The 57,671-nt window shown below is 37.4% G+C and carries 44 protein-coding genes (2 of these 44 running past the window's edge); 17 read left to right on the forward strand and 27 right to left on the reverse strand.

Annotated elements, in window-relative coordinates:
* The 10 genes from BXY75_RS10930 to BXY75_RS10975 form a co-directional block, all read left to right on the forward strand.
* A protein-coding gene (locus tag BXY75_RS10930; RefSeq protein WP_121907786.1) for an Ig-like domain-containing protein crosses the window boundary here: on the forward strand, positions 1 to 399 show its 3' end. It extends 3,747 nt beyond the left edge of the window; 399 of the gene's 4,146 nt are visible here — the last part of the coding sequence; its start codon lies beyond the left edge, outside the window; it ends in the stop codon at positions 397 to 399.
* 54 nt (positions 400 to 453) lie between these two features.
* On the forward strand, positions 454 to 1,386 hold the full coding sequence (locus BXY75_RS10935; protein ID WP_121907787.1) for a PorP/SprF family type IX secretion system membrane protein: 933 nt from the start codon (positions 454 to 456) through the stop codon (positions 1,384 to 1,386).
* A gap of 10 nt (positions 1,387 to 1,396) precedes the next feature.
* Positions 1,397 to 3,325 (forward strand): OmpA family protein, encoded by a 1,929-nt coding sequence (locus BXY75_RS10940; RefSeq protein WP_121907788.1) that lies wholly within the window; start codon positions 1,397 to 1,399, stop codon positions 3,323 to 3,325.
* A 341-nt stretch (positions 3,326 to 3,666) separates the two neighbouring features.
* Positions 3,667 to 4,089, forward strand: a complete 423-nt coding sequence (locus tag BXY75_RS10945; RefSeq protein WP_121907789.1) for a pirin family protein — start codon at positions 3,667 to 3,669, stop codon at positions 4,087 to 4,089.
* A gap of 303 nt (positions 4,090 to 4,392) precedes the next feature.
* A complete protein-coding gene (locus BXY75_RS10950; RefSeq protein ID WP_121907790.1) occupies positions 4,393 to 7,263 on the forward strand; it encodes a M16 family metallopeptidase in 2,871 nt (956 codons plus the stop codon).
* Between the two features lie 95 nt (positions 7,264 to 7,358).
* Positions 7,359 to 8,471, forward strand: coding sequence for a DUF2891 domain-containing protein (locus tag BXY75_RS10955; RefSeq protein ID WP_121907791.1), 1,113 nt, complete (start codon positions 7,359 to 7,361; stop codon positions 8,469 to 8,471).
* Positions 8,468 to 9,691 carry an Nramp family divalent metal transporter gene (locus BXY75_RS10960; protein WP_121907792.1) on the forward strand — a complete coding sequence of 408 codons (1,224 nt, stop codon included), beginning with the start codon at positions 8,468 to 8,470 and terminating at the stop codon, positions 9,689 to 9,691. The genes BXY75_RS10955 and BXY75_RS10960 overlap by 4 nt, the downstream gene beginning before the upstream one ends.
* Before the next feature lie 33 nt (positions 9,692 to 9,724).
* Positions 9,725 to 10,474 (forward strand): LamB/YcsF family protein, encoded by a 750-nt coding sequence (locus tag BXY75_RS10965; RefSeq protein ID WP_121907793.1) that lies wholly within the window; start codon positions 9,725 to 9,727, stop codon positions 10,472 to 10,474.
* Positions 10,467 to 11,195 carry a 5-oxoprolinase subunit PxpB gene (pxpB, locus tag BXY75_RS10970; protein ID WP_121907794.1) on the forward strand — a complete coding sequence of 243 codons (729 nt, stop codon included), beginning with the start codon at positions 10,467 to 10,469 and terminating at the stop codon, positions 11,193 to 11,195. Before BXY75_RS10965 ends, pxpB begins: the two co-directional genes overlap by 8 nt.
* Positions 11,188 to 12,033, forward strand: coding sequence for a 5-oxoprolinase subunit C family protein (locus BXY75_RS10975; RefSeq protein ID WP_121907795.1), 846 nt, complete (start codon positions 11,188 to 11,190; stop codon positions 12,031 to 12,033). The genes pxpB and BXY75_RS10975 overlap by 8 nt, the downstream gene beginning before the upstream one ends.
* On the opposite strand, the gene BXY75_RS10980 is transcribed toward BXY75_RS10975, so the two are convergent.
* From BXY75_RS10980 to BXY75_RS11060, 18 genes are all read right to left on the reverse strand, one after another.
* Positions 12,030 to 13,349, reverse strand: a complete 1,320-nt coding sequence (locus BXY75_RS10980) for an ATP-binding protein (RefSeq protein ID WP_121907796.1) — start codon at positions 13,347 to 13,349, stop codon at positions 12,030 to 12,032. The genes BXY75_RS10975 and BXY75_RS10980 overlap by 4 nt on opposite strands.
* Positions 13,350 to 13,355: 6 nt before the next feature.
* On the reverse strand, positions 13,356 to 14,177 hold the full coding sequence (locus tag BXY75_RS10985) for an N-acetylmuramidase domain-containing protein (RefSeq protein WP_121907797.1): 822 nt from the start codon (positions 14,175 to 14,177) through the stop codon (positions 13,356 to 13,358).
* Between the two features lie 158 nt (positions 14,178 to 14,335).
* Entirely contained in the window at positions 14,336 to 18,877 is a 4,542-nt protein-coding gene (locus tag BXY75_RS10990) for an eCIS core domain-containing protein (protein ID WP_121907798.1), read from the reverse strand.
* Between the two features lie 12 nt (positions 18,878 to 18,889).
* Positions 18,890 to 20,560, reverse strand: a complete 1,671-nt coding sequence (locus BXY75_RS10995) for an eCIS core domain-containing protein (RefSeq protein ID WP_121907799.1) — start codon at positions 20,558 to 20,560, stop codon at positions 18,890 to 18,892.
* An 11-nt stretch (positions 20,561 to 20,571) separates the two neighbouring features.
* Positions 20,572 to 21,864 carry a contractile injection system tape measure protein gene (locus BXY75_RS11000; protein ID WP_121907800.1) on the reverse strand — a complete coding sequence of 431 codons (1,293 nt, stop codon included), beginning with the start codon at positions 21,862 to 21,864 and terminating at the stop codon, positions 20,572 to 20,574.
* Positions 21,865 to 25,683: a PKD domain-containing protein gene (locus tag BXY75_RS11005; protein ID WP_121907801.1), complete on the reverse strand. Its 3,819-nt coding sequence runs from the start codon at positions 25,681 to 25,683 to the stop codon at positions 21,865 to 21,867.
* A gap of 11 nt (positions 25,684 to 25,694) precedes the next feature.
* Complete coding sequence (locus tag BXY75_RS11010; RefSeq protein WP_121907802.1) at positions 25,695 to 28,502, reverse strand: hypothetical protein; 2,808 nt, start codon at positions 28,500 to 28,502, stop codon at positions 25,695 to 25,697.
* A 10-nt stretch (positions 28,503 to 28,512) separates the two neighbouring features.
* Positions 28,513 to 31,773, reverse strand: a complete 3,261-nt coding sequence (locus tag BXY75_RS11015; RefSeq protein WP_121907803.1) for a baseplate J/gp47 family protein — start codon at positions 31,771 to 31,773, stop codon at positions 28,513 to 28,515.
* 10 nt (positions 31,774 to 31,783) lie between these two features.
* Entirely contained in the window at positions 31,784 to 32,194 is a 411-nt protein-coding gene (locus BXY75_RS11020) for a GPW/gp25 family protein (protein ID WP_121907804.1), read from the reverse strand.
* A gap of 2 nt (positions 32,195 to 32,196) precedes the next feature.
* Entirely contained in the window at positions 32,197 to 32,487 is a 291-nt protein-coding gene (locus BXY75_RS11025; protein ID WP_121907805.1) for a PAAR domain-containing protein, read from the reverse strand.
* A gap of 40 nt (positions 32,488 to 32,527) precedes the next feature.
* Complete coding sequence (vgrG, locus tag BXY75_RS11030; protein WP_121907806.1) at positions 32,528 to 34,273, reverse strand: type VI secretion system tip protein VgrG; 1,746 nt, start codon at positions 34,271 to 34,273, stop codon at positions 32,528 to 32,530.
* On the reverse strand, positions 34,274 to 34,963 hold the full coding sequence (locus BXY75_RS11035; RefSeq protein WP_121907807.1) for a CIS tube protein: 690 nt from the start codon (positions 34,961 to 34,963) through the stop codon (positions 34,274 to 34,276).
* On the reverse strand, positions 34,964 to 35,125 hold the full coding sequence (locus BXY75_RS17155; RefSeq protein WP_170152882.1) for a DUF5908 family protein: 162 nt from the start codon (positions 35,123 to 35,125) through the stop codon (positions 34,964 to 34,966).
* A gap of 1 nt (position 35,126) precedes the next feature.
* Entirely contained in the window at positions 35,127 to 35,567 is a 441-nt protein-coding gene (locus tag BXY75_RS11040) for a phage tail protein (RefSeq protein ID WP_121907808.1), read from the reverse strand.
* Positions 35,567 to 36,004, reverse strand: a complete 438-nt coding sequence (locus tag BXY75_RS11045) for a phage tail protein (RefSeq protein ID WP_121907809.1) — start codon at positions 36,002 to 36,004, stop codon at positions 35,567 to 35,569. Before BXY75_RS11045 ends, BXY75_RS11040 begins: the two co-directional genes overlap by 1 nt.
* A 98-nt stretch (positions 36,005 to 36,102) precedes the next feature.
* Entirely contained in the window at positions 36,103 to 37,551 is a 1,449-nt protein-coding gene (locus tag BXY75_RS11050) for a phage tail sheath family protein (RefSeq protein ID WP_121907810.1), read from the reverse strand.
* Positions 37,552 to 37,568: 17 nt separating this feature from the next.
* Complete coding sequence (locus BXY75_RS11055) at positions 37,569 to 38,426, reverse strand: hypothetical protein (RefSeq protein ID WP_121907811.1); 858 nt, start codon at positions 38,424 to 38,426, stop codon at positions 37,569 to 37,571.
* A complete protein-coding gene (locus BXY75_RS11060) occupies positions 38,423 to 39,031 on the reverse strand; it encodes a DUF4255 domain-containing protein (protein ID WP_121907812.1) in 609 nt (202 codons plus the stop codon). Before BXY75_RS11060 ends, BXY75_RS11055 begins: the two co-directional genes overlap by 4 nt.
* A gap of 258 nt (positions 39,032 to 39,289) precedes the next feature.
* On the opposite strand from BXY75_RS11060, the gene BXY75_RS11065 reads away from it, so the two are divergent.
* The 3 genes from BXY75_RS11065 to BXY75_RS11080 all read left to right on the forward strand — a co-directional run bounded on the left by BXY75_RS11065 (position 39,290) and on the right by BXY75_RS11080 (position 41,761).
* Positions 39,290 to 39,646, forward strand: a complete 357-nt coding sequence (locus tag BXY75_RS11065) for a hypothetical protein (protein WP_121907813.1) — start codon at positions 39,290 to 39,292, stop codon at positions 39,644 to 39,646.
* A gap of 689 nt (positions 39,647 to 40,335) precedes the next feature.
* A complete protein-coding gene (locus BXY75_RS11075; protein WP_121907815.1) occupies positions 40,336 to 41,130 on the forward strand; it encodes a sensor histidine kinase in 795 nt (264 codons plus the stop codon).
* On the forward strand, positions 41,108 to 41,761 hold the full coding sequence (locus BXY75_RS11080; RefSeq protein ID WP_121907816.1) for a response regulator transcription factor: 654 nt from the start codon (positions 41,108 to 41,110) through the stop codon (positions 41,759 to 41,761). Before BXY75_RS11075 ends, BXY75_RS11080 begins: the two co-directional genes overlap by 23 nt.
* Here the strand turns inward: BXY75_RS11080 and BXY75_RS11085 are convergent.
* Together BXY75_RS11085 and panB are read right to left on the reverse strand one after the other, a co-directional pair.
* Positions 41,758 to 42,450 (reverse strand): RluA family pseudouridine synthase, encoded by a 693-nt coding sequence (locus tag BXY75_RS11085; RefSeq protein ID WP_394347375.1) that lies wholly within the window; start codon positions 42,448 to 42,450, stop codon positions 41,758 to 41,760. The genes BXY75_RS11080 and BXY75_RS11085 overlap by 4 nt on opposite strands.
* A gap of 52 nt (positions 42,451 to 42,502) precedes the next feature.
* Positions 42,503 to 43,321, reverse strand: coding sequence for a 3-methyl-2-oxobutanoate hydroxymethyltransferase (gene panB / locus BXY75_RS11090; protein ID WP_121907818.1), 819 nt, complete (start codon positions 43,319 to 43,321; stop codon positions 42,503 to 42,505).
* Between the two features lie 63 nt (positions 43,322 to 43,384).
* Here panB and BXY75_RS11095 point away from each other — a divergent pair, with 63 nt between their 5' ends.
* Entirely contained in the window at positions 43,385 to 43,846 is a 462-nt protein-coding gene (locus BXY75_RS11095) for a nuclear transport factor 2 family protein (RefSeq protein ID WP_121907819.1), read from the forward strand.
* A 12-nt stretch (positions 43,847 to 43,858) separates the two neighbouring features.
* Here BXY75_RS11095 and BXY75_RS11100 read toward each other — a convergent pair whose 3' ends face one another.
* The 6 genes from BXY75_RS11100 to BXY75_RS11125 form a co-directional block, all read right to left on the reverse strand.
* On the reverse strand, positions 43,859 to 44,380 hold the full coding sequence (locus BXY75_RS11100; RefSeq protein WP_121907820.1) for a hypothetical protein: 522 nt from the start codon (positions 44,378 to 44,380) through the stop codon (positions 43,859 to 43,861).
* Positions 44,381 to 44,640: 260 nt separating this feature from the next.
* Positions 44,641 to 46,065 carry an L-serine ammonia-lyase gene (locus tag BXY75_RS11105; protein ID WP_121907821.1) on the reverse strand — a complete coding sequence of 475 codons (1,425 nt, stop codon included), beginning with the start codon at positions 46,063 to 46,065 and terminating at the stop codon, positions 44,641 to 44,643.
* A 148-nt stretch (positions 46,066 to 46,213) separates the two neighbouring features.
* Complete coding sequence (dinB, locus tag BXY75_RS11110) at positions 46,214 to 47,431, reverse strand: DNA polymerase IV (protein ID WP_121907822.1); 1,218 nt, start codon at positions 47,429 to 47,431, stop codon at positions 46,214 to 46,216.
* Between the two features lie 247 nt (positions 47,432 to 47,678).
* The gene (locus BXY75_RS11115) at positions 47,679 to 47,969 is read right to left on the reverse strand and encodes a GIY-YIG nuclease family protein (RefSeq protein ID WP_121907823.1); all 291 of its coding nucleotides are present in this window, start codon (positions 47,967 to 47,969) and stop codon (positions 47,679 to 47,681) included.
* Positions 47,970 to 48,230: 261 nt separating this feature from the next.
* Positions 48,231 to 48,503: a GIY-YIG nuclease family protein gene (locus tag BXY75_RS11120; RefSeq protein WP_121907824.1), complete on the reverse strand. Its 273-nt coding sequence runs from the start codon at positions 48,501 to 48,503 to the stop codon at positions 48,231 to 48,233.
* Positions 48,504 to 48,716: 213 nt separating this feature from the next.
* Positions 48,717 to 51,788 carry a DNA polymerase III subunit alpha gene (locus BXY75_RS11125; protein ID WP_121907825.1) on the reverse strand — a complete coding sequence of 1,024 codons (3,072 nt, stop codon included), beginning with the start codon at positions 51,786 to 51,788 and terminating at the stop codon, positions 48,717 to 48,719.
* Between the two features lie 513 nt (positions 51,789 to 52,301).
* Between BXY75_RS11125 and BXY75_RS11135 the strand changes: the two genes are divergently transcribed.
* The 3 genes from BXY75_RS11135 (at position 52,302) to dnaK (ending at position 56,523) form a co-directional block, all read left to right on the forward strand.
* Positions 52,302 to 53,639 (forward strand): hypothetical protein, encoded by a 1,338-nt coding sequence (locus tag BXY75_RS11135; RefSeq protein ID WP_147437272.1) that lies wholly within the window; start codon positions 52,302 to 52,304, stop codon positions 53,637 to 53,639.
* Positions 53,640 to 53,647: 8 nt separating this feature from the next.
* Entirely contained in the window at positions 53,648 to 54,136 is a 489-nt protein-coding gene (locus BXY75_RS11140; RefSeq protein ID WP_121907828.1) for an AAA family ATPase, read from the forward strand.
* 476 nt (positions 54,137 to 54,612) lie between these two features.
* Positions 54,613 to 56,523 carry a molecular chaperone DnaK gene (gene dnaK, locus BXY75_RS11150; protein ID WP_121907830.1) on the forward strand — a complete coding sequence of 637 codons (1,911 nt, stop codon included), beginning with the start codon at positions 54,613 to 54,615 and terminating at the stop codon, positions 56,521 to 56,523.
* 321 nt (positions 56,524 to 56,844) lie between these two features.
* Here dnaK and BXY75_RS11155 read toward each other — a convergent pair whose 3' ends face one another.
* A protein-coding gene (locus BXY75_RS11155; protein WP_121907831.1) for a CAP domain-containing protein crosses the window boundary here: on the reverse strand, positions 56,845 to 57,671 show its 3' portion. Its footprint extends 76 nt past the window's final position; only the last 827 of its 903 coding nucleotides appear in the window; its start codon lies beyond the right edge, outside the window — the gene reads right to left on this strand; it ends in the stop codon at positions 56,845 to 56,847.

Raw genomic sequence — 57,671 nt, forward strand, 5'->3', positions numbered from 1 at the left:
ACTGCTGAAGTTTTAGACAACGGGGATTATCTGAATATTGCTACAATCTTAAATTCAGATCCAATTGATTCGGACACTTCTAATAATTCTGCCGAAGTAGCAACGATACCAGTTTGTTTGACTGTGTATAATCAATTCTCTCCGAATGGGGATGGAGTCAATGATCAATTTGTTATAAACTGTATTGAGAATTGGCCTGACAACAGTCTGAAGGTGTTTAATAGATATGGAAGTCTAATTTATGAAAAAAATAGTTATGACAACTCTTGGAGCGGTCATGCAAACGTGGATAACACGAAAGGAAAAGATGAAATTCTGCCTTCAGACACCTACTTCTACGTCCTTGAAATGGGCGATAGAGAAAAGTCAAAGACAGGATGGTTATTCATAGTAAAATAACTTTTCTAGACGAAAATAATATGCACCAAGTTTACCCCCCTAAATTCTACTTATATGAAACGTCATTTTCAATTAAATAGTACTGGAATTCTGATTGTACTTATGTTAATAACCTTAAAAAGTTATTCTCAACAGAATCCACAATACACTCAGTATATTTTTAATACCATGAGTATTAACCCCGGATATACTGGCTCTTTAGGAACGCTAGATGCTGTAGCTACATACCGTGATCAATGGATGGGTATGGAAGGAGCACCGGTTACACAAAACCTGGCGCTACATAGCCCATTAAAGTATGAAAAAGTGGGCGTTGGTCTGAACCTACAAAATGATAAGATTGGTCCTGCTTCCGAGTTTTATGCAGATGCTAATTTTGCCTATACACTTCAATTAAGCGCCCGTCTCAAATTAGGATTGGGAATTAAAGCCGGAGCAAAGATTTTCAATGTAGATTTTTCTAAAGGGGAGTTTCAAAACCCTGGGTCTGATCCATTGAATGAAAATGTGCAGGGCAATGTATCAACTACTTTAGGTGCCGGAGCATATTTATATGCTGACAATTGGTATTTAGGATTTTCGATCCCCGATTTTATTTCAAACAAATACTATAGTGATATAGAAATGTCGGTCGCAGAAGAATCAATACATTATTATCTTATCGCCGGATATGTTTTTGAGATAAACCCTGAGCTACGTTTCAAGCCTACCTTATTAGCAAAGTACCTACATGGCTTTCCTTTGGTTGTTGACTTTTCTGCTAACTTTCTTATAATGGATAAGTTTACAATTGGTGCTTCTTATCGATATGATGATTCGGTAAGTGGCCTCGCCGGACTTAGTTTCATGAAAGGGGTTTTTGTGGGGTATTCATACGATTATACTTTAACTGATCTCAAAAATTATAATTCGGGTACCCACGAATTAATATTGCGATACACGCTTCCTCAAAGGAACAGAAGGATTAATTCTCCAAGGTATTTTTAAATCAATTACTATGAAAAAACTACTTTTAGCAGCACTTATAGCGATATCGTTTCAATCATTTGCTCAAATAGAACTCAAAAAAGCAGAACGACTCATGGATAGTTATGCCTACACCGAAGCAGCAGAATTGTACAGTATCTATTTTGAAAAAGGAAAAAGGGTTTCTTCGGAAACTTATTTAAAAGCAGCCGATGCCAACTACTTTATTAGTAATATGCGTGAAGCATCTACTTATTTTAAAAAGGCAAATACTGACGAAAATGAGTTAGATGCTATTCATATATTTCGATATGTAAGTAGTCTAAGAAGCGTTCGTGATTATGAAGTGGCAAACTCTATATTCCAAGACTTCCTTCAAAAGAAAGGAGATTCTGACGCACTTACCGATTTTAACAATAGGGTCGCAGCGTTTGATACGATTTTAAAAAGTGATAAGCCCTCTCGCTTTTCACTCACCAACCTTATTGTGAACACAGAGTATTCAGATTTTGTAAATACAATTTCAGGTGAAGAGGTAATCTTTTCATCTTCTCGCCCAGGAGCCGCGAAAGAATTATATGCGTGGAATGAACAGCCTTATTTAAGTCAGTTTTCTGCCAAAAGCTCTGAAACAGGGGAGCTGGAAGACCCTAAACTTTTTGCGCAAAAAGTAAGTTCAAATTTTCACGACGCCACTATAGCCATGGTTCCTAATAGTGATGTTGTGTATTTCACGAGTAGTGCAATAAAGAAAAACAGATTGGTATTAGATGATGGACAGAATAATAATTTTAGTATTTATAAAGGAAAAATTGTTGATGGAAAGATTACTGAAAAAGAATCCGTTTACTTTAGTAGTGCAGATTATTCTACAGGACACCCATCTGTTAGTGACGATGGGAAATATTTATTCTTTGCTTCAGACATGCCCGGAGGTTTTGGAGAAGCAGATATTTACATCTCTGAAATATTTGAAGATGGAAAGTTATCAACTCCTAAAAATGCAGGACCCGAAATAAATACGTCAGGAAATGATTTTTTTCCGAATTTAATAGGAAATGAGTTTTACTTTTCTTCCAATGGACAATTGGGTTATGGCGGAATTGATCTTTTTGTTTCTGAATTTTCCGAAGCAAAATTTACAACGCCCGTGAATCTTGGCAAAGTTGCAAATAGTTCATACGATGATTTTGCAATTGTTTTCAATAAGGATGGAAACTCAGGTTATTTTGCTTCGAACAGAGAAGGAGGGAAAGGTGATGATGATATTTATTATTTCATTCGAACGCCATTGGCTTGTAATCAGTTTGTCTCAGGAACAACAATAGACAAGCATTCACGAGAAAAACTTCAGGATGTAATGATAACTGTCAGAGATACATCCAACACAATACTTCAGACGATAAAAACTTCAATAGATGGCACTTATGAATTAAAAATACCTTGTAATACTACAATTGCCATTACTGCTGAAAAGGAAAAATATATCGAAAAAACGCATACGATAACTACGGGTGAAGAAGATTCCGTAGCTATACCGAATGTAGATTTTGAGTTGATAAGAATTGAAGATATAATCGTAATAGACGAAACAGGAGTAGAGAAAATTAAATTGGATCGTATTTATTTTGATTATGATAAATGGGATATTCTTTCAAGTTCAGCATCGGTTCTAGATAAAGCAGTAGATGTGATGAATGAAATTCCTTCAATGACAATTAAAATTGAGTCTCATACCGATGCTCGTGGCAGAGATAGTTATAATCTAACGCTCTCTACTAAAAGAGCAGAAGCTACACGTGAGTACCTTTATTCTAAGGGTATTTCTGAAAACCGTATTGAAAGTGCATTAGGTTATGGAGAAAGCAGGTTACTCAATCAGTGCGCGGATAAAATTTCATGTACAGATGCAGACCATGATGTGAATAGAAGATCTGATTTTATTATTCTAAAGCGTTAGTTATATTTAAATATGAAATTTATTAATGAACTTTTGCATTTCGTCGACTTTTTTAATGTTTTCGTCTAAGTTTATTTCCTCCCCTTTTTATTTTGTTAAATGTGTTACTATCATGTTTAACTGGAAAGCATTATATAGTTGAATAATGTTTGCGTATGGATACATTTTTACTAAGAGCAACTGATAGATCATCGAGAATCAGAGATCCCGTGGCAGTTCGCAGTAATTACGATAAGGAAATCCACAAGCTATCAAAGGGAAACCCCTTCAACAAACTTTTTCACATTATTGATTGCGATTTAAAACCAAACATGGGTATTTAACTTCGCAAATATTTAAACATGGAGCTCGTTACTATTATTTTATCTGGAGTATATGTACAGAAAAATAGTAATGGAGAATCATCAATACTTAATTCTGGAGACGTGCAGCTAATGAGTTGCGGATCTGTGATATCTCATTTTGAATATAATTTAAGCAGTACAGCAAGGCTTAACTGCATGCAGTTTTGCTTTGCACCTAAAAAGGAAGATGAGAAACCTAGTACTACAGTGATACAGTTAAATTCTACCAAGAATAACTTGCAAGTTTTAGTTTCACCGGAAGGAAATAAAGAAGGGTTATCCAGTATGGGACAAGATTTTTATTTGTTACATGGGTATTTTAAAGAAAATCATTCTCAGAACTATATCTTAAAAGATGAAAATAAAGGCTTCGTAGTTGTAAATATAGAAGGAGAGTTAATAGTAAACGAGGAACATTAATTAGCGAAATACACATATATGGCTTGGGATATTGAATCCGTTTCTATTGAATGCAAAGTGTCCAGTAAATTCTTTTTATTGGAAGTATAATCTATATAGAAATATTTCAACAATTTTTTTGAGTTTCCTTCGGAAGCGGCTTTCGTTGCTTTTAAAGGCAACCACATTTCCGAAGCTATACAATATCGAAGTTTGGATAGGGACGGGTGGTTTGGGTAAAATACAAGCATACGATTTAACACTATTTTAAGAATTCTCATCAACGCCAATTGTATCTTTATCGACCTTTAAAACTAATCAGATATGTGTATTAAAAATTTATCTAAATTCTCATTAATTGCTATCATGACGATGACTTTAGTCTTTACTTCCTGTAAAGATTCTAAAACGTCCAAAAAAGAAGATACCGCAAAACTTTCGGTTGAATTCGAAAAGTATGAACTGGAAAATGGACTCGACGTAATTTTACATCAGGATAAGAGTGACCCTATCGTTTCTCTCGCAATTCAATACGGAGTTGGTTCTAATCGTGAAAAAACGGGAAGAACTGGATTCGCTCACCTTTTTGAGCATATGCTTTTTCAGGAATCTGAAAACGTGCCTCAGGATCAATTCTTCAAAAAAATTCAGGATGCTGGTGGTACTTTGAATGGAGGAACCTGGAAAGACGGTACAATCTATTACGAAATTGTTCCTAATAATGCATTGGAAACTGTGCTTTGGATGGAAAGTGATCGTATGGGCTTTTTAATTAATACAGTTACCGAATCTGCTTTTTACAATCAGCAGGAGGTAGTTCAAAACGAGAAAAGACAACGTGTAGATAATAATCCTTATGGTCATACTGGCTGGGTTTTAGATAAAAACCTTTACCCTGAAGGCCATCCTTATAACTGGCAGGTGATTGGAGAATTAGCTGATCTTCAAAATGCCACTGTTGATGATGTAAAAGAGTTTTATGATAAATTTTACGGACCTAATAATGCGACTTTAGTACTAGCGGGTGATTTCGAAACAACAGAAGCTAAAGCGCTGATTGAAAAATACTTCGGTGAAATTAAAAGACGTCAGGAAGTAGAACCTTTAAAACCACAACCTGTACAATTATCAGAAACTAAACGTTTATATCACGAAGATAACTTCGCTACAGCACCACAATTAAATATGGTTTGGCCAACACCAGAACAATATACTGAAGATGCCTATGCTCTTGATTTTCTTGGAGAAATTTTATCCAGTGGAAAGAAGGCCCCTTTGTATAAAATATTAGTAAAAGAAAAGGATCTTACGTCACGAACTACAGCTTACAATAACGCGCAAGAGTTAGCAGGTGAGTTTCAAATTAATATAACTGCTAATAATGATAAAGATCTAAATGAAGTGGAAAAAGGTATTTTTGAAGCTTTTGCGCTATTCGAAAAAGATGGAGTAACCGATCGCGATATTGAGCGAATTAAAGCTGGCTTGGAAACACAGTTTTACAATGGTATAAGTAGTGTATTAGGAAAGTCATTTCAATTAGCACAATACAATGTTTTTGCGGGAGACCCTGGCTTTATTGAGCAAGACATCGAAAACATCAAAAAGGTAACCAAAGAAGATGTAAAGAGAGTTTATGAGAAGTACATCAAAGGAAAGCCTTATGTAATGACGAGTTTTGTACCTAAGGGTAAAACCAATTTAATTACAGAAAATTCTATAAAGGCGCCTGTAGTAGAAGAGGTTATAAAGGAAAATGTAGATAAAAAAGTAGAGAATGCGAGTACTGAGATAGCGAAAACTCCTTCAAATTTTGATAGATCTGTTGAGCCTGAGCAGGGTGATTCACCTGAACTTAATATTCCGACGACATGGACAGCCGAACTATCCAATGGAATAAAAGTCTACGGAATTGAACAAAATGAGATTCCAACAGTTAACTTTAGTTTGGTGATTGAAGGGGGTCATTTATTAGATGATAAAAATAAAAACGGAGTCGCAAACCTTATGACCGATATCCTGATGGAAGGTACTGCCAATAAAACACCAGAACAATTAGAAGAAGAAATTGAATTGCTGGGGGCTTCTATTAATATGTATACAAGCAACGAATCTATCGTTATACGCGGTAATACATTGGTAAGAAACTTCGACAAGACCATGAAACTAGTTGAGGAAATCTTATTGGAACCTCGTTGGGATGAAGCTGAATTTGCGCTTATAAAAACAAAAACAATTAATCAGATAAAACGTTCTAATGCAGATCCGGGAACAGTAGCGAATCGTGTTTACAATAAGTTGCTTTACGGGGAAGACCACATCTTTAGTTTACCAACGATTGGTACCGAAGATTCTGTTGAAGCGATTACTATGGAAGATTTAAAAGCATATTACAATGCTAATTTCTCTCCTTCTGTGAGTAGTTTTCAAATTGTGGGTAAAATAAATAAGGAAAAAGCCCTTAATAATTTAAGAGGTCTGGAAGAAAGATGGGAAGCCAAAAACGTAACTATTCCTGAATATCCTATCGCAAATACACGAGATAAATCCTCTTTGTACTTTGTAGATATTCCAGAGGCTAAACAATCTGTTATCAACATAGGTTACATTGCGTTACCTAGAACCGATAATGACTTTTTTCCTGCAGAGGTGATGAATTACAAATTGGGAGGTTCTTTTTCAGGGAATGTTAATTTAATCTTACGCGAAGAAAAAGGATACACTTATGGAGCACGCACGAATTTCAGTGGAACCAAAATCCCGGGAAAATTCACTGCTTCCTCAAGCGTTCGAACGAATACTACAGGAGAATCTGTAAAGATATTTAAGCAACAAATCGAAGCGTATAAAAAGGGTATTTCTGAAGAAGATCTTGAGTTTACAAAAAACGCACTTATTAAGTCGAATGCGCGTCGTTTTGAAACTCAATTTAGCCTTTTAGGGATGCTTCAGGAAATGAGTGCCTACGACCTTCCCGCAAATTATATCGAAAACGAAGAACAGGTAATTAAAGGAATGACCTTAGAGCAACATAAGGCATTGGCTAATAAATATCTGGATGAGTCGAAAATGGCTTACCTCATCGTTGGTGATGCCGCAACTCAATTTCCGCAATTTAAAAAGATGGGTTTTGACGAGGTAAAGTTACTCGACAAGGAAGGTGAAGAGGTAAAACTGAAAGACGTTAAGATGTAAATTATCATCATGTTAATATAAAAAAGGACGCCTATTTGGTGTCCTTTTTTTATTTGATACCTTTATTGAAAACTAATCAAATAAGCTTCAGAACAATGAAAAAGGTATTTTTCTTCTTTATTACTATTCTTGCAATGACAGCATGTAAGGATACTTCCAAAAACGAAATCTCTTCCGAAGTTGAGAAAAAAGCAATTAAAATTTTTGCCGAACCTCAATTCACAATTGCAGAAGCCAACAAACTCCTGGAGTTACCTTTGCACTGTGTGGGTGTCGAATATCCTAATAAGTTGGGGCAAGTAATTGGCGATGCCTCCGATTTACAGGCTCCTTCAAACTTACATCCAATATTCTATGGCTGTTTCGATTGGCATAGTGCGGTTCATGGGTATTGGTCTATGGTTTCTCTTCTGAAAGATTTTCCTGAAATGGAAAAAGCTTCCGAAGCAAAGGCAATTCTGAAGCAGCATATTACTAAAGAGAATGTCGCAATTGAATTGGTCTATTTTCAGAAAAAAATAAACAAAGGATACGAACGGACTTATGGTTGGGCCTGGTTGTTAAAACTAGCGGAAACAATTCACCTCTGGGACGATCCATTGGCAAGAGAATTGGAACTAATCCTGAAGCCACTCACTGACGAAATCGTGGCAAAATACATAGAATTTCTACCAAAATTAAATTATCCTATTAGAGTAGGGGAGCATACCAACACAGCCTTCGGACTCACTTTCGCATACGATTTCGCTAAAACAACAAAGGAAGTGGCTCTAAAGGAACTTATCGTGAAAAGAGCACGTGATTTTTATTTGGCTGATGCCGGTTGTCCGATTGATTGGGAACCTAGTGGTTATGATTTTTTATCGCCATGTTTGGAGGAAATAGATATCATGCGTCGTGTGCTAAACGAGCCTGAATTTGAAAATTGGATTACAGCATTTCTACCGCAGCTAGAAGCTAAGACCTATCATTTAAAAGTGGGGGAAGTTAGCGATCGCACCGATGGAAAATTAGTACATCTCGACGGACTCAATTTTAGCAGAGCTTGGGTGTTTTACGGGCTGGCAAGGCAGTATCCTCAGTACGAACATTTAAAAAATTTAGCGAATGAACATATTGAATATTCGTATTCCAATTTAGTAGGTGATTCATATGAAGGGGGACACTGGCTGGGAAGTTTCGCAATTTATGCCTTGAATAATAAATGAAAAGTTTCTTCAAAAATATTGGCCCGGGTACCTTAATTGCTGCAGCATTTATAGGCCCTGGAACTGTAACCATCTGTACCTTGGCCGGAGTCCAATTTGGCTTTACTTTGCTATGGGCGATGGTTTTGTCTATAGTAGCTACTATAGTTTTACAGGAAATGGCCGCCAGATTGGGGCTGATCACTGGGCTCGGATTGGCAGAAAATGTAAAAAACGAAATCAACTCACCAGTTGTAAAAAACATTGCAATCCTGTTAATATTATCGGCTATTCTAATTGGAAATGCAGCCTACGAAGCAGGCAATATTAGTGGTGGGATATTAGGCTTGGAAACTATTATAACGGATCCTATAATTTATTTTGCGGGCCTTGAGATTAATATTTTTAGTATATGTATCGGGCTCCTGGCATTTATACTATTGTATTTAGGGAATTATAAAACAATAGAACGCAGTCTGGTGACTCTAGTGATTTTAATGAGTATTTCATTTTTGTTCACTGCCATCATAACTAAACCGGATATTGTTGCTGTTTTAAAAGGAATGTTCGTTCCTAGACTTCCAGATGAAAGTTGGTTAATGGTCATCGGATTGGTAGGAACAACTGTAGTACCTTATAATTTGTTTTTACACGCATCTTTGGTAAAAGAAAAATGGAAAGGTGTTTCAGATTTGAAAAAGGCTCGAAAAGATCTTTATATTTCTATCATTTTAGGTGGCTTGGTTTCTATAGCGATCATCGTTTGTGCTGCGGCAATTCAGGATTCCTCAATATCGAATGCTTCGGATCTTGCGAAAGGCCTCGAACCACTATTCGGAAGTTTTTCAAAATATTTTTTGAGTATTGGCTTATTTGCAGCAGGTATTACATCAGCAATCACGGCACCTTTGGCAGCTGCTTATGTTGTATCTGGATGCTTTAGCTGGACGGGTGGAATGAAATCCAAAAAATTCAGGAGTGTATGGATAATTGTATTGGTAATGGGAGTCTTATTTTCGTCTATTGGATTTAAGCCTATTGATATTATAAAGTTTGCTCAGGTAGCAAATGGTGTTTTATTACCGGTTATAGCTGGATTTCTTCTATGGATAGTAAATCGAAGTTCAGTATTAGGGATTTATAAAAACACTACATCACAGAATATTATGGGAATCTTAATCGTTGTGGCAACCTTGATTTTAGGTGCTAAAAGCCTTTTAAAAGTGTTCTTCAATATATAATCTGTTAAGGCATTTGTAAGTAACTAGTGTGAATTGAAAGAGAATAAAATACATATCGATATTAACGCCGATCTGGGTGAGGGAAGTGGGCACGATGAGGCTATTATGCCACTTATTTCATCTTGTAGTATTGCCTGTGGAGGGCACTTCGGAAATGAGGCGAGTATGCATTACGCGGTTGGTTTGGCAAAGAAATTTAATGTCGCGGTAGGAGCACACCCTTCTTTTCCTGATACAGATAACTTCGGAAGGAAATGTCTTACCATGACGAAAAGTGAATTAACTGAAGCTGTTTTTCAGCAGTTATTACGTTTTTATGCTGTTTGTGAAATTGAAGAAGTAGCTGTTCATCATATTAAATTGCATGGCGCTCTATATAATTATGCCGCCATCGATGCACCTACAGCCGATGCTGTTGTAGAAGGAATTGTCGCTGCAAAATTACGACCAAAGCTATATGTTCCCTTTAATTCCATTTTGGCAAAAAAAGCAGAAAATTTATTACCACTTTGTTATGAAGCTTTTATAGATCGGCGTTATAATAACGATTTGTCCTTAGTCGCAAGAAGTGAAGAGAATGCAGTCATCAAATCTCCAGAAACAGCTTGGCAACAGTTGTATACAATGGTTGTTCGTCATGAAGTTCAAACCATTCAGAAAAATACCCAAACTATCGAAGCTTCAACTTTCTGCATTCATGGAGATCACGCTAATTCTGTGGAAATTTTAAAGTATATCCGCATTCAAATGAAGAAACAATCAATAGGATTAATCAATGAATAAATTTCCCACATATCAACGTTTTGGAGATTCGGCGGTGCTGATTCGTTGGGAGAACGAAATTTCTTCGACCATCAATTCTGAAGTTATCGAAATGGAAGCTTATGTGAAGGACTGTTTTTCAGAAGAAATAATAGAAACAGTTCCTACCTATAATTCGCTGGCAATTTATCTGAAATATGCGAACAATGTGACAAGCTTTTTAGAAAAAGTAAGGTCGATTAAAGAAATTGATTCTAACGTGAAACCTGTAACTCGTTACATCGTGTATATTCCGGTTTGTTACGAGCAAGGCTTTGCTATGGATCTTGAAGCATTGGCAACAAGACATGAACTTACCCCTTCAGAAGTAGTGACCTTACATACAGAAGCGAGCTACCGAGTATATTTTAACGGTTTTTTACCAGGATTTCCGTATTTGGGAGGGCTTCCAATTAAATTGCATACAGCGCGCAAAAAGACGCCTAGACTGCATATTGAAGCTGGATCGGTGGCAATAGGTGGCGGTCAGACGGGAATTTACACAATACCTTCTCCGGGAGGTTGGAATATCATTGGCAGATGTCCTTTGCGTTTTTTTTCTTCGGAAATAACTCCGGTTTCAATGCTACAGGCTGGTGATGAGGTGAAGTTTATCCCAATTACTTCCGAAGCATTTAAAAAGATTGAAAATGAGGTGGCGAGTAATACTTATATCATAAGAAAGGAGCTGCGTTATGATTAAAGTTTTATCCGGCGGACTTTTAACAAGCATTCAGGATTTGGGACGTTTTGGTTACCGAAGTTCGGGAGTGCCTTTGAGTGGTGTAATGGATGCAGTTTCAGCTAGGCTCGCCAATAAATTGATGGAAAATACACCTTCCGAGGCTCTGATGGAAATAACAAATAGCGGTCCGGTTTTACATTTTTTGGAAGGTGCCGAAATAGCAATCACAGGTGCCGCTTTTAAGCCCACGATCAATGATATAGGAGTTTCTATGAATTCCAGAATTAGAGTTCCAAAAGACGGTATTTTAAAATTTGGGTTACCAGATTATGGACTTCGTGCTTATCTGGCAATGAAAGGTGGTTTCTCTACTGAAGAAATCTTAGGGAGTAGAAGTCAATATCAGAGTATTACTAAAAAAAAGAGAGTGGAGAAAGGTGATAGCTTTTTATTGGAACCCTTTGAGTTAATTAATGGGCTTGCAACTGCTTCAGTTAAGGTTGATTTAAAGCATTTTTCTTCGGAAATGATCGAAGTTTATCCCGGTCCCGAATTCGATTTCCTTCCAAAGTCATTTCAGAAAGAAATAGTAAAAAAACCATTACAGATATTAGCTGAAAGCAACAGGATGGCATATCTACTTAAAGGTTTTGAAGAATTTTCGGCCAATGAGATTATTACAGGTCCCGTACAGCCGGGAACTGTTCAATTAACGCCTTCCGGACAATGTATCGTATTAATGCGGGATGCCCAAACCACCGGCGGCTATGCTCGGATTTTACAACTTAGTGAAAGTGCCATATCACAATTATCACAAAAACGAACTTTCGAAAAAGTATATTTCAAATTGATCTAAAACATCCTATTTTCCTTGAGGAATTCTTTTTTAATTCCTTCCATTAGAATTTTGGTTGTAAGTCGATCCTTTTTCTCACTTAACACTCTTAGACAGCAGAAATGGATAATATTGATAATGTTTGATCCGCTCAATTCATACTTTCTTGCTATTTCTCTTAAATCGATCTCTTTGTCAAGCTTCAGATTGTTGGGTAAGTTTTTCTCCCATAGAACTTTTCGTTCTTTAGCTCCAGGCATCCCAAAACCAACGATTGCCTGAAACCTTCGCGTAAATGCATCATCGATATTATCTTTAAAATTAGAAGCTAATATTACGAGTCCGCTGTGCGACTCTATTCGTTGCAACAAATAAGACACCTCCTGATTGGCATATTTATCGTGTGCATCTCGTACATTAGTTCGCTTTCCGAAGATAGCATCGGCCTCATCGAAAAAGAGAATCCAGTCTTTATTAGCGGCTTTGTTAAAGAGATTAGAAAGGTTTTTTTCTGTTTCACCTATATATTTCGAAACCACGGTAGAAAGGTCTATTCTGTAAACTGGCTTCCCGGTAAATTTCCCTAATAGCGTTGCAGTGAGTGTTTTTCCAGTTCCTGAAGGTCCATGAAATAAGGCACGATAACCATCTTTAATTCGGGAATTCATGCCCCAATCTTTCATCACAATCTCATTGTATTCCAACCATATTTCAAGATCCTGAATTTGCGCCAAAGTTTTATCATTGAGCACCAAATCGTTCCAAATGAGTTCGGTTTCCAGTTTTTCGGCGGGAAAATCCGTACTTAGTTTTGGAGACGGAATTTCACCTGTAGTGAGTTCGAATAAACAATCTGGAAACAAGTTAAGTTTACCACTCATAGCAGGTTCACCAGCCGGAACTCCTTCCAAATACATAATCTGCTCTTTATGAAAAATATGATTTTCCTGAAACATATTAAAACAATCAACGCGTTGCTTCAGATTAGAACCTCCTAGAATAAACAGTACGGTTTCACCTGTAGGCAAAATACCACGATGATTTTTTCCTTTTACCCCGCCAAACATGGGGAAATCGGATCCATCTGGAAATTCTTCAGAAACTATTGTTAAAAAATAATCTGGTAAAAGGTGTGGAACTAAAGCAAGTAAAAGCGTAATATATTCTGATGATGAAAGTTCATGAGTGATTATGAATTCACTAATTGCGGAACCTTCGAGGGATTTTAATGAAAATTTGGGTGCAGTCTTGGCAAAATCGGCTTTAGGGTTTTGCAATCGCCATTTGATGACGTCTTTCAAATAAACAAAAAGTTTGTTGAGGTCGTTAAATTCCATACGCGTTTATTTATATCTGTTGTAAGCGGATTCTAATTTGGTATCGTACTTGTTTTCTTTATAACCGGACCCATTATATCCTTTCGCAAATGCGGCCCAATTCTTTGATTTTAAATGACGGATAAGGTTATTGGCTTTACAAAATCGTCCGAAAGCCTCTAAATGAGCCTTTTCGTGAGTGTACATATCTGAAACGAAACTATTTACATTAGGATATCCAAGAAGTTTATAATGGAAACCCATGATTTGAAATGATCCGTAAGAAGCAGCGGAATAAGCAGAATCATTGAGATGCTTGTCATCGCTAATCGCTGCGGCACGTTCCAAACGATCGTATTCTTTTCCACCGCCAACATAATGGTTGCGGGTCCATTTTTCGTAAAGTACATTTTCAGTGTTGCTGTTTAAAAAATCGTTGGGTATTAGTCCGCGATTCTTTAATTCCCGCCAAAATATATGCCCTTCAAATAGTATTCTTGGCCGTCCATCTAATAAAAATCCTTTTCCATTACTCTCTATTTCATTGACTGCTTTCACTGCAGCTAATTCTATTTCATATTTATCAGCAAAATCGATGAGGTTCTGTTCTGATAAAAATTTATCACTAAAGCCGGTCAGTGAATCTTGTGCTAGTATAAGTTTGGTCCACGTTTTGAGTCCGACAATTCCATCCGAGACAAGGCCATTTTTTAATTGAAAATCAAGTACAGCGCGATGCGTATCCATTCCGAAGTAGGTAGAAATATAGACCTCATAGCCCAAAGATGTTAGTATTTCTTCCAAAAAATAGACCTCAGAGTCTTTGGATCGATATCTAATAGTTTTCATAATTGTAGTTTAATGCGTTAGTTGATTGTAAGTTACAGTAAACCAATCAAGCACGCAAACGTGTTTTTCCTATAATATAAAGGGGTATTTGGCCTTTTGCTTCGGAATTGACATTAACATTTATCAACTTACACTACTTTTTTAAACTCTCCTTTTTCCTATGTTTTTTTCTTAATTAATTTTTCTACAAGCGAATCATAACCACTATCCGACTTTAGGTCTCCGGCTGTTGTATTATTTAGTTTATAATTTACACTCATGAACTTTCCGGGGATGCCTTTAATATCTTTACGTACGAGAGCGATTAAATCGTTAGACATTTGATCATTAATCTCTTGCACTTGAATAGTATTATCTTTTTTTGCTTCTTCATTTATCGCGGCTTTTAACGAAGAACTATCTGCTTTCTCACCTTTAATTTTTGACGTTATTTCTAATTCAAAGTTTGATTGATTATTTTCGGTTTTATCTTGAAGGTTTTTGGCGATATCATCTTCTTTCTTTTTCATCTTACTTGTGTTGTAATCGGGAGAACTAGGATAAATATTTTGGTCTTTATTCTTTCCTGAGCCACCGAATCTGTCTGCAATTAGATGAGCATTATGAAAACCTTGATGAGCAGAATCAGTTTTACCTCTTGCCCCTCCCGCGTTTTTTAATTTTAAACTACTTCCTTCAACAACTCTTGTTTCGGTAATATCCTCGTTACTTGACAAGGCCTTATCGTAAGAAATATTTATCTTAAACTCTGGTCCTTCATTTCCTTCATCTGTTTTAGTTGCATAAGTAACTACATATCCATTCTCTACTTCTTCAATTTTTTTGTTGGTAGGAATGTAGTTATCATGTTCTGGTTCACTTGATCCTGATTTAGGACCTAACTTTAATTTCCCCTCTTTATCAATATGCACCTGAGCCGAGTCAGACGCGCTTTTTCGTCGTATATAATACTTATCATTTTGCACTAAAAACTTATAACCGGCTCCTTCAATTTCTGATTTATGATCATTACCATACTTTGAAATTTCTGTGTTATTACTTTTTAATAATTTTTTGTTGATGAAATTAAGAATAACCTCCTGACCTAAACTCTCTTTTTCAGTCTCACCCTCAGGGTTAATTTTAACTCTGATATAATACTTCCCTGTTGTAGCATCTTGCAATAGTTCAATTTTCTCTAGACTATATTTTGTTTTAATACCAGGCAATTGTTGGTTTACATCTTCTGGTGTAGCATCAGCTTTATCCAATAATTCATTTCCTTCTTGAACTGCAGATTTTACATCTTCCTGTTTTTCTTCTGCTGTTCTTTCATCAGTCTCTTCACCTTCAGATTTTTCTCCTTTTCCTATTCCTAATTTTTGAAGCAATTTCCGTGAAGCCTTCTTCGCCTTAATAATCAACTTATTTATCGCCCGATCAATTCGTTTTCTTACTTTTTTAATGATCTTCTGTACCTTGCCTACAAGCCCTCCAAGGCCTATTATTTTTGCAAATAGCTTTATCACCAATGGTACTAGAAGTGCCAAACCTCGTTCAATGGCAGTGGCTACTAAACTCACACTACCAGCCGCCATGGCTCGTATTGCTTCAATCAAAGCTGGTATTAGCATTAGGGCAGATTCAACAAAGAATACTATAAAGTCTTTGATTGCCATAATCGCTTTTATAAATCCTGCACCCGGAATAAGTAAACTCAGTAACCATTTAATTCCGGCCTCGATTACCTGAGTGATAAGCATTTCCTTGATCGAATCAATAATGGTTTCTTTGAGGTCATTAAATTGCTCTTTGAGGTATTCCCATATACCTGCAACACCTTGAGTTCTTATAATTTGGAACATCTCCAAGCCAAATTCCATAGCTTGTACAACGGGTTCTCCTAGCAACTTCACAGCTTTTTCTCGCATATAATCCCAGCTTAGCCCCAGAACTTGCATCACAAGACTAAAAATTCCTTTTAAGCTAAACAGATTTTCAGGAATAGTAATTCCCATAGGACCCAAAGATCCTGTTAACCATTGAACAAACCCTGATAACAAATGAGTCTCTATATTCGTAACAAAATTGTCAAATCCTTGCTTTATACCATCAAATAAGTTCGAAACAAATCCGATTGGGTCTGCCATGATTATGGATAGCACAGATTGAATTTCGGCAAGAAGATCGGTTATAAGTTGCTTTAGTTTACTTATGGTTTCAATTACGCCGTTTATCGCATCCATTGCCATATCAATCAATCCGCGATTCGCAGCTTTCATTTCATCTATTCGTTCATCGATTTCAGTAAGGCTGTCGTTATATTGTTGCGCAAGAGAATCGATTAATTCATCTTGTTTGGAATTTACACTATCTGTAAGTTCATCAAATTTATCTTGAATTTCTTCAGCCGCTTCCTTTCCAATTGATTGTAAATTTTCCGGCAAGGCATCCACATAATCAGTAACTTCTTGTTTTCCTGTTTCGATGCGATTTTTAGCCTCATTCAATTTTAAGGCTATATAATTTGAAATATCCGTAAGAGCAACATCCATTATATTGATATAGAGCTTACGACCTTGAACAAAAAACTCATTTACTTCATCAGGTAATCCCGTAAACACATCTCCAACCCATGTAAAAGCGCCTCCAATTCCACTATATCGTTCTGCTTTATAAAGACTCATTTTAAGATCTACATAATCTTCAAAATCTTGTTTCGAATTGGTAGCTGCGGTATCAAACTTTTCAGCAACCTGTATGTCTAAGTCATCTAGTAAAGTTTCAACATCAATCTTAGTTGACTCATAAATACTATCGATCTCATTCGAGATTCTTTCTCTTTCGGACGTGTTTTGTGTGCCGGTTTCTGATTGTTGGCCTACAACATCATTTAGTAAAACATCTCTGTTTTGATGCATTTCTGAAATACCCGTAGCTCCCGAATTTTCTGCCTGTTGTTGCGAAGCAGTCAAAGATTGAGATTCTGTTTGTCTGAAGGCGTCTGGAGCCGATTCGGTATTAGATCTCGCCTCATCTCTTGATCCAAGAGCAGAAGTAAACGCCGGCTCATTAGAATTTGCTAGTTGCTCATCGGTAACCTCATTTTCAGCCATTTGCTGATCTACTTCCGACATGTTCTCCTGAAGAGGTTGAGAAACATGGCTTTCAGGTCTTGCATTTGGCATTGCATTTTGTGCACTAACCGAAGCCGGACGATGACCAACAGGCGCATTGGGCAAAATACTCACTTCTCGTTGCGGAACTGCTTCAACATTAGGTGGTGCTTCTGTGGCAACAGCTATGGGGCCCGCGATCGCTTGTTGTTCTTGAGTGGCATCATTGGAAGCGGCATTGCTTATTTCCTGAATATTGTTATTCTTATCAAATTTGTCGGCTGCTTCTTCATCGGCAGGAAGTTCCATTTCTTCTATACGCTTCATCAACTTTGCCTTAAACGCCACTGCGTCAAATTCTCCTGGCTCCTGAGCATCCATTTGCTCCACCTGATTTGCCTGCGCAGTGCCCATTTGCTCGTTCGACGGGATTGCTGCGGCACTTTGTGCGGATCCCACGGCGATGTCGGCAGCTTCGTGTTCACCTTGCTGATCGGCTGTGTATTCTACACTATTCTCAACACTTATGAAATTAGGATCTTCTTCCGGACTTCTTGGTATTACTTCTAGCTCTGGAGTTTCTTCTGTTGTAGTTTCTGAAGAATTTTCTGTTGTAATGACTACTTCGGAAGCTTCAGATGTAATAGAATTATCAGTGGGTTGTTGAATTGTGGTTGCAGTAGTTTCCGAAGCGATATTAGAAAGCGTTGTAACTTCCGAAGTACTTGGTTCAGTCGCTGTTTCCGAAGTTAAAGGATTTACAGCCCCCTGTTGAATAGTATGTGTGAGTTCATGCGCAAGTAATAATTGTCCATCTCTCGAACCCGGATCGAATTTCCCTTGATTGAAATAAACGTGATTCTTGTTGGTAAAAGCCTTGGCACCAAGATCCTTACTCATAGCAACTGCTTGTGGCCCGGTGTGGATTTTAACCTGACTAAAATCGGCGCCAAAACCCTGCTGCATCTGCGCCAATAAAGTTTTCGGCATCATTGAGCCACTGCCTCTGGAACTTTTTAATTTTGTGCCAATATTCGACTTTTGAAGTGCCGGAGCACTTAACTTAGTTTGAACTTCTTCCTCTTTGGCCTCCATTTGGACGTCTTCCTCTTCAGATTTAGCCTGAACCGCTTCTTCTTCGGCCTCCATTTGAACAGATTCTTCATCTTCTTTTTTCTGAAAGTCTTCTTCTTCCTTAGATTGAATTTCTTCAAAAGGCATACGCTGTACATTTTCTTGCTCCGATTCGCAGGAATCGCATTTCTCCTGAATGGTTTCTTCTTCCATAGGAGCTAGCTGCACTGAGGGGGTTATAGATTCAGCAATGGGCTTTTCCTGAATCGTTTCATTTTTTTCCGAAGCCTTTTGAATACTATTGGGTGCGGAAGGTGGAAAGAACGGAGTTGCCCCGGTCAAAGATGAGCTGTTTTGAGTTTTTGAAACCACTTTTTCGGCAACAGAATCTGCTTCTACCTCGTATTTATCATTAGGTTTACCAATGGCGAGCTTAGCTTGAATAAAGGGTGTAGCTGTCTCACTCTTATTAAAAAGAGAGTTATTATTGGCCTTCCCGGTTTTATTATTTGCCGTTGCTCGTGTAAACATTTTTTATTTTTTTTACCTATAGGCTTTTTTGGCTAAAAGTATTTCACAGGCTGTACCGTCCCCTTGATCAGCGAATTTCTTCACATTATCAGGTTCATCTACGATGGTAAAATCATTAATCTTTTTTTGATTTGCTTTCGAAATACCACTAGGGAACTCAGATAAACTAGCGGGAGATGCTGCAACAACCACATCAACCCTTCTCAATTTATGCTGCTCTGTTACCGGATCGAATTGCTTTAATGGTTCTTTGTCTGACATGCCTTTTAGGAGCCACCTATTCGCGCTAAAATCTCTTTCATTTTCAACTGGTACTTTGATATTAAGTGAAACACCTAGTTTCCGAAGAAATAGAAAAACACTTTTTGCCCGACGATCACTTACATTTTGTTTGGCACTTTCACTCCCCACATTGTCTGAATGTCCTTTAAGTTCTACAAAGAAACTGTGACGTTTTACAATATCAGAAATCAATTTTAGCTTCTCTTTTTCTGAACTATCTAGTTTATTGACATCTGTTTTGTTAAATCCAAAATTAATAACTACTCCTTGCCCAAATGACTCACCTTTCTGCTTACCGTCTCCGGCTAAGCCTCGCAATTCATCATCTTTTTTACCTAAGCTTTTCGCGATTTCATTCTCTATTTTTACGGTTGAGTCGTGAACATTACTACTTTTTCTGCTGCCTTCGGCGTGTAAACCCACTTCCAATAACGAAGCATGACCACATAACTCATGACCTAAAATGATCTCAGGATTATTTTTGTACACAATTTTTTTACCAGTTTTTGTATGAAAACCAAATGTTAGAGGATTTAGATTTGTATTTATAAGGACGACTTTCTGTTCTTCATTGGTATGTGGCGCCAAATGGTCTGCGACTAATAGTCTCCAGTTTGTCTTAGATTTTGGCCTTGTTAATACGTGTAAGCAACAATTTCCAGTTCCTTTTTTACCATCGGCGAGTTCGGCTTCACTTTTATTATGGCTTTTCTTTACATTTCCAGAGCCGTCAACTTTAAATTCGGGACTTATTTTCCCCAATTGGGATTTCACAAGGTCTAATCTACTTTTGTCGGGAAGTCCGATTGATGGATCTGTTCCTTTTTTATTAGGTTGTACATCATTGATATAATCCTGGGGGTATTTGGATTCGACACTCAATTTTCTTTGAATTTGATTGCCCGAAGCTCCTTGTTGTATTGTATGTGTAAGTTCATGAGCGATCAGTTTTTTACCACTTTTGGACGACGGATTGTATTTACCCGAATTGAAAAAAATGTCATGTCCGTTGGTAAAAGCCTGCGCCCTCAATTGTTTGTTCATAGAAATAGCATTGGAATCCTTATGAACTTTCACACTGCCAAAATCTGCTCCAAATCTGGATTCCATCTGACTTCTAACTCCTGAATCCAAATTTTGACCGCGGCCTTTACTCTTACTAAGTAGGTTTTCAAGTTTAGGAGTTACAGATGTAGCAGACTCATTATTTGCAGAATGTTTATGGATCCCAGCGCTATTTTTGCCATTGATCACAACATCTTGTGCAGCCATATCTGCTTCTAACTCCAAGGATGATACAGGTTTGGTAATTTCAGCTTTTTTTTGGATAGGAGGAAAGAAGGTTCCCGTCGAATCTTTCACGACGTTTAAATCTTGTTTTTTCTTACGGAACTTCTTCATTTTTCAACTTCTTACCATTCTACAAAAACGATTTTCTTTTTCCAGGGAATTTTTACGATGCTAATATTCCAGGGGATTTTATCCAATAGAAGATCATAAGGTTTTCGTTGCACAAACAGTTTATGTTTTTCATTCGTGATGTAAAGTTTTCCTTCACGTTGAATAAATTCGTTTCTCAAAATATCAACCGATGACGATTTAAGAGCATCCCAATGCCCTAGCACAGAACGTAGCAATTCCTCACATTCTTCTTTCTGTATTTCCGTTAATTTGAAATGTCTTTCTATTGGAAATTTTAGTGGAAGACCACAAATGTACTTTTCCATAGTTAGTTTATGTTCAAATGCATTTTCTTCTTTGGTAGCCAAATAATGAAGAACATGAACTGCCTCTTGTAACTTTGATGAGATGATTTCTTTTCCTGAAATAAAGCCTAGTTTTTCAAAAAATGGATTTAGGAAAGGATGCAAAAGTATTAAGCCGGCGTTATTTACTAAAATGCCTTCTCGTTCTAATTCCTCTAGATCGGCAGTTTCTGAGACATCTATTTTGCCTTCAATTTTCTTCTCTTCGGAAGTAGCTGGGGAGTCGATTGTATTTTTAATTTTTTCATCTATTTCTTTTTTAACTTCGGAAAGTACTTGAGTTTTGTTATCGGCTATATTCTTCAGAAGTATCTCCCAGAACTGAAGTCGATCACTAAGTAGGATACTTATTTTTTTTAGCGATTTTTCCGAAGTTCTTTCAGAAATAAGACCAAGCGAAATCTTTAGTAAAATATGTTCATCAAATTGAAAGATCAATCTTTTCCGCACACTTTCATTTCTTAGGGACTGCCTCAGCTGTGCCTTAAATGTTTTACTCTCAAGAAACATTACAATTTGAGTTTCAGAAAAAGAAAAGCTATCATCAAACCACCATGGATAGGTCCCGTTCTCTAGAAAAAAAAGAAAAGCTTTTTGTGCACTTTTTTGAATCGAAACTTGGTCCACATTGGCACTCTCAACGATTTCGCCCAAATTGTTTTCAATAATAATCTGTTTTTTTAATTCTCCTAAGATTGCGGGTTTTAATTGTTTCAAAGATCGAGAAGAATCAAAATTTACATTTAGATTGAATTTGTTGAACCGAAAGATCTGCTTTCTGTTTTTACCTAAAAGCTGATCAAAATAAGCTTCGATTTCAGGAAAAATCTGTTCCTTGAGAAACACATCAATAGTATCCTTGAGGTAATAGGCGGTAATTAAATTAGGCGCATTTACCTCGCAGTAGACTGCATTTATGATATGTTTACTATCCTCCATTTACTTTTTTGCTTCAAGAATGCTTATTAATTTGATGATGCGATCTTTTAGAGCTGGGTTTATATCTTTTTTCTCAGACAATGCTTTTAAGAAGGCATGTAATTTCTTGTCCGGGTCTATATCCAAATTCTCAGGATCTTTTCTGAACTCCTGAAGATTTCTCTCTATAAAGTCTAATACAGCTTGAACTTCTTTTAAATTGCCTTTTGTTTGGCAAGCAAGAATGTTATATATCAACTGAACCTGAAGGCGATATATAGTTGTGAGTATTGGAAAATCTTTATCTTCCGGATCTTGCATACGTTTCTTAATATGCTCAACTGTCACATCTAGAATTGGCATGAATCGATTCGTAAACTCGTTATTTCTTTGTCCGGAAATGAAAGGGTCGGGATTTTTCGTTATCTCCCCGTATTGTTGTAAAGTTGGATCTAAAACAGCTTCTTTCAATTTAGAAGATAGTTTTTCAATAGATTGTAATACAGTTTGTCCATCTTTTAAATTAATTTTCACTTGTTCTTCGCAATTAACTGGTTGTGGTTCTGCAATTAACTCGATATTATGGTCGATGGTTTCTGAACAGCGACCATTACTTACCGTTAAGAACACGGTAACCGTATTAGTTGCATTCACAGGAAGGAAATATTCATGACGTGGGTTTTCATCGTTTCTATTCGTCGGAATCGTATTGTCACCAAAATCCCACAGATAGGTCACACCTTCCGGAAGTTCGTCTCCTTGAGTTGTGAAATTAACCACAGCAATCTTGCCATCTCGAGAATAACGTGGCTCGGAAGATAAAAAGTCAAATTCCGGTTTTTTGAATACTACTATTTTGGCATCCGTAAATTGACCATTTACGGTAAAGCTTATCTCTTTTCCATATAACTCTTCACTCACTAAAGAAGGGTCAAATACAAACCTATCATCCTCATTGAGTCTTACACCACCGTTTAATCCGTTTTCGGTGACTGCTTCAACAATACCATCGTTTGGAATTACTTCAAATAATAAAGGAGGCATTTCCTCTTTGAAGCAAACAAAAGCTTCCGGAAGTCGCAAGGAAACCCTTTGTGCCGGAACCATAAAATTAATTGGCACACAATCTGAACAGCATAAATACGGCAAAGAAAAATCACCGATAACTGTGTTTTCAGAAAATTTGAAACTGGTAGGACCTGTAAACAAACCTTCCCCTAAAATACCTCTTTCGGGTTGCAACAATTCTAAACCTAATACCGGATTGCGAGTGGTTGCGGCTGTAACTCTTGTTGCGCTGATAATTCCGGTAGATTCTTTTATTACCCGACTTGTTCGGCTAGTAGCAGAAGTCCGTGATGTTGTAGGCGCTTCGACTCTCGCTAAGATTTGTTCTTCTCTTATTGGGACAGCTTCAACCGATAATCCGGTAGGTCTTCCTACAGTTATATCGCGGGTCTTTCCGAGGTAAACCATAACAAAAGTTCCACCAGGTTGCACACCGGCGGTATGTTCAAGACCGGGATGTTGCTCTATAAATTTCGATAGTGTTTTCTGAATGAGGATTTCACCTTTGCGCTTTTCAATGTCGTCCATAAGGACTTTAATCTTTTCCGCAGCACAGCAATTTACGTGCAATTGATTTAATAGTAACTCAACTCTTGATTCGAAACCACGTCTTTGATAAGTCGCTTCTGGTTTGTATAAAACAGTATTTAAAGCTCTTTGATATGTATCCGTTCGCTTACAAAGTTCCTTTACAGCCAATCCGAAATTATCCAATCGAGTTTTATTTATGTCTGCAATTTCGGTAGGTATAAGCTTCGAAGTGGCACGCGTAAAGGAAAGAATTTCATAAGGATGCGTGATCGCTATTGCTTTGATTTCTGCCGATGCATTATTAATGACTTCAATTTCTTTTATTCGATCTTCGATTTTGGTTGTAATGGCACATGCCTCCCGATCTGAATTTTTCGTAAATACGTCTTTAATGATAAACCCTAAATCATCTTCATTGGTATGCAATCCATCTTCAACGGCCGTAATAGTGCGGAAGTTGGTTACTCCAGAAAAATTAACACCTCCTTTAGCTGCGGTGATGCCTTTTATAGTTCCTATTGCCGGATCTGTTACCCGGGTTCCAGAAACAAAAATTTCACCGGTATTACCAGAAGTTGCAGATTCTTTTACTTTTGAAAGCTCTTTAACATGGTTGTAGTAATTATTACGACCGGGCTCGGCAATACTAAAACCAGAAAAGAAAGAAGCTATTTCGTGATACAAACATTCCTGTTCTTTAAGGAATGCAAGTAGGATGGTATTAAGGTCTTCAAAATGACATTTGTAATCTTCTATATTGATATCATCCATGGTCTCATCAACACTCAACACTTTTACATCGAAAGCAAGTCCTTTTTGTTTTTTGATAGCATCTATGGTTCGAAGTGCTGTGGCATAATCTTTTCCTAAATGCCCTTCAATACGGAAAAAGTCGTTTTTATTAAGACAATAATCCAACGGATTTTGAATTTCATCGGCAGCAGAGAGTTCTTGAGATTGATACCCTAAATTTCTACCTGCTTCCTGTTTAATGTATTTATCGTAGCTCCATTTTTTTATGAGCTGTCTTGTTGTTTCATAATAGTAAGGAATCGCTCGATTACTCACCGGATTCATTGCTATTTTCGATGGAGTAATCTTAATTTGATCTTCATTTTCCACATCATATTCATGAACCATCAGATAAATTCGTTCAATTAGACATCTTATTTCCTTGATGCGTTCATCGCTATGTGGTATAATGGGCGAGGGGTAGAAGGAATGTCGGTATTGGTAATATAGCGTTTCCGGATCCTTGTCTAATTCTCCTAATAATAAATGTTTCGGAAATGATTCCTCTGTAGGACAAGCACTGATTCTTAAATCGAATAATAATCTTTTGATCTCCTCGTAGGTGTCTGCAAGATCTTTCAGAAGGTCATATCGATATTGAATATCTAGCGGAAATTCTTTCCCTGAAAATGTATAAATGATATTTAATTGGTCGTTTATCTTTTTGAATTTTCCTATAGCATCTTTAATATCAAGTAAGCCGTTAAAATCCTTATAAAGGCTCGAAATACCAATTCGTAATTTCGAAAGGGGAGAAGGTTCGTTATTGATTGCCTTCACAAAATTTCCCATCAACTCCAGATGTGTTCTGGTATTGGTTGGAGAAAGTATAGCTCTTTTCACCGCCACCTGAGGAAGATTTAAATACGTCTCCATGGTATCATTGTCTGAAAAGACATCGTCTGAGGCCGTCATCAAATCAACATCTACCTTGTTAAACAGTAAAATTCTAATCTTGGCAATTTGTTCTTTTCCTTGCGTATCACAATCTGTAGAGGTACATGGAGTTTCTTCTTTTTCGTAGTTTTCAAGATAAAGAACGACTACTTTTTCTGAAAGATTACTCAGTTTTGAAAGTTCTGCCGCTTTTGCATCTTTACCCTCTTTTTCGGGGTATAACTCAAGTATGTTTCCGATATCTTCGAACTTACTATAACCAGCTTCGGTATCTTCAAATAATTTAAATCGGGTAAAAGTGGCACCTTCATATTTAATAAGATCTCCATCTGTAGTTACACCACAGCCCTGACTTACAACAACCGTTTTTTCTCCGTCTGTCTGTATATCTAACCCGTGAACAATGCCAACCCCGCTCAAACAAACACGTGTTAGTCTGTTTTGATCTTCAAAATAGTCAATGATGGTATTGAGTTGTTTTGCAGTCAGTACTTGATCTGCTACAAATGACCGGTATTGGGTCGTGATTTCGTTTAATTTGAGTGTTACCATGACATTATATTTTAAAGCTGGCCAATATTGGTTTGACCTAATATTATTTTGTTTCCTATTTCTTCCGTCTCATCATTGTCACAATCGTGTAATCTTCCGGAGTGATAAATGGTGTGCATTTTGTTCATACAGAGTACGAGTGCATTGACTGTCTTGCGATATTTCTTCAGCTTCGCTTTGCTGTCAATTTTGGTATCGCAGTGTAATTTTTTGAGGAATTCTTTGTATTTCTTCTGAATCTGAAGCATATCATTTTCTTCGTCAGGAACTAGTCCTTTAGGCTGTCCGATCCAGCAAATTTTTGCCAAGACATGTGCCGGAAGTTCTTCTCTAATAAGTTGCTCCGCAAATCGTCTGAAGGATATGTTACCGAAGCGATACGTCCAACCAGGGAGAATTATTGTCACCCGAAAGGAATAAGGATCGATTGGGCTACATGTTTCGCAATTTTCATCCAAGCAGCTAGGCATAAAATCTTCAGGGGAAGCATCTGGTAGAAAATCTCCATCGTTATCGAATTGTTCCAGATTCATTGTATCCGGTCGCAGCAAGATATGTTCTATCATATACATGCCTTCGTCTGCACTCAATTCTCTAATAAGTTTGATTAATTCATCTCTGGCTGCTTCAGATTTTTCCTTAGTACTGGTGTAAGCAATTCTTCTTGCTACAATCCTGTCTTCATCATTTTCGTCTGTGATGTCGGGATTGGTAAGATTAAAATAAGTTTTAGTGCCTTTTTTCGTTTTTTTAAGATCGTAATTTTCAGGATTGCGGGCTAGGTGATACGCCAAATATAATTCTTCGTATGCCGCAGTAAGAGTATGGTAATGTTTACTAGAGGACAATAGAATCTTATTTTCACCCTTAATTCTCCACCGATATTCTACCAGATCATCATCGTCTTTTTCTTCATATACTTCCAGAAATCCTGAAACAAGATCTCTTCGACTAAAATCCTGTATCCCTAAAAGTTTGGAGATTCTCTTTTCAACACCTGAAACATTTTTTGTGTCCCAAATGCCATCGTCTCCTTCGGTTTGTAGAGGATGACAATAGTTAAATCCCATCCCTCTTTCGCAACCAATTTGTTTGTAATTATATAAAAAGTCAAGTTTAGTTCGTAAAATATCATCGTTGGTAGAAGTGCTATCGCCATAGACAGTTTTCATAATAAAAACATAATCTGAAAAACGTTCGGAAAACCTTCCGAGGAGATGATCTAATAAAATGTTTCTTCTTTCGTAGAAAATGGTATCACCCGTATTATCTCCTTTCACCTCATTCATGATATTGATGAGATTATCTTCATAAGCTAATGGATTTCCTACTATGTTGTCGAAATCTTTAATATCTTCAACACCCTGCGAATAAAAGGTTTGCTTGGCTTTTAATTCTTCCGAAGCTGTTAATACTACATTATCTAAATACAGTTTCTTCAGACTTTCATCTACAGAAAGTAAATCCTTCACTTTAGCTAAATGCTGAAAATAATTGGCTAGAATCTGATCAAAAAACAATAAATACCCTTTTAATTGATTCGCCTTTGCCTTTCTTGAAACACTCGCATTTCCCGGTAGCCCAATTTCTGAAATTCCATAAGTATCAGGGAAATCGTTTTGCATAGTGGTATTATTGCCGGCATCTGAATACTCACCTTGCGGCATAGCAACATCCTGGGTAGTTACAGCAAGTTGTTTTGCTTTTTCCTCGGCCTTCAATTGATCCATAAAAGCTTGTACTTTAGCCACGTTAACTCCTATAGGTAATAAGCCTTTAGAGAACTTGAAAATACTTTTATCGCAGCGAACAGGTTTATGCCATTCCTTTACACAGATATTCCAGTGTCCTTCCAGACCTAGTTTTCCATCACAATTGCCAATTGAAATATCCTTAACGATATTCACTCCTTCAATGTTCATTATAAGCTGGATGATATCCGACAAGCGTATTTCTTTACGTAAATCTGCTTCACTGAGCTCTTTTCTATCAATAAATCCACCTTTGGGGTCTTCAAAAGAAGTACAATCACCACTTATAGGAATCGGACCCTCAAAAATTTGATCGGTCGTATAGCCTTTATCAAACATTTGCTGAAGGGAATAGAAATTCACGGATGGGGAGAAATAATGATCGATTGCTCTATAAATAAGTGCTTGAATATATTCCTCATCAGCTCCCGGATGCAAGTCGATGTAGGCACAGACAGCGATAGGATGTTCTTCAACGACAGTAACATTTACTAAATCTTCACAAAGGCTTCTGTTGTTGTGATATACGTTTCTAACTACATTTAAAATTGCATCAGGATCTTCAACATCTTCCTCCAGATCAATGATGATGTCGTTAAGACCTTTAAGTACGAATGGAGTCAAATTTCTTTCAGCTTCGGTAAATGGAGTATAAGAAAATTGCGCAGGATGTGTGTCACAATTAATGTGAACTAATTGTTCATGGGCTTTAATCCATGAATTTTTCACCCCTTTTATATGGCTGAATAGACTCCGGTAATCTAAGGCTGTAACAGCTTTCGAAGGCAAAATATTTATAGCCGATAGAAACTGTTCGTGCATCTTTGAAAGGTTGTTTTCATCCGAAGCCAATAAATTTTCAATGGGCATATCAATACGTTGCGATAGATCTGTTATCGCATATGCGAGCATCTCGAGAATAGTAACACCTGGGTCATGCACATTATAATCGGTCCAGATATCGCTTCCAATTTTTTCAATATACTCGAGACCCGTATTCCGAAGAAAATCGTAATCCAAACCGTCCTTGGAGGCTACATTTTTTAATATGGTGACTACTTCTTTCATGGATTTCTACTTAAACTACTGTTGGTAATACAACACATCCTTGATCTGCTGTAATTGGGGTCACTCCGTGTTCACTATACTTTACTGATGTGAGAATTACTTTGGCATTGGCAGGCACCACCTTATTTACCGGCGAAAAAATTGACGCGCCAGTTGCTGTTTTCCCACTTTGTTGATGCAATTGGAAGTCGGTGATATAATCTACATATCCCAATTCTTCAATATAATTTATAACCGTGCTTTCATGTAAGGTGACACCAAATGTGATTTCTGCCGATTCTTCAAAAGCCCAGGGTGATAGTAATTTTGCAATGTCTTTTTGAAGCTGTTTGCTGTAAAAATTTTCATCCATTCCCAGATAAAACTTCGCGCTAAGTGTGACTTTCACTTCCTGATAAACAGGATTAATTATTTTAGCCACAACATGTAAAGTGTTTAGCAGGTTGATAAAACTTTCTATTTCATTCCGTTTGGCCTTACTTATACGAGGTTTGTATGCATCGTAGACGTTCTTGTTAACTATATTCGGTATAACAACTACGGTGACCTCTCCCGGAGCTAAGAATGAATTCGTAGTGGTATGATTTATACATTTTACTTTAAAAACATCCGGAAACTGTTGCAAAACGAGATGCTCATAATCCCAAATGGTAATCGCTCTTTGCTTGTGGCGTAAACGCTCACTAACTCGACGATAGAACTCAGCATCTGTTTCTTTGTTTTTTCCATCGAATGAATTGAAAGGCTGTTCTATTCCTTTGATCTGTGCGAGTCGGTTTGATAACTTTGCAATGGTTTTTGCAGGTAAACCAAATTCCAAATGGCTGAGGTCGTTATTATTATTGTCAAACTGGGCCAAAACTGCCTGTGCCTTTATATCGATTAATTGACTAACAGTATCATAATCTTTCGGGTTGTAAATCTGTAACCAAACTAATCCGGAGGGTAATTTGGTGTTGTTATTGGTCGCTTCCTTCGGAATAGAGAGTCGTATGATTCCCGATTTTAGGAAATTATCTGTTTCATTTGAAACGATGAAATTTTGATTGAGTGATAACCATTCATTATTACAAAGGATAGACCATTCTAGTTTTTCATCTGGTCCAAATTCGTTTGGCGTTTCAGGGTTTTCACTGCCTTCCAATGCCTGAATCAACAACGCGACTTGTTGCAAGTTTTCAGCATTTTCCATGCCGATATAAAGCGATCCTTGATTGTAGGTAGGAAGCAGTTTTAAAACGCGATCTGCATTTTTTAAAACCGATTCTTTTTTCAACTCTAAAGATTCTTCAGAAACACCAAAGGGATGCTCGTGGAATAATGTTACTTCCTTTTCTTTATGATTCGCAGTAGCTTTGTATGTAATCGATATCGATTCGATTTGCGGACTATACGGTTCATTTGGGATTAGAGTGTTGGTAGTATCTTCCTTAGACAATGCAACAGAAAATATCTTCGGAAACATGTCGTGTAAGAAAGAATGATTTAGTATAACTTTTATAAATCCTTTTTTAACTGCCGCGCTAAATTTTTGAGTTGGTCTTCCGAAGTTAGGGGCACTTATACTCGTGATACTTCTTCCAATGATTTCTCCTTTACCTATAATTCCAATTTTCCGTGTACTTACATCCTGAAAACCCTTAGATGTCTTTTCTTCTTTAATACTGAATTGTGTAGTTGGAACGATATCCCATCCACCTTCATTGAAAAGATTATAAGAATTGATATCCTGCCAAACCCCGTTGTGGAGCACTTTTAAGTCAATCTTAAAATAATCATCATTTTCAACGATTCTGGTCAGTCCAGTTTCTCCTCCAATAGATCCATTAGAATCGACAGTGAGTGTGTATCTAGCTTTTCCAATGTTTGCTGCAAATTGGCTACGATAGGCGGTATAGGTACTTCTGAGATCTGGTTTGTCCTTCCAGCTGAGATCGATATTTATATCAGTCCAATCCTTATTAAGTGCCTCCGGTAAGCCAATAAAGAAATTTGAGCCATCAACTGGTTGCGGTCCGAAGGGATAGAATGGTTTGGAAGCATCGAGTACACCCAGATCATTTTCAACATCAATATCTTGTATGCCTTCAACCTCTATATCGATGGTTACATTTTTTACAGTAGTGGCGGAAAATATTTTCTGAAAAAGATAACCGTTAGTGTTTTTGCTGTCATTCTTAATTAAGAATCGGGCAACAGCATCGGTAGTGTTATAAGGCTCTAGCAAGACTTCGGAATTATATGCAACTACCGGATCGTCCCCTTCGTTGAGTGAAACAACCAATGTCAATTTCGAATTTGAAATGCTACATTCTGGAGTGAGGATAGTTCCTTCTATCCATTCTTTCTCTCCGCTGAAGAATACATTAATTGCTTTGTCAATTTCTGAAATTTTAATTTTTTGCGAAGTGAAAGTGCTAAGGTCAAAAGTGAAAATCACTATCCTTTTGCCTTCATTCATGAGTAAAACGGGTGATGCAATTCCAAAGCCTGTTCTTGCGAAAGGTAGATTAGGATATTGTTCTGAAACCGTTATTGCCGGATCTTTTGAAGGATATCCAAAAGGCCACCAATGCGTTTCATCTTCCGGGAAATCGGCGCCCAAACCATCGAATGAATTTGCAACAATTGCGTTTTTTATTCCAACGCCATCTTGATGCAACACATTCCGAAGCGAAACAACTTGCGTTTTATTTACAATAAGCTCATTCTTGGTTTCGTAAGTTCGTTTTAATCCTAAAGCATCTTTCCCGGCATTTAGTTCTGTGCCTAGCTCTACTCGAACTTCTGTTGCTTTTTTTGCTAGTTCAAAGAGAATATGAACTTTATCTTCTACCGCCTCATTGTTTTGAAGTTGCAATACTCTTTTATAATAAAAATCGAGATGCTTTTTAGTTAAGCCATTTAGTTGTTCTTGCGAAAATGAGGTCAGTTTTAAGAAGGCAGCAAACAGGGTTAAATGCGATTTTATATCACTTTTAATTTCTTCGGAAGAGACTTCAGAAGAACCGAGTTGTTCCAGTTTTTGAACGAATTGTTGTATTTCAGGTTCAGCAATAAAAAACTCCTCCCAATCTCCTGAAATGGCATTGGTTTCAGTCTCGAAATAATTAATTTCCTTAGAAAACTTTAATGCAAAGCGCATCCAATCTTCAGTATTCAAATCATGAAGTTGCACACTAGCAGGATCCAACGCGCTCACATATCGTTCACTTTGTGAAGTACCGTTTCGCTGTAATAGCAGGTCGTTATGTTCGCATTTTTCGCTCATTTACAAATTTTTAAACATTAGTGCCTTCTTCTTTGTAGAAAGGATACACCAGGTTATGTCTGGCATTTGTGATTCTAATGCGGTAGTTAACGACAATCAATAATTCGCCGTTTAACGCATTTGTTTCGTCAATTTCAATCTCATCAGCATCTATGCGTGGTTCGTAATAAAGGATTGCATTTTTAATGAGTTCCTTTACATAAGTTTTTAAAGTAAGGTCGAGTGATTCAAAGAGTAATTCGTCTAAATTGCAACCATATTTTGGCAGCATCACTCGTTCTCCTAGTCGTGTTGCAAGTAATATTTCCAGGCTTCGCTTAATATCTTCTTCATCTGAAGTCATTATTACCGCCTTCGCATTTTTGCGAAATTCGGGTGGAAAACTCCAGCCAGTTCCTAAAAAACTTGTTTTTGAATTCATAATTATCCTCCAATTAATACAGTTGGTAAACCAAGTACGATCGTCCCACCATGGGCTGTACTATCACCCATTCTCGCAGCGGGCATACCAGCAATCAAAACACTTGCTGAGCCTGTGATAATACTATCTGGCGGACCAGTACATACTGCCATATCGCCGACCTTTGCAGCAGGTAAGCCACCAATTAATACGGTTGGTTCGCCTGGTGGTAAGATTGGACCTCCAACATGGGGTACGGTTCCAGTTACTAATGGACAAACGTGCATATCATTTATTCGTGCTGCTGCTGGCATATCTTTTTATTGTCAATTATTTATGTTTAATTATCAATGCTTAATTTATTTGAACAAGTGAACCTTTCAAAACGGCTACAGCACTGGTGGATAGTTCTGCTCCAGCACTGCCTTCTGCTTTGAATTGTGCATTCGCTTTTGCACTTACATTAAGACCTTCTAGATTTAAATCTCCGGTCGCCTTAATATTAATATCACCGGCACTTTCCATGCTAATTCCTGAACTGTCCATCACCACTTTATTCGAGTTTTCATCTTCGATGGTAATGGTTCCTGCATCTTCGTCCATTATAATCTTCTTACCACCTGGTGTTTCCAGGCTTACAGATTTCTTATCATCATTGAAAATAAATTTCATTTCACTCCTTGTCACAAATCCTTTTTCATGATTGTCGTCTGAAGCTGTTAGTGGAGCAGGTTTTGCGCTACTATGTAGCATTCCAAGAATCACTGCATGGTTTGGGTCGTCATTAATAAAACCAATTATCACCTCATCTTCTATTTCAGGAAGAAAGAAGGAGCCTCTGTTTTCGCCAGCATCCAATGTTGCGATCCTAGCCCAGATACCTTGTTCTTCATTATTTATAATAGGAATTTGCACTAAAATGCGATCTTCCCCTTCAGGGTCGTCTTCCAATTGAGAAACCACTCCTATATGTAAACCATTGATGGCAGGTAGAAGTCCAGAGGCTAAGGGCTGATTTATATCGTAAGTTTCACTAAACCACTTAGGGTTCATTCCAAATTCTGCATCGACGGTCCAATTGCCATCTGTAATTTGATGACGAATAGCACTGATGAATACTTTTCCATTAAAGCGATCACCAACTCCTTCTAATTTTAGAGTCGTTCCGGGTTTTACTTCGGAAATGCCTTGGAATTTAACTCTACCTCGCGTTTTTGCCATTTGCTGAAATAATGCTTTCGAATCACTCCAGTCCTGCAATTGTGAGGCATTATAATTACCTCCATGCTTTAACTGAAGATTATCTAGTCCCATTACCGCGGCCAAATCGGAAGCCGATATATTTCCATTCAAAGGCAGATTTGGATTAGTAGCTTCTGCTTCTACGATTTCCTGATCGGTGGGATTCCAACCATAAGATGTGATGGTGTCAAACTGATTTCTGGCGTCCATTTCTGCGTCAAAATCTAAAAGCGTGGCTCCAAAAGCAACTGTTTCAATCTCCTCTTGTGTATGATCGGGTTTTGCGATTGTTATTTTGCCGTCATCTATCGTACATATTTTGCCATTGGCTTGCGCTCTTGTCATGATGAAATCCCAATCGGATGCCTGATACTGCACCATCTCTTTATTAGTGAAAGATGTAGCTTCTACATCAGATTCCAGCCCGTATTTATCAATGATTTCTTCCATAATGTCGCTATCGGTACTTTCATAGAAGTAGGCACTTTTACGTCCTATAGTCAACTTAACCGCCTCATCCCGACATTCAATTAATAAAATGGAAGTATTCTCTCTAATTTTTATATGTTGTTTAATTATGATGCCTTTAAAAATGGTAGCTTCATCACTATGATATCCTGTCTTGATCTCAATTTTATTGCCTGGAATAAGCAGATCCTCATTGCTAAGTTTAAAATCCTGCGAAGATGCTTCTCCATCGTAAAAGGCAATTTGCGCGAACGGGATTCGGTTTACCTCTTTTTCAACAGCGATATTTTTTACACGATAAACCGAAGGAATTTCTGTCCCATCAATTAGAATTTTGAAGGTGACAAGATCCGCACTTCGAGGAGTCGCTATTGTTCTACTGTTATTCATTTATGAAACTTTTTCAATTGGCGGAAAAATAATTTCCTGACCGGTTTTTAATTTTCTAAAATTTGAAATGTTATTTGCTTTGGCAACCTGCAGATAATACTTAGAATCGCCGTATATTCTGAAGGTCATTAGAGGCAAACTATCACCTTCTTGCACAGTTCGAATGTGAGTAAGATCTGGGGAACTGTTATTCTCTTTAGCAACTCTAAGGTCATCTTCAACCGATCCTTTAAAATTTGTTTTTGCAATAGCTCGAAGTGGTGTCCCATCGGGAGCAAACAACTTAAACTCGATCGACATATCGGCCAATACGCCTTTAAATAGGAGGGAACCCCAACCTATCATCACGTAATTTGGTTTATGCTGCTCCCCATTGTAATCGAACACAATTCGTTTAAATTTTTCGATCTCCCCAATTATTCCATCACCCAACGGATTTTTAAGTCCTTTCATTACTCCGGTGTGGTCGAATAGAAATTCCAACGAGAGATCTTGTGGCAAGGACCGAATGAATTTTGGCTGTGTTGCACTGGTTCCTATTCCCTGCGCTTCACTATATTCTACTTTGTAATTAAAGGCATAGTTCTCCGGGTTGAGAAGCGAGGTAAATTTACCGTCTGCTATCAGCTCGTTAAACGTATCATCCTTATAGGCTTTGATCGTTAGTTTTTTTAGAAGACCGGTGTTCATTTATCGTTCGTTTTTTCTGGTTTCAATTTGCATCATTTGTTCTACGCACATTCTTATAACCTTATCGGTCATCTGTCCTGGCTCCTTAGTTGAAGTAGCATTGGTTTGCTGATTATCATCCACATTTATTTTAATGTGTAATTCTTTTATTTCGATAGGCATATCAAATAATTCTAAAGTAGTTATACGCTAATTCTATTGTTTCTATGGAGACTTTACTCTCTTCGGCGTTGAAATCTTCTACGCTCCATTTAACAGGATATGCATGTACAACATTCCAAGTTAGTAGCGGTTCATGCTTCTCGTTAAGTAGTTTTACCGTGAGATCGATTGGCAGAAACTGAAAACCTTCAATTGCTGCCCTGCACCATGCTATGAGAACTGAATCTTTTAATAATCCACGTTTTAAAACAAGATTAGGATAGGTTGTTCTCACAGGAAATTTATGCTTAAACCTATTTTCTCCACCCTCCGCAAATTCTTCTGTTTCCAGATCTACTGAAAGCCCAGAAACAGATTGAAACTGTACATCGTTTTCCTGAGTTGTAATTCCGAGGAATTCAACTTTAAAATGAAAACTGACAGGTGGATAATAGGTACTCATTAATCGCCGTTTTGGATGATTAATCCTTCATGTGCAATTTCAAGACTTTCGATTGCAGTTTCATTACCATCACCTTTTAGATCTGTGGATTGCACTTTTACTGGAAAAGCATTTTTAATTTTCCAAACAATCACGGGTTCGTGTTCTTCATTGAGCAATTTTATAGTTACATCCCGGCGTTCAATGGTGTTTAATTTGACAGTATTCCACCATTGGAAAAATTCATTATCATTTTTAAAAGTCCCACGTTTTAGTGTGACATTGCTGTATTTCTGCATCCCCGGCATTTTAATTTTGCTGTATTCAGGACTTGCACCGTGTCTGTATTCGATCAATTCGGTTTCTACATCCAGTCCGGAAACTTCAGTAAAACCTATATTTGTTCCAGCCCAGTCTACTGAGAAATGGAACTTTACTAATGGATATGATTCGGCCATTTTTAGTGTATTTAAATGTTAATAGTTTTATTAATAGTGTGTTGTTTATTCGACTACTTCAGAAGTAGAAAGACTAACAATTCTAAATTTTTTCAGAATTAAGCTTCCTGCATTTTATGAGAGAATTTCAGCACAATAAATTCCGCAGGACGTACTACTGCCATTCCTATCTCAACATTCATAATTCCATTGAGAATATCATCTGATGTCATTGTTTCACCGAGACCAACACGAACATAAAATGCTTGTTCGGGTTTTGCGCCGGCTAAAGCTCCTGCACGCCATTGAAGCGTTAGAAAATTTTCGATCATTGCCCGAATTTTAACCCAGGTATTGGCGTCATTAGATTCGAATACAAATGGCTCACTGGCTTTCATTACAGATTCTTCAACCATATTAAAAAAGCGTCGAACAGAAATATATTTCCACTCGTTATCGTTTCCTGCTAATGTTCTTGCCCCCCAAACAATTATTCCTTTTCCTGTAAAAGATCGAATAGCATTTATGGATTTACCCGAGATATGAATATTGAGATCTTTTTGGTCATCATGTGTGATTTTTTGAGTTGGCTCATAACAACTACTAACGGACTCGTTTGCTGGAGCTTTCCAAACACCTCGATTGCTGTCTACTCTGGCATAAATTCCTGCTATCGCGCTACTCGGTGCCAGGACGACTGTTTTTTTCTCGATCTCTAGTTTTAATAAATTAAACATTACTAAATCGAAAGCTACATGCACACTGTCTGTCAAATCTTCGAGAGTTGCTGTATCGTATAAACCAGTTGTGACTGTTGCCGTTTGGTCGGTTACATTATGGCTAATTACGATATCTGCATCGTCATATAAATAGTTAAATACGGTCTTAAGATAAGGGTGATAGGATGCGCCGTACTTCAATAGATCTTTACCGTTGCCTAAGGTATTGCTGGCTCTAAGGGTTGCGCTATCATCATTATGCATATCAATAATCGTGAATCGATCCCCTAACTTCTGACTTTGCATTAGGGCGCGATTCATGAGTGAATAGTAATTACCTACATTGGTCATGTTTTTGGCATCAGGAAAAACCAAAAGCGTTGGCTCATCATATGCCTCAACGGCGTTTAAGCCATTTGTTAAATCTGTTAAGGTTAAGTTACCCCCTCCAGTCACGAAATCATTGGCTGAAATAATATAACATGGGCCACCACCATTATCAAAATACATTCTCATTGCATAGTACATAACATAAGGACTAGTTGAAGCAATGGCTACGCTTATAACTCTTTTAAGAACAGTAGAAGGATCTCCACTATTTATGGTGTCCTCAATTGATACCGTAATAGCACTTTCATTTTCCGCCTTTCCAAAATAGTTTTCATACTCTAACAGCGAAGAAATTCTGGTGGGTATTCGAGTAGGTGTTAGTAAGTTGACTCCATTTTTCTCAGCCTTTTCTGTGTAGCCAATAAAAGCAGGAATAGCTGTTTCTACCTGCGCTACTGAGGGTGGAAAATTTGATATTTCCTCCACATAGACTCCTGGTGTTTTGTACGTTGTTGCCATAATTTAAAGTTTAATTTTTATATAAATATTTCTGAAATAGTTTCTGTTATGTTTCCGTTTATGTCTTTAACAAAGAGCAGTCGGTTAGGAACTGCCGAAGGCAACTTTTTATCATCAAATTCCAGTTCCGGGTTTATGATAATGCCGTTTTTTACTAATGGATGTGTCGATGGAGTTGCATATATGAAGCTTCCGTCCTTGGCGTTATTATAGACCCAATTGGTATGTCTGTTTAGAAATTGAATTTTAAATGTTTTTGGGGTGTTTTTCAAGCTACCGTCAACGTTTATTATATTTTGACTAGGTTCGTCAGCATTCATTTTAAGAGTGATGACTCCCAGTAATTTTTGTTTTTCTATAGGTGTGAGGTTAGAATCAATTATGTCGAAAGTGTCTTGTTCTATTGAATAATCTTTAATGGCTGTAGTTAGTGGAAGTTGATCCAAATCGATGGGTTTATAGTTGTTATCGTTAGGGTTAATTTTAGTATTGGCAAAGTGGAAAGGAATTAATGGATTTCCGGGCACTGTAGAGTAGTTTTCGAAGAGCGCATCCTTTGCGTAGATTAAAAAAGTAAAAGTGTCATTTTGATTTAATTGAATAAAGGGATTGAAAGTATCTGGGGCAGTTTTTTCAGCTTTGGTTGAAACCACAAAGCCTTTTGCTGTTTTCTTCATAATAATTTTCTGACCAATAAATTTTGTAAGGGTTTTTTCAGAAGGGATAATTGTTATGAAATCATCCAAGAAATACTTATTTAACTGTTCTAACTTCAATTCAGGAGAATCATCGAATAGTAGGTCACCATCATCTAAAAAGTAATGATGATAAATATTTACTTCAAAAAGTACTTTATATGTTATTGTAAAACTCATGAATTTGTATCTTGAAGTATTCCTGAAATTTCTGTAATCGCTTTTCCTTTGTCGTTGATAATGTCTCTTTCAATTTTGACCAGACTCACTTTAAACATTACACTAGGCAGAGATTTTCCTCCAAGAGTGCCCCATATATAATTAAGTTGTTCGAATGTGGGTGTATAGAGCTCGGCGGTAAATCTGAATTCTTTTAAATAATCAAGAGTTACAGAAGTAGTTTCACTTAGTGGTGTGTTGGTCTGTGTAAATATTTTCTTAGACTGAAAATATGCGATAATATGTGATATCGCTATAAGACATTTGGTGTAGCTGGTGTAATTGGCCGAAAATTGAATGTAAATATTTAGGTTCACGGGATTATTCTTGTAAACGGTTTCACCATTTTTGATTTTAATATTCAGATTGTTCTTTAATGATATTTCTTCCTCAATATTCAAGAGAGTTAGTACGACCTTATCCTTCATTGTAGTAATACTTTGGTCGTCTACTTTGGAAACATTTTCGAGCACAACCTGATTGTCGTCCAGGTCTTCGTCGGTAAATTTTGTGTTGAGATAGGCGGAAATTTCATCCTTTATGATCTCAAGTGTTTCGTAAATCATTGCTGTGAGGTTGAATAAATTTGCTGTTAGTTGTGTAAAAGCTTGTCAAAGCTAAATTTATTTAAACACCTGTACAAGAGGTTTTTACCGAATAAAACAAAGTGTTTTACATTATTTTTGTAAGGGGAAAAACTTGTTTTTAAATAGGGGGAAAACCCTGTTTTTTGACGGCTTTTACCTTTTTGTCAGTTTTGAAAGAAAGAAAACAGTTCATTTTGTTTATTTTCGAGACTCCATTAACCAAACAAATAAAAAATCATGAGTAAACCAACCAAATGCATTAGTGTTACAGAAGGAAAAGAATTACAAGCAAGCTGGGTAACTAGCCGTGCAGCGACTTTAAAAACCTTAATTGGAGGTGATGACTCCCGAGAAGTATTCTGGAGTGTAGATGAGTTACAGGAATTTTTAGATTATGTAAAAGAAATGTCAGCCTCACAAGGAATTATTAATCCTGGAGTTCGAGTTTATTTTGCTGCTCATAATACTGATTCGAACAATAAGGCAACTGTTATCTTGGCACCTACTAACGGAAATTCTAGTGCTTCAAATAACAATTATAATATTGATCCTTTAAATGGAGGAGTAACAGGATGGCCACCGAACAATTATTAAAAATTGGAACTAGCAGTTGTTCTAAAACATATCGTTCCTATTTTGTCAATGGAATTAATGGCGGCGATTGCCGGCAGTTACTATATTAGAAAGGTTCCTTCATTAATAATCACGAAATATTTCGTTTATCTTCTCTGGGTCACTTTTTTCATTGAAATATTTAGCTTGTATGCTGTTATAGGATACTACTCAGACTATCGCTATTTTTCCTTTGTTGAAAATACAAATTTCAGCAATAATTATTGGGTCTATAATATCTTCTTTATCCTGAGTTTTGCCTTCTATATCTATTTTTTCAGATTTTTTATAAAAGGGAATATGATTCGACAAATATTAAAATATGCCATTGTTGCATATATTATTTTAGGTTTTATCTATTTAGTTTTCTCTGACGTATTTTTTAAAGGGACTTCTCATTTTACAAGTATAACAGGAACCTTACTATTACTATCTACAATTTTTATTTTTTATTTCGAACTGCTTCGTAGTGATGTATTATTGAACTTAAAACGGTTTCTTCCGATCTACATTTCGGTTGGCGCGCTGATATTTCATTTATGCGTTACACCATTGGATATTTTCTCTGAATATTTTCAATCTGAAAATCGCTCTTACGTACAATTAAGAATCAAGGTATTACTTTATGGTAATATCTTTCTATATTCGACTTATATTTTAGGATTCATTATATGCTCAAGAAGGAAGAAATCTTATTAATTATTTATTTTATTGCAGTAATTCTACTTTTAGTATTATTCGTAGTACTCTTCTTTTTTGCATTCTTAAAACGTAAAAACAGATTTATATTAGAACGATGGGAAGCAGAACAAGAATTTGATAAGGAAATTGAAAAGTCTAAGTTTGAAATTCAGGAACAGACCTTTAAAAATATTGCTTGGGAATTACATGATAACATCGGACAACTACTGTCGGTGGTTAATATTCAACTAAATATGCTGGGTCATAATACGCCGGAGAAATTTCATCCTCAAATAGACGAAACAAAAGATGTAGTTAAAGACGCCGTTCAAGAGATCCGGACATTATCTAAAATCTTGAATAATGATGTGATTTTGAAGAATGGATTAGTAACCTCTGTTAATTTGGAATTAGAGCGTTTCAATAAATTAAACTTTTTAAAAGCCGAACTTTTAGTAAAGGGTGTGTCGGTTCCATTAAAAAGTAGTGACGAGATTATCGTTTTCAGAATTTTGCAGGAATTCTTCTCAAATGTCATTAAACATGCGAGAGCAAAGAAATTATTTGTACTTTTAGACTATAAAGCGACGATGCTTGAGATTAAAGTAGAAGATGATGGTGTAGGATTCGATTCTAAACAAAAAACAGATAGTTCAGGTTTAGAAACTATGAGAAGTAGAGCCGAACTTTTAAATGCAAATCTAACCATCACCTCAAGGGTGGGTGAAGGAACATCACTAATGTTAAACTATCCATACAAAAATGAGCAACTCCCCAGGAATTAATGTCGTTATTGTCGATGATCATTTACTTTTCGCTGAGTCGCTGGAAAAACTAATCCACTCGTTTACTGGCTTCAATGTATTGTATCATGCTAAAAATGGGGTAGATCTTCAAGAGAAAATAAAATCAAATGATATCTTACCTGAAATTATCTTATTAGATATAAATATGCCGGTGATGAATGGTCATGATACCATTATCTGGCTTTCAGAAAACCACCCGAAAATTAAGGTACTCGCCTTATCGATGGAAGATGACGAAGAGGTCATTTTGAAAATGCTTTGTAATGGAGCCAAAGGCTATTTATTAAAGGATATACATCCCGATAAGCTGAAAGAAGCACTTTATGAAGTAAAGGAAAAAGGATACTACCATTCCGATAAAGTTGCCGCTGCTCTATTACACTCTTTAAATAGTGATAATGAGAATGATTCACCTGTGTTTAAAGAAAATGAGATTCGTTTTATGAAGCTCGCATGTAGTGAAATGACCTATAAGGAAATAGCGAGCGTAATGAATCTAAGTCCCAAGACCATCGATGGTTATCGGCAAGAATTGTTTAATAAACTCGAAATTAAGAATAGGGTAGGGCTCGTTTTGTATGCGCTTAAAAATGACATAATGATGCTTTAACTACATGCATTCCAGATTGGATCTTCAGGTGGTGAAGCTACTATTTCTAGAGGCTCTAATTTTACAGGATGTATAAATTGTAATTGCCTCGCATGAAGATGAATACTTCCGTCTTTATTGCTTCGATCAAATCCGTATTTTAAATCACCTTTTATAGGACTCCCAATTGCAGATAGCTGCGAGCGAATTTGATGATGTCTTCCGGTTTCTAGATTCACCTCCAAAAGTGAATAGCGGTCTAACGTCTTAACGATACTATAAGTTAACACGCCTTTTTTGCTCTCCGGAACTTCCTTTATATGAGCATAGGATTTGTTTTGTTTCGGATTTCTTTTTAAAAAATGAATAAGTTTTTCTGAAGGCTTTTCCGGCACATTTTTTACAATTGCCCAATAAGTTTTTTTGGTTTCTCTATTTGCGAAAAGCTTGTTAAGACGACTTAGTGCTTTCGAAGTTTTCGCAAAGACCACAATGCCGCTTGTGGGTCGATCAAGTCGATGGACAACTCCCAGATATACTGCTCCGGGTTTGTTATATTTTTCAGCGATATACTCTTTCACCACCTCCGATAATGGTTTATCACCCGTTTTATCTCCCTGAACAATATCACCGGGTCTCTTATTTATGATAATTAGATGATTATCTTCAAAGAGAACTTGTAAGTTGTTTTTGTTGCTGAGTAGTTTGATGAATAATATTTTAAATGTTGAAAAAAACTAAGGTGGGAAGGTGATTCAAAACTTAGTACTGCTCAGAATCACTTGGAAAATCACCGCTCTTTATATCCTTACTGTACTGACTAAAAGCATTTGTCATTTCGGAATACAAATCGAGATATCTTCTTAAAAACCTTGGATTGAATTCATGGGTCATGCCTATCATATCATGTGTTACTAAGACTTGCCCGTCGACACCATTTCCTGCACCAATACCAATAATGGGAATTGTTAGTTTCTCCGCTATTCGTTTTGCTAGTTTAGCAGGAATTTTTTCGATTACTATTGCAAAACATCCCGCTTTCTCTAAAAGTAACGCGTCTTCAACTAACTTTTCAGCTTCTTCATCTTCTTTTGCACGAACAGTGTATGTCCCAAATTTATATATAGATTGAGGTGTGAGTCCTAAATGTCCCATTACAGGAATTCCGGCATTCAAAATTCGTTTTATAGATTCTTTTATTTCTCTTCCACCTTCCATCTTAACCGCATGTGCTCCACTTTCTTTCATGATTCGTATGGCAGAGCGCAACGCTTCTTTTGGGTCACTTTGATAGCTTCCGAAGGGAAGATCGACAACAACAAGACTTCTCTCTATCGCACGTACTACTGAAGCAGCGTGATATATCATTTGATCCAGAGTAATAGGTAAAGTGGTTTCATGTCCCGCCATTACATTAGAAGCAGAATCACCTACCAGAATAACATCGATACCAGAACCATCAACAATCTTTGCCATGGTGTAGTCGTATGCCGTAAGCATAGAGATCTTTTCACCTCTTTTTTTCATATCGACTAACGTCTTGGTAGTGATGCGTTTATACTCTTTTTTTGCTGTTGACATATTTTTTCTGAAATTGAAATGTAAAAGTACTAATTTTGATACTCATCCTTAAAAAAATATATCATGAAGTTTCTGCCGTTTATAATTTGTATGACCATGTTCTTCAATTGTTTTTCGCAAGACGATTTAAATGAAAATGGGGCAAAACAGATAATTCAAACCTTTTTTGAAGGATTTCACAAAGGAGATACTTTGTTAATGCGCTCTGTGATGGACAGAAATATGAGTTTGCAAACTGCTTTTATTGCCAAGGATGGCTCGAATGTAGTTTCCCAGTCAACAGGTAAAGATTTTCTTACAGCCATCGCCAATAGGCCGGCTGATCAAAAATGGGAAGAAAAGTTACTCAGTTTTAAAGGCTTTAAAGATGGTAATCTTGGATTAGCATGGACAGATTATGAATTCTGGTTAAATGGCAAATTTAGTCACTGTGGTGCAAATTGTTTTACACTTGTAAAAACCGATAACGGTTGGAAAATATTAAATATTATTGATTCCAGAAGAAGACAAGGTTGCAGTCAATAAATTCTGTTCAAACTAGTTCATAGGATATGCTTGAGCAACCTTTGTCGCAATCGAATTCTGATTTCGGAGATAGACAGGTGATTGTTCAAATAAAATTTTTATTTGATTCTCCCAATCGTTGGCTATTTCAAAATAACTTGAGTTAACGACCGACATGATAATTCCACAGTCATCACATACATGAGTATCATATTCTAAGAAGTAATGTCCAAACTCATGAAAAGCTACAACTCTTAGGATTTCAGGATCTAACATTGCTATCCAATTTACCACGATGTTCTCCACATTTTTAAATTCATCTCTTTGCAGCATACCTAAAGTGGATCCGCGCTGCGATGTGTTTAAGTCATCTACAACTGCTATTTTTTTTAATGCAAAAAGTTTATCGTTATATTCGATATTATAGGATTTACACAGTTCAAAGAAATTGTCCAATAAAGGTTTCAATCGACCATCAATATTAACTTGTTGTGCATTGGAAGATGAAGTGCAAATTGTTGCAAGAATCAAAAATAAAAGTAGGGGCTTTTTCATAATGTAGGATTCTAAATTCGGGTAATTACATATGCATTGTTACATTTTAACGATAAATAAACACAGTTTATCGATTAAAATTGCATTTTAAATGTTAAAATTTAAAATATTAAGAAAATTCTTACAAATATAGATATTGTGGAGATACAAACAGTTCTTCAGTTTGTTAACTAGATAACGTAACTAAAATTAGGTTATTTTGTTCGAAGAAAAATTATTGAAGAAAGGGGTTGTTGTATTATATATTATGAAACTATGATTTAACAATCACTTAAACTTACCTTTACGGCCAATCCACCTTCGCTGGTTTCTTTGTATTTAGTGTTCATGTCTTTTGCAGTTTCCCACATAGTTTCAATTACTTTATCAAAAGGCACTTTAGCTTGACTTGGATCGCTATCCAATGCCATTTCACAGGCACTAATTGCTTTGATAGCTCCCATAGCATTTCGTTCTATACATGGAATTTGCACCAAACCACCAATTGGATCACATGTAAGTCCTAAATGATGTTCCATTGCTATTTCACTCGCCATTAATACCTGTTCTGGGCTACCACCCATTAGTTCGGTTAATGCTCCTGCTGCCATGGCTGAGGATACTCCAATTTCTGCCTGACAGCCACCCATTGCTGCTGAAATTGTGGCGCCTTTCTTAAACAGACTACCTATTTCACCACTTACCAAAAGGAATTTACGAATATCCTCAAAGTTGGCATCGTGATTTTCAATTACCATATAATACATTAATACGGCGGGGATCACACCGGCACTTCCATTGGTTGGAGCTGTGACAACACGCCCCAAAGATGCATTTACTTCATTTACAGCAAGGGCAAAACAAGAAACATACTTAAGAATCTGTCTAAATTTCACCTCAGTATCGCGAATTGTGGCGATCCATTCCAATGCATTTGTATAAGTGGCTTCGCCAAGGAGGTTTTTATTTATTTCATAGGCTCTTCGCTTAACGTTAAGTCCTCCTGGAAGCTTTCCTTCAGTGTGGCATCCTACATACATAGAATCGAGCATTACATCCCATATTGCCTTTAACTGCTCATTTATTTCAAAGTCAGATCGTAGGGATCGTTCGTTTTCCATAACAATCTCACTAATCGATTTTCCTTCAGATTTACAGTAAGACAGAAGATCTACTCCTTTTTCAGTAGGAAATGGAAAATGTGAAAACTTTTCGATTTTCACTTTAGCACGTTTTCGTTCTTCTTTCACCACGAATCCTCCTCCAATGGAGTAAAAAGTAGATGATGTTTTTTTGCCGTTTTGCAATGTTGCCCGGAAGGTGATTCCGTTTGGGTGAAAATCTAAGAATTTTCTATTGAATTTTATGTTTTCCTTCGGAAGAAAGGGTACCTCTAATTCGTCGTTGAGCTTTATTTTTTGTTCTGAAGAAATAAAAGAAATGGTTTCGTCAATTTTTTCTATTGGAAAGCTTACTGGGTCGAATCCGTATAAACCTAACATTACAGCTATATCTGTGGCATGACCTTTTCCTGTTAGAGATAAGGAACCGTATAAGTCTACGTTAATTTCTACTACTTGGTTAAAAACCTCTTTGGTTTTGAGTTCTTCAATCCATCGTCCTGCTGCACGCCAAGGCCCTAAAGTGTGTGAACTTGATGGTCCTACACCAATTTTTAACATGTCGAAAACGCTAATACTTTCCATAGAATAAAACTTAGGGTAAATGTACTATTATTTCCACTTCTTAAGAATTTGAATGTTGTTTATTTCTGAAGCAGTTAATACGAATTTCAACGCAGATTTTATTTATTTGAACACTGAACACTGAACACTGAACACTGAACATCTGTCTTCATCTTCTCCTATTTGGAAGTAATGGAGGTGGCTCTCCGGTAAAGGGATTCCAACGGCTTATACTTTTTGCTCCCATACCTGAAGCTTTTATAACAGCTCTATCACCGTATCGTTCCCGCATTTTATCCATGGCCTGATATAGATTAATGATTTTATCATTATCATCAAAAAGATCGATTTGCTGTCCGCCTTCTACCAAATGACTAAAACGCACACCTACCAAACGGACTAATAATCTACGTTGATATAGGTTTTTATAGAGATCCATTACTACCGGCAGAATTTTGTGATCGGAAGCACTATAAGGAATTCGTTTTTGCTGCGTATAGGTTTGGAAATCTGAATAGCGGATTTTAAAGGTAACACAAGCTGTTAATTTATTGCCACGTCTAAGTTGATAGATTAGGTTTTCTGTCATTGCTATGATAATCCCTTCCAGTTTTTTAATATCGGTAGTGTCTTTGTCAAAGGTTCTTTCGGTAGATATGGACTTGCGTTCGGTATACTGTACGACCGGAGAATTATCGATACCATTGGCTTTTTTCCAGATCACCATGCCATTTTTACCAAAGACTCTTGCCATCATTTCAATGGGCATTTCCTGAATCGTTTTTATTTGCTTAATCCCTAGATCACAGAGTGTACGATACGTAACTTCACCAACCATGGGGATTTTACGAACCGATAAAGGTGATAAGAATGGTTTTTCGGTACCTTTTATGATCTGTATTTGGTTATTCGGCTTTGCTTCTCCTGTAGCAATTTTGGAAACCGTCTTATTGATTGAGAGTCCGAAAGAAATTGGCAATCCGGTTTCTTTAATGATTCTCGTCCGCAATTCGGTTGCGAGTTGGTTACAGCCAAAAAAACGATCCATACCGCTAAGGTCGATATAAAACTCATCTACCGATGTCTTTTCGTACAGAGGTACACTTTCTTTGATGACATCGGTTACCATATTGGAGAACTTGCTGTAAATTCCAGCGTTTCCTCTTAATACAATGGCTTCGGGACATAGTTGTTTGGCCATACGCATAGGCATCGCAGAGTGAATTCCAAACTTGCGAGCTTCATAACTGCAGGAAGCAACTACCCCGCGATCGGTAGTGCCTCCTATAAGAACAGCTTTGCCATTAAGCCTGCTATCTAATAAACGTTCGCAAGACACGAAGAAAGTGTCCAGATCCATATGTACTATGTGGCGGTTTTGATCCACTTTAAAAGATTGTAGGGTTGTGTGTTCTCGATACTAATTGTAAGCTTGCTATCGCAGCTTACAATTCACTCGAACTGACGGAGGTTTGTTTTGCTCCCCTTGTCACTTCGAGTGTTTTTATAAAACCTGGAAGGTTTTGTAAAAAAGTATCGAGAAGCGAACTGACTGCGGTTTTATTTTACTCTTCATTGTCACTTCGAGTGTTTTTTTCAAAGCCTGAAAGGTTTGAAGAAAATGTATCGAGAAGTCATTTGAAGTTTTTTTTAGCCAAGTTTACTAATTCATCATATGCTCCGTTGATCAAAGCTTCTTTCTTGGCTTTCGACCAATTTTTAATTTGTTTTTCGGTTTCAATAGCGATAGATGGGTTGGTAAATTCTGTGTAAAAACTTAAGATTAGTGGCCTTCGATTGCAAGTGTAGGAGCCTTTATATTTTCCAGTTTGATGTTCTTCAAATCTCTTGCTGAGATTAGATGTAAAGCCAGTATAGTATCTGTTGTCCGAACATTTTAAAATGTATACATAGTATGTCTTCATAGTGGGGGGTGTTTTAGGTTCTCGATACAAATTGGAAATTCGCTACGCTCATTCCAATTCACTCGAACTGACGGAGGTTTGTTTTGCTCCCCTTGTCACTTCGAGTGTTTTTATAAAACCTGGAAGGTTTTGTGAAAATGTATCGAGAAGCGAACTGACGGAGGTTTGTTTTGCTCCCCTTGTCACTTCGAGTGTTTTCAAAAAACCTGGAAGGTTTTGTGAAAATGTATCGAGAAGTGAACCGACAAAGGTGTTTTATAGCTATGAATGTACCGAGAAGTTAAATTCCCCATTAATTAACGCTTCTTTTTTTGCCTTAGACCACCTTCCAATTTGCTTTTTTGCGGCTATAGCGAACATAGGAACGTTGAACTCGGCAGAGAAGACCAATTGTACAGGTCCGCGCTGGAAAGTGTATAGATCACTGCGTTTGCCAGATTGATGTACCTCGATTTTTGCATCAAGATTAGAGGTGAAATCGGTGTAATACGATCCATCCGAACATTTTAAAATGTATACATAGTATGTTTTCATAGTGGTGTGTTTTAGGTTCTCGATATTAATTGCAAGCTTGCTGCGCTCTTTTCAATTCACTCGGTTCTCGATACAAATTGAATTTCGCTGTGCTTCATTCAATTCACTCGAACTGACGGAGGTTTGTTTTGCTCCCCTTATCACTTCGAGTGTTTTTATAAAACCTAGAAGGTTTTGTAAAAAAGTATCGAGAAGCGAACTAACATCATTCATTTAATTATTACTGTTATTAATCCTCACTCTTCTATTAAAATTTTTCACAGAATTTGCTTTGAGTAATACGTCGCTATATCTGGGGTCTTCGATCATTCCCAAGCGTTCCATTTTAGAAACTTCAATCGAAATACAATCAAATTCTACGACCACCTTGCCTGTAATACTGTAAATTCCTTTTCCTCTAAACCTGTATCGAGCTGCTACCTGCGGAAAATGTACTGTGTCGATAAAATAGCCGTCTCTGTCTAAAAAAGTTCCGAAGTACATCCCTTTTCCATCGGAAGTGGCTGTGTTTTTTATTGAAACCAAATACCCTTCAATTGTGACCTGCTTTCCTTCAAAAATGAGCAAGTGTTTTACTCGTACCGGATTTGTTGATGGGTCTGGTAATAACTCAAAAGGGTCGCATAACGGAAATCCCAATAATTCTATCTCATCAAAAGCATCTTCTAAGCTGGTGTTTGGTAGGTCGGGAGTTTTATAGCTAATTCTTTCTGTTTTAAATAGCGTTTGAATATGTGTTTCTACTACCACCTTGCTAGTCTTCATATGAGCCTCCCATAACAATTCCCTTTTGTTTCTTCCGGTAAACCGAAAGGCATTCATTTTTATTAGAATGTTAATCTGTTCGATAGAGATTGGTACTCTTTCAATGAAGTCATCCAGACTTATAAAATAGCCGTTACTATCTCTTTCCGAAGTTATTTTTTTAATGACCTTATTTTCCAGCGAATGCAGAAACCCAAAACCTAAGTAAATTTCTTTTCCGTGAATAATGGTTTGGGAATAACTGTAATTGATGCAAGGTGGGAGAATGGTGCCTCCGTGCATCCGCGCCTCATGTACATATAATTCCGGACGGTAAAATCCGCCGCCATTATTGAGCGTAGCGACCATGTATTCTAAAGGATAATAGGCTTTCAAAAAGAGACTTTGGTAACTCTCCACAGCATAAGAAGCCGAATGCCCTTTGGCAAACGCATAGCCGGCAAAACTCTCTATCTGCCGCCAGATTTCCTGGGTAAGAGCTTCCGGTTTTCCGCTGTTATGACAGTTGTCGAAAAACTGTTGTTTGACTTTTAAAAATTCATCTCTGGATCTAAATTTCCCCGACATTCCTCTTCGTAACATATCGGCTTCCCCGAGTGTTAGACCGCCAAAATAGTGAGCTACCTTAATTACATCTTCCTGATATACCATGACTCCATAGGTTTCAGGCATAATGTCCAGCATCACAGGATGGGCCTCTTTTCTTCGCTCGGGGTACCGATACCTTAAAATATATTCGCGCATCATTCCGGATTTTGCGACTCCCGGTCGTATTACCGAACTGGCCGCTACCAATCCCAGATAATCATCCACCCTAAGTTTCCGAAGTAACATACGCATGGCAGGTGATTCTACATAAAAACAACCAATCGCCTTGGCATTTCGCAGCAGATCTTTGATGCGTTCATCCTGCTTAAAACGCTTAATGTCATGGATGTCGATAGGAGGGAGCTCGGGGCGATTGTACCGAACAATTGCTACAGCATCTTTTATTTTTCCAAGCCCTCTCTGACTCAAAATATCGAACTTATACAAACCAATATCTTCGGCTACGACCATGTCGAATTGAGTAGTGGCAAACCCCTTGGGTGGCATAAAAGTCGCGGTATAGTAATGAATGGGTTTTTCTGAAATTAATATCCCGCCGGCATGGATCCCCAGATAATTAGGAAACCCTTGAATGTACTTACTATAAACAATGACCAGTCGCGTTAATTTGTCTAGTGTATTGTAATTGTAATCCCCTTTGGAAAGCACATCAATCTCAGCTTTCGGGAGTCCAAAAACCTTCCCTAATTCTCTTACTGAAGCCTTGTATTTAAAAGTATTATAAACCGTAATCAGCGCGGTATTTTTAAAGCTTCGGAAGATAAATTGGGTGATATCATCACGGTCTTTCCATGAGAAGTCAATATCGAAATCGGGCGGATTTTTACGATAAAGATTGATAAAACGTTCAAAATAAAGATCCAGTTCAATAGGATCTACATCGGTAATCCGAAGCAGATATGCAATCACACTATTGGCACCGCTTCCTCTACCTACGTAGAAATATTCCTTGCTGCGGGCATATTTTAAGATCTTCCAATTGATAAGGAAGTAAGAAACAAAGCCTTTTTGCTGAATGATTTCCAGTTCTTTTTTAATACGCAACAACACATTATCATCGGGGACACCATAACGGTAATGGATTCCGCCATAAGCAAGTTTTTTCAGTAGCCGAAAATCAAGCGCTTCATTGTGAGTATAGGAGCTTTGATTGTTGGGCGTATCTTTCGAAAAGTCGAAAGCAATGTTGCATTGATCGAGTAGTGTTTCTGTGTTTTCTATAAGCTTCGGAAAGGCTGCAAATGCCTCTTTAATTTCTTCCGAAGAGAGAAAAATATCCTTCTCGCTAGCTTGTTCAGAAAGAGGGAGTTTACTTAATAAGGTGTTATTGTCTATCGCCCGAAGCAGTCGATGAGTGTTGAAGCCTTTTTTATTCTGAAAACTCACAGTTTGAAGAATTACCAGTTTTTCCAAACGATGCTTCCAGGGAGAGAATTTTAAGCGGTTGATGTCTTCCATTTTCACACCTAGAAATTCATTTTTTGAAAGTTCGTTTCCCTTAAAAGAAGCATAGGGATATATTATATAGGTATAAGGAAGAATTTTTGCGCGTTCCGGAATGGTTGCTTCGGAAGGGAGTTTGCTTGAAGCAGCAGCGAGTTCACCCAAAGTATCTATGCCCGGGTTTTCACGAAGGAAGGAAGACAGATACCGATTGATATTTAAAAATCCTTCATTGTTCTTCGCCAACATAATAAACTGCTGTTGTACTCCATTTCGGAAATCTACTCCCAGGACCGGACGAATAGCATGCTCTGGCGCCATACGTGCAAAATCCAGACAGGCCGAAGTGCTGTTGATGTCGGTGAGTGCTATACAGTCAACACCAAGCTCCTGAGCCGTTTCCAGCAGGTCTTTTGGCTTTATAGTGCCGTAGCGTAAGCTATAATATGTATGCGTGTTTAAATACATTAATTTGGATATATTCCAAAATTATGGAATTATTCCAAGTTATAAAAATATTGTTAATAAGTTCTCGATACAAATTTTAATTCGCTACGCTCATTCAAATTCACTCGAACCGACGGAGGTTTGTTTTGCGCTCCTTGTCACTTCGAGTATTTTCATAAAACCTGAAAGGTTTTGTAAAAATGTATCGAGAAGCGAACTGACGGAGGTTTGTTTTGCGCTCCTTTTCACTTCGAGTGTTTTTGTAAAACCTGGAAGGTTTTGTAAAAATGTATCGAGAAGCGAACCGACGGAGGTTTGTTTTGCACTCCTTGTCACTTCGAGTGTTTTTATAAAACCTGAAAGGTTTTATAAAAATGTATCGAGAAGCGAACTGACAAAACTAGTTATGAAAAGGGTATTTCATAGATGATTCAATTGAACTCATCGAATTGACAAGAGACTATTTGGTAGCTGATACTGAGAATGGTAAATTATGATGATTTAAAAAATCAAACTAACCAAACACCTCACTCTATGATACAAAAGAACTTAGTTTTTGTATTCATTGTCCTTTTTTCAATTTCTATTCATGCACAGGTAGGAATAGGCACGATAACCCCCGATCCAAGTGCTGCTTTGGATATAACTTCCACAGAAACGGGAATTCTTATTCCAAGGCTAACACAGGCAGAACGAGATTTAATCGTTAGTCCTGCGACAGGTTTATTAATTTTTCAAACCGATGGAACAGCCGGATTTTATTATTGGAATGGTACTGTTTGGTCACCTTTTAGTGGTGGGGCAGCTTCTAACTGGGCGGCATCGGCAAACGATATATACAATGCAAATTCGGGTAATGTAGGCGTAGGAACAGCTACTCCGACGACCAAACTTCATATAGAAAGTATTGGGAGTGCGATGACCATCGTTAATCAGGATTTTGAAAGTGCAATAACACCTTTTACTACTGGTGGAGATGCAAATTGGGCTTTACAAACAACAACGGTTAATAGTGGAAGTAGCGCGGCAGGCTCGGGGGCAATATCTGATAACCAAACCACATATATGGAATATGCAGCAAACATTCCAGCAGGAGGAGCTACTTTGAGCTTTTATTCGTCGGTGAGCAGTGAGGTGAATTTCGATTTTTTGAGATTTTACATTAACGGTTTGCAACAGGATGAATGGTCTGGTAATTTGAGTTATGCACAACAAACGTACGCCTTGGCTCAGGGTACTAATACATTAAGATGGGCTTATGAAAAAGATGTTAGTGCGAGTAGCGGAAGTGATGCCGCCTTTATAGATGATGTCGTGATTTCTTCGGCTGCACCGCCTGCATTGCGATTGGTAGACGGGAATCAGGCAACTGGTAAAGCGCTAATTTCGGATGCTAATGGAAATGCAACCTGGCAGCAACTTACCAATGCAGATATAGCAGATATTCCATTAATCGTATCATTTTCGGGCATGGAAATTCCTATGTGTGATGTGGTTTCGGTGGGAAGTACCGGTACTTTTTCTGTTACTATAAAAGGAGTACCCACAACTGTGAATTGGCAAGTACTGGCGCGTCAAACAACGGCAGGAACTGTAATAAGCGGAGGAGGAATTGATGTTTTGGCTGCCCCACTTCGACCGGAGCGGCTTCAAGTTCGATATGACTTTTCTCCACCTTTACCTTTTACTCCTTTAGGTTTTATCTTTAGTGCGAATAATAATAGTTCTTTTCCCGATACATTTAGTTTGAATTATGCTGCTAAATCTGCTACTTCACTTACTATGAATATTACCCGGACTGATGTTTTTGGTGATCAGTCTGCCAATTGCTGGGCGGGACAGTTTTACTTTGATGTTTTTATGACCGATTAATCCAATTTATGATACACCTTATTGTAGGTAATACCGGTTCTGGTAAAACGACCTATTCCAATTTATTAAAAGAAGAAACCAAGGGTCTCGTTTTTTCAATCGATACTTGGAATAAACTTTTGTTTCTCCCCGATAAGACAGATGAGGACGGTCTCGATTGGTTTCTGGAACGCATCGAGAGAGTAGAAAAATTAATGATGTCCTTGATTTTGCAATTGGAAACTTCAGATACTGATTCGATTCTTGATCTCGGTCTATCCAAAAGAGAACACAGAGAGAAGTTTCGGCAATTTGCGAAAGAGAATAATATGGAGTGTAAATTACATTTTTTGGATATTCCTTCGGAAATAAGGCGTGAACGGATTATGAAACGCAACAGGGAAAAAGGGGCATCCTTCGAATTTGAAGTGACTGATGAGAATTTTGAATTTATGGAATCATGGTTCGAACCGCCGGATGTGGAGGAGATGTTGGATAGTGTTTGGATAAATGATTGAGATTTTTGTTCTCGATATAAATTGCAAGTCTGCTGTCGCAGCTCACAATTCACTCGAACTGACGGAGGGTCTGCTTTTAATAAGAGTTTCACTTCGTGTGTTTCACAAAATCCTAAAAGGTTTATTGAAAAAGTATCTAGAAGCACTTCACTATATGTTTTGTTATAACATATCATTTATAATCTCAGCTTTTTTGCAAGAGGGATTGAACGGTATGTTTGAGCTCTTAAATTGTCTAGACCCTTCTCCCCACGAATCGGGAGCGCTCAGGGAGACAATTTAAAGCGAGTAGTGAAAGCTTGCCCCATATAAAAATACTCAATATTCAATTTCATTTAATTTAATTTTGCCTACAGCTTACAGCCTACTGAATAGCGCATTCTGACAACCTGTCAGAATATTTCTAGTGGCATAAAGATTGCCATATACAACTCGTAAATAAAAATAGAATCAATAAAACATATAATTATAACACTATGAGTAAAATAATTGGAATCGACTTAGGAACAACCAATTCTTGTGTGGCTGTTATGGAAGGTAGCGAGCCAACTGTAATTCCTAATGCCGAAGGTAAAAGAACAACTCCTTCTGTAATTGCTTTTGTAGAAGGTGGAGAAATTAAAGTTGGGGATCCTGCTAAAAGACAAGCCGTGACCAACCCAACTAAAACTATATCTTCTATAAAGAGATTTATGGGGAATAAGTTTTCGGAATCTAAAAATGAGGCGGATCGCGCTGCTTTTAAAGTAGTTAAAGGTGATAACGATACGGCTCGTGTAGATATCGATGGAAGAATGTACACGCCTCAGGAATTGAGTGCGATGATTCTTCAGAAAATGAAAAAAACGGCTGAAGACTATTTAGGTCAAACAGTAACTGAAGCAGTTATTACTGTTCCAGCATACTTTAATGACAGTCAGAGACACGCAACTAAAGAAGCTGGTGAAATCGCCGGACTTACAGTTCGTAGAATTATCAACGAACCTACTGCTGCAGCACTTGCATACGGTATGGACAAAAAAGGTATTGACCAGAAAATCGTAGTATTCGATTTTGGTGGTGGTACGCATGATGTATCTATCCTTGAATTAGGTGATGGTGTATTTGAAGTATTATCTACCGATGGTGATACACACTTAGGTGGTGATGATGTGGATCAAAAAATCATTAACTGGTTGGCTGATGAATTTCAAACTGAAGAAAACATGGATCTTAGAAAAGACCCAATGGCACTTCAACGTTTGAAAGAAGCTGCTGAGAAAGCAAAAATTGAATTGTCTTCTGCTGCACAAACTGAAATCAACTTACCTTATGTAACGGCTACCGCTAGCGGACCTAAGCATTTAGTGAAAACGTTGACTAAAGCGAAGTTTGAGCAATTGATCGACGACTTGGTTAAAAGAACAATAAAGCCTTGTGAAACTGCTTTGAAAGCTGCAGGTCTTAAGAAATCTGATATCGATGAAATCATTCTTGTTGGTGGATCGACTCGTATTCCTGCTGTTCAGGATGCGGTTGAGAAGTTCTTCGGAAAAGCGCCTAACAAAGGTGTAAATCCAGATGAGGTTGTAGCCGTAGGTGCTGCGATTCAAGGAGGAGTATTAACAGGAGATGTAAAAGATGTATTGTTGCTAGATGTAACTCCATTATCTCTTGGAATTGAAACAATGGGTGGTGTAATGACCAAACTTATTGAATCGAATACAACCATCCCTACTAAGAAGTCACAAGTATTCTCTACAGCGGCCGACAATCAGCCAAGTGTTGAGATCCACGTACTTCAAGGTGAGCGCCCAATGGCGCCGGATAACAAGACAATTGGTCGTTTCCATTTAGATGGAATTCCACCAGCACAAAGAGGAGTACCTCAGGTTGAAGTTACTTTCGATATTGATGCTAATGGTATCATTAAAGTAAGTGCTACTGATAAGGCTACTAACAAATCTCAGGATATTCGTATTGAAGCTTCTTCTGGTTTAACCGAAGAAGAAATCAAGAAGATGAAGCAGGAAGCTGAAGCAAATGCAGAAGCAGATAAAACTGTGAAAGAAAAAGCTGATAAGTTGAATGAAGCAGATGGAATGATTTTCCAAACTGAAAAGCAACTTAAGGAGTTTGGTGAGAAATTATCTGATGATAAGAAAGCACCAATCGAAGCTGCTCTTGAAGAATTGAAGAAAGCTTACGAAACTAAGGAAGTTGAAACTATTCAACCAGCGTTGGATAAGATCAACGAAGCTTGGAAGGTAGCTTCTGAAGAAATGTACAAAGCTCAGGCCGATGGTCAAGGAGCACCTGAAGGTGGTGAACCTGCAGGAGACGCCGGAACTTCATCTACCGATGAGAATGCCGATGTTGAAGACGTAGATTTCGAAGAAGTAAAGTAAGCAGACTCTTAGATTTACAACGTAAATCTTTAGAGGTCGCTTATACTGAGCGTAGTCGAAGTATCTTAATAATAAAAAAAGCCCTGCAATTTGCAGGGCTTTTTTTATTTGTTTAGTGTATGCTTTACTTAGGGTTTTTTAAATATTCGGGACATTGTTGAATTTAAGTATCTCGAAAATTTTAAGTTATAAAATATCCCTCTATATCTCCCTTCAAAGGGAGACTTTGAATTGATATGAAACCTTATTATCTTCCTCGTGCCACCACTATTTCTTCTGGGCACGCGGTGGAAGGATGGCTTTTTCTCATTCAAATAACTCTCAAAAAGCCGCCTCTCGGTTAAAATTCCCTTTTGGGTCGTAGTTGCAAACCAAAATATACTCACCGTTTTTATTAACACCCACACCGCAACCAACTTTGGTGGTTTTTCTCCAAACAATCTGTGTGTAATGTCCACACACCTTGCCTTCATAACATTTCCGGGTTGCCGGATTAAAATTTGGTTTTTCATTTTCACCCCAACCGTTAAAAATACGTGTCTCTGGAGGGTCTCCAGTAACAAATCCGCTAGCAATGTTTTCGCCGGAATCTCCGTGTTCTAGTACAATGCGCATGCCACCATTCTTTCTTGCCACTTTATCTGCCCACAATTGGGCTTTAAATGCAAGATCTTCAGACCACTCTAAAGCCGGAACGCCTACTTCTGCACGTAAAATGTTGTGTGCGTCTAAAGCCTTTTGTGCGTTGAGAATATTGGCATTAGGGTCGTAAACGAGTGATGGATCCACAGCTTCTTTTTCCCAAAGTGCGCTTTGCCAATCGCTTTGTATATCGGTACAGGCCAATCCGTTTTGCATGTTGAGATACCTTGTGGCTTTCCAAATACTACGGATTCTAATATAATTAGTACCTGGTACGTTTTCAACTGCCCATAACGGACTCCACCAATGGTGTTCGATAGAAGAAGACTGTAGTTGTTCATTTTCAATATTCAAATAGCTTCCATCTTCGTGATTTTTGAAACGATATTCTCCATTTTCTCTAATGAGGAAATGCCAAATAGCAGCTGCCGATTCATCATCATCCTGTGATACAGTGAGATTTCCGTTGTTTAATAGCAAGTAAGTGTTTGTTGCGACGTTTTTGA

The sequence above is a fragment of the Ulvibacter antarcticus genome, from assembly GCF_003688405.1.
Classification (GTDB): domain Bacteria; phylum Bacteroidota; class Bacteroidia; order Flavobacteriales; family Flavobacteriaceae; genus Ulvibacter; species Ulvibacter antarcticus.

Coding starts and splice junctions, on each gene's coding strand:
- BXY75_RS10940 (WP_121907788.1), top strand. CDS start 1,397: ATGAAAAAACTACTTTTAGCAGCACTTATAGCGATATCGTTTCAATCA.
- BXY75_RS11010 (WP_121907802.1), bottom strand. CDS start 28,502: ATGAAAGAAGTAGTCACCATATTAAAAAATGTAGCCTCCAAGGACGGT.
- pxpB (WP_121907794.1), top strand. CDS start 10,467: ATGAATAAATTTCCCACATATCAACGTTTTGGAGATTCGGCGGTGCTG.
- BXY75_RS10955 (WP_121907791.1), top strand. CDS start 7,359: ATGAAAAAGGTATTTTTCTTCTTTATTACTATTCTTGCAATGACAGCA.
- BXY75_RS11120 (WP_121907824.1), bottom strand. CDS start 48,503: ATGAAAACATACTATGTATACATTTTAAAATGTTCGGATGGATCGTAT.
- BXY75_RS11065 (WP_121907813.1), top strand. CDS start 39,290: ATGAGTAAACCAACCAAATGCATTAGTGTTACAGAAGGAAAAGAATTA.
- BXY75_RS11140 (WP_121907828.1), top strand. CDS start 53,648: ATGATACACCTTATTGTAGGTAATACCGGTTCTGGTAAAACGACCTAT.
- BXY75_RS10995 (WP_121907799.1), bottom strand. CDS start 20,560: ATGAAGAAGTTCCGTAAGAAAAAACAAGATTTAAACGTCGTGAAAGAT.
- BXY75_RS11075 (WP_121907815.1), top strand. CDS start 40,336: ATGCTCAAGAAGGAAGAAATCTTATTAATTATTTATTTTATTGCAGTA.
- BXY75_RS11000 (WP_121907800.1), bottom strand. CDS start 21,864: ATGGAGGATAGTAAACATATCATAAATGCAGTCTACTGCGAGGTAAAT.
- vgrG (WP_121907806.1), bottom strand. CDS start 34,273: ATGAATAACAGTAGAACAATAGCGACTCCTCGAAGTGCGGATCTTGTC.
- BXY75_RS11100 (WP_121907820.1), bottom strand. CDS start 44,380: ATGAAAAAGCCCCTACTTTTATTTTTGATTCTTGCAACAATTTGCACT.
- panB (WP_121907818.1), bottom strand. CDS start 43,321: ATGTCAACAGCAAAAAAAGAGTATAAACGCATCACTACCAAGACGTTA.
- BXY75_RS11020 (WP_121907804.1), bottom strand. CDS start 32,194: ATGAATTCAAAAACAAGTTTTTTAGGAACTGGCTGGAGTTTTCCACCC.
- BXY75_RS10935 (WP_121907787.1), top strand. CDS start 454: ATGAAACGTCATTTTCAATTAAATAGTACTGGAATTCTGATTGTACTT.
- BXY75_RS11040 (WP_121907808.1), bottom strand. CDS start 35,567: ATGAGTACCTATTATCCACCTGTCAGTTTTCATTTTAAAGTTGAATTC.
- BXY75_RS10980 (WP_121907796.1), bottom strand. CDS start 13,349: ATGGAATTTAACGACCTCAACAAACTTTTTGTTTATTTGAAAGACGTC.
- BXY75_RS11135 (WP_147437272.1), top strand. CDS start 52,302: ATGATACAAAAGAACTTAGTTTTTGTATTCATTGTCCTTTTTTCAATT.
- BXY75_RS17155 (WP_170152882.1), bottom strand. CDS start 35,125: ATGCCTATCGAAATAAAAGAATTACACATTAAAATAAATGTGGATGAT.
- BXY75_RS11005 (WP_121907801.1), bottom strand. CDS start 25,683: ATGGTAACACTCAAATTAAACGAAATCACGACCCAATACCGGTCATTT.
- BXY75_RS11035 (WP_121907807.1), bottom strand. CDS start 34,963: ATGAACACCGGTCTTCTAAAAAAACTAACGATCAAAGCCTATAAGGAT.
- BXY75_RS11055 (WP_121907811.1), bottom strand. CDS start 38,426: ATGAGTTTTACAATAACATATAAAGTACTTTTTGAAGTAAATATTTAT.
- BXY75_RS11125 (WP_121907825.1), bottom strand. CDS start 51,788: ATGTATTTAAACACGCATACATATTATAGCTTACGCTACGGCACTATA.
- BXY75_RS10975 (WP_121907795.1), top strand. CDS start 11,188: ATGATTAAAGTTTTATCCGGCGGACTTTTAACAAGCATTCAGGATTTG.
- BXY75_RS11105 (WP_121907821.1), bottom strand. CDS start 46,065: ATGGAAAGTATTAGCGTTTTCGACATGTTAAAAATTGGTGTAGGACCA.
- BXY75_RS10985 (WP_121907797.1), bottom strand. CDS start 14,177: ATGAAAACTATTAGATATCGATCCAAAGACTCTGAGGTCTATTTTTTG.
- dnaK (WP_121907830.1), top strand. CDS start 54,613: ATGAGTAAAATAATTGGAATCGACTTAGGAACAACCAATTCTTGTGTG.
- BXY75_RS11060 (WP_121907812.1), bottom strand. CDS start 39,031: ATGATTTACGAAACACTTGAGATCATAAAGGATGAAATTTCCGCCTAT.
- BXY75_RS11095 (WP_121907819.1), top strand. CDS start 43,385: ATGAAGTTTCTGCCGTTTATAATTTGTATGACCATGTTCTTCAATTGT.
- BXY75_RS10945 (WP_121907789.1), top strand. CDS start 3,667: ATGGAGCTCGTTACTATTATTTTATCTGGAGTATATGTACAGAAAAAT.
- BXY75_RS11115 (WP_121907823.1), bottom strand. CDS start 47,969: ATGAAGACATACTATGTATACATTTTAAAATGTTCGGACAACAGATAC.
- BXY75_RS10990 (WP_121907798.1), bottom strand. CDS start 18,877: ATGTTTACACGAGCAACGGCAAATAATAAAACCGGGAAGGCCAATAAT.
- BXY75_RS11015 (WP_121907803.1), bottom strand. CDS start 31,773: ATGAGCGAAAAATGCGAACATAACGACCTGCTATTACAGCGAAACGGT.
- BXY75_RS11080 (WP_121907816.1), top strand. CDS start 41,108: ATGAGCAACTCCCCAGGAATTAATGTCGTTATTGTCGATGATCATTTA.
- BXY75_RS11045 (WP_121907809.1), bottom strand. CDS start 36,004: ATGGCCGAATCATATCCATTAGTAAAGTTCCATTTCTCAGTAGACTGG.
- BXY75_RS10950 (WP_121907790.1), top strand. CDS start 4,393: ATGTGTATTAAAAATTTATCTAAATTCTCATTAATTGCTATCATGACG.
- BXY75_RS11050 (WP_121907810.1), bottom strand. CDS start 37,551: ATGGCAACAACGTACAAAACACCAGGAGTCTATGTGGAGGAAATATCA.
- BXY75_RS11025 (WP_121907805.1), bottom strand. CDS start 32,487: ATGCCAGCAGCAGCACGAATAAATGATATGCACGTTTGTCCATTAGTA.
- BXY75_RS10960 (WP_121907792.1), top strand. CDS start 8,468: ATGAAAAGTTTCTTCAAAAATATTGGCCCGGGTACCTTAATTGCTGCA.